This is a genomic window from Lysinibacillus sp. NPDC093692, from assembly GCF_050280125.1.
In the GTDB taxonomy this organism is placed as follows: Bacteria; Bacillota; Bacilli; order Bacillales_A; family Planococcaceae; genus Lysinibacillus.
Map to the genome: position 1 here is coordinate 1 of NZ_JBNNUW010000024.1, position 57671 is coordinate 57671.

At 37.8% G+C, this 57671-nt stretch carries 57 protein-coding genes, 1 other RNA gene and 1 pseudogene (1 of these 59 running past the window's edge); 17 read left to right on the plus strand and 42 right to left on the minus strand.

Annotated features, from left to right (window positions below):
• Positions 1 to 93 precede the first annotated feature (93 nt).
• The gene (locus ACQKN4_RS20525; RefSeq protein WP_079560058.1) at positions 94 to 582 is read right to left on the minus strand and encodes a metal-dependent hydrolase; all 489 of its coding nucleotides are present in this window, start codon (positions 580 to 582) and stop codon (positions 94 to 96) included.
• A 204-nt stretch (positions 583 to 786) separates the two neighbouring features.
• Here ACQKN4_RS20525 and ACQKN4_RS20530 point away from each other — a divergent pair, with 204 nt between their 5' ends.
• Together ACQKN4_RS20530 and ACQKN4_RS20535 are read left to right on the plus strand one after the other, a co-directional pair.
• The gene (locus tag ACQKN4_RS20530) at positions 787 to 2031 is read left to right on the plus strand and encodes a ferredoxin reductase family protein (protein WP_079560057.1); all 1245 of its coding nucleotides are present in this window, start codon (positions 787 to 789) and stop codon (positions 2029 to 2031) included.
• Positions 2032 to 2422: 391 nt separating this feature from the next.
• Complete coding sequence (locus ACQKN4_RS20535; RefSeq protein ID WP_427484679.1) at positions 2423 to 3049, plus strand: nitroreductase family protein; 627 nt, start codon at positions 2423 to 2425, stop codon at positions 3047 to 3049.
• Between the two features lie 165 nt (positions 3050 to 3214).
• On the opposite strand, the gene ACQKN4_RS20540 is transcribed toward ACQKN4_RS20535, so the two are convergent.
• From ACQKN4_RS20540 to ACQKN4_RS20555, 4 genes are all read right to left on the minus strand, one after another.
• On the minus strand, positions 3215 to 3322 hold the full coding sequence (locus tag ACQKN4_RS20540; protein WP_427484680.1) for a putative holin-like toxin: 108 nt from the start codon (positions 3320 to 3322) through the stop codon (positions 3215 to 3217).
• Between the two features lie 220 nt (positions 3323 to 3542).
• A complete protein-coding gene (locus tag ACQKN4_RS20545) occupies positions 3543 to 3764 on the minus strand; it encodes a YdbC family protein (RefSeq protein ID WP_079560055.1) in 222 nt (73 codons plus the stop codon).
• A 365-nt stretch (positions 3765 to 4129) separates the two neighbouring features.
• The gene (locus ACQKN4_RS20550; RefSeq protein WP_427484681.1) at positions 4130 to 4873 is read right to left on the minus strand and encodes a hypothetical protein; all 744 of its coding nucleotides are present in this window, start codon (positions 4871 to 4873) and stop codon (positions 4130 to 4132) included.
• Positions 4874 to 4997: 124 nt separating this feature from the next.
• A complete protein-coding gene (locus ACQKN4_RS20555; RefSeq protein ID WP_427484682.1) occupies positions 4998 to 5267 on the minus strand; it encodes a hypothetical protein in 270 nt (89 codons plus the stop codon).
• 84 nt (positions 5268 to 5351) lie between these two features.
• Between ACQKN4_RS20555 and ACQKN4_RS20560 the strand changes: the two genes are divergently transcribed.
• Positions 5352 to 5837 carry a hypothetical protein gene (locus tag ACQKN4_RS20560; protein ID WP_427484683.1) on the plus strand — a complete coding sequence of 162 codons (486 nt, stop codon included), beginning with the start codon at positions 5352 to 5354 and terminating at the stop codon, positions 5835 to 5837.
• 26 nt (positions 5838 to 5863) lie between these two features.
• Here ACQKN4_RS20560 and ACQKN4_RS20565 read toward each other — a convergent pair whose 3' ends face one another.
• The 3 genes from ACQKN4_RS20565 to ACQKN4_RS20575 form a co-directional block, all read right to left on the minus strand.
• On the minus strand, positions 5864 to 6136 hold the full coding sequence (locus ACQKN4_RS20565; RefSeq protein WP_427484684.1) for a lipoprotein: 273 nt from the start codon (positions 6134 to 6136) through the stop codon (positions 5864 to 5866).
• Between the two features lie 85 nt (positions 6137 to 6221).
• Positions 6222 to 6557, minus strand: coding sequence for a nucleoside triphosphate pyrophosphohydrolase (locus ACQKN4_RS20570; RefSeq protein ID WP_427484685.1), 336 nt, complete (start codon positions 6555 to 6557; stop codon positions 6222 to 6224).
• 24 nt (positions 6558 to 6581) lie between these two features.
• Positions 6582 to 7274, minus strand: a complete 693-nt coding sequence (locus tag ACQKN4_RS20575; RefSeq protein WP_427484686.1) for an NERD domain-containing protein — start codon at positions 7272 to 7274, stop codon at positions 6582 to 6584.
• A 214-nt stretch (positions 7275 to 7488) separates the two neighbouring features.
• Between ACQKN4_RS20575 and ACQKN4_RS20580 the strand changes: the two genes are divergently transcribed.
• Positions 7489 to 8670 (plus strand): pyridoxal-phosphate-dependent aminotransferase family protein, encoded by a 1182-nt coding sequence (locus ACQKN4_RS20580; protein ID WP_079560050.1) that lies wholly within the window; start codon positions 7489 to 7491, stop codon positions 8668 to 8670.
• Positions 8671 to 9118: 448 nt separating this feature from the next.
• On the opposite strand, the gene ACQKN4_RS20585 is transcribed toward ACQKN4_RS20580, so the two are convergent.
• Positions 9119 to 9700, minus strand: a complete 582-nt coding sequence (locus ACQKN4_RS20585; RefSeq protein ID WP_079560049.1) for a TetR/AcrR family transcriptional regulator — start codon at positions 9698 to 9700, stop codon at positions 9119 to 9121.
• A gap of 252 nt (positions 9701 to 9952) precedes the next feature.
• On the opposite strand from ACQKN4_RS20585, the gene ACQKN4_RS20590 reads away from it, so the two are divergent.
• The 4 genes and pseudogenes from ACQKN4_RS20590 to ACQKN4_RS20605 all read left to right on the plus strand — a co-directional run bounded on the left by ACQKN4_RS20590 (position 9953) and on the right by ACQKN4_RS20605 (position 13655).
• Positions 9953 to 11170 (plus strand): MFS transporter, encoded by a 1218-nt coding sequence (locus ACQKN4_RS20590; protein ID WP_427484687.1) that lies wholly within the window; start codon positions 9953 to 9955, stop codon positions 11168 to 11170.
• A 22-nt stretch (positions 11171 to 11192) separates the two neighbouring features.
• Positions 11193 to 12266, plus strand: coding sequence for an LLM class flavin-dependent oxidoreductase (locus ACQKN4_RS20595; RefSeq protein WP_427484688.1), 1074 nt, complete (start codon positions 11193 to 11195; stop codon positions 12264 to 12266).
• Between the two features lie 29 nt (positions 12267 to 12295).
• Positions 12296 to 13236: pseudogene (locus ACQKN4_RS20600) on the plus strand (alpha/beta hydrolase).
• 227 nt (positions 13237 to 13463) lie between these two features.
• On the plus strand, positions 13464 to 13655 hold the full coding sequence (locus ACQKN4_RS20605) for a hypothetical protein (RefSeq protein WP_053482024.1): 192 nt from the start codon (positions 13464 to 13466) through the stop codon (positions 13653 to 13655).
• A gap of 129 nt (positions 13656 to 13784) precedes the next feature.
• Here ACQKN4_RS20605 and ACQKN4_RS20610 read toward each other — a convergent pair whose 3' ends face one another.
• Positions 13785 to 15104, minus strand: coding sequence for a D-serine ammonia-lyase (locus ACQKN4_RS20610; protein WP_079560045.1), 1320 nt, complete (start codon positions 15102 to 15104; stop codon positions 13785 to 13787).
• Positions 15094 to 15567: a YaiI/YqxD family protein gene (locus ACQKN4_RS20615; RefSeq protein WP_079560044.1), complete on the minus strand. Its 474-nt coding sequence runs from the start codon at positions 15565 to 15567 to the stop codon at positions 15094 to 15096. The genes ACQKN4_RS20610 and ACQKN4_RS20615 overlap by 11 nt, the downstream gene beginning before the upstream one ends.
• A gap of 187 nt (positions 15568 to 15754) precedes the next feature.
• On the opposite strand from ACQKN4_RS20615, the gene gdhA reads away from it, so the two are divergent.
• The 3 genes from gdhA (at position 15755) to ACQKN4_RS20630 (ending at position 18813) form a co-directional block, all read left to right on the plus strand.
• Positions 15755 to 17128, plus strand: coding sequence for an NADP-specific glutamate dehydrogenase (gene gdhA, locus ACQKN4_RS20620; protein ID WP_427484689.1), 1374 nt, complete (start codon positions 15755 to 15757; stop codon positions 17126 to 17128).
• Between the two features lie 173 nt (positions 17129 to 17301).
• Positions 17302 to 17988, plus strand: coding sequence for a phosphoribosylaminoimidazolesuccinocarboxamide synthase (locus tag ACQKN4_RS20625; RefSeq protein ID WP_427484690.1), 687 nt, complete (start codon positions 17302 to 17304; stop codon positions 17986 to 17988).
• Between the two features lie 171 nt (positions 17989 to 18159).
• Positions 18160 to 18813 carry a Yip1 family protein gene (locus tag ACQKN4_RS20630; RefSeq protein WP_427484691.1) on the plus strand — a complete coding sequence of 218 codons (654 nt, stop codon included), beginning with the start codon at positions 18160 to 18162 and terminating at the stop codon, positions 18811 to 18813.
• A gap of 60 nt (positions 18814 to 18873) precedes the next feature.
• On the opposite strand, the gene ACQKN4_RS20635 is transcribed toward ACQKN4_RS20630, so the two are convergent.
• Complete coding sequence (locus tag ACQKN4_RS20635) at positions 18874 to 20076, minus strand: NAD(P)-dependent malic enzyme (protein WP_427484692.1); 1203 nt, start codon at positions 20074 to 20076, stop codon at positions 18874 to 18876.
• A gap of 403 nt (positions 20077 to 20479) precedes the next feature.
• Entirely contained in the window at positions 20480 to 21310 is an 831-nt protein-coding gene (locus ACQKN4_RS20640) for an MBL fold metallo-hydrolase (protein WP_427484693.1), read from the minus strand.
• 115 nt (positions 21311 to 21425) lie between these two features.
• Between ACQKN4_RS20640 and ACQKN4_RS20645 the strand changes: the two genes are divergently transcribed.
• Positions 21426 to 22241 carry a hypothetical protein gene (locus tag ACQKN4_RS20645; RefSeq protein ID WP_427484694.1) on the plus strand — a complete coding sequence of 272 codons (816 nt, stop codon included), beginning with the start codon at positions 21426 to 21428 and terminating at the stop codon, positions 22239 to 22241.
• Here ACQKN4_RS20645 and ACQKN4_RS20650 read toward each other — a convergent pair.
• Both ACQKN4_RS20650 and ACQKN4_RS20655 read right to left on the minus strand, forming a co-directional pair.
• Complete coding sequence (locus ACQKN4_RS20650; protein WP_427484695.1) at positions 22146 to 22955, minus strand: sulfurtransferase; 810 nt, start codon at positions 22953 to 22955, stop codon at positions 22146 to 22148. The genes ACQKN4_RS20645 and ACQKN4_RS20650 overlap by 96 nt on opposite strands.
• 10 nt (positions 22956 to 22965) lie before the next feature.
• Complete coding sequence (locus ACQKN4_RS20655; RefSeq protein ID WP_427484696.1) at positions 22966 to 26577, minus strand: dynamin family protein; 3612 nt, start codon at positions 26575 to 26577, stop codon at positions 22966 to 22968.
• A 563-nt stretch (positions 26578 to 27140) separates the two neighbouring features.
• Here ACQKN4_RS20655 and ACQKN4_RS20660 point away from each other — a divergent pair.
• Positions 27141 to 27560: a DUF4183 domain-containing protein gene (locus ACQKN4_RS20660; RefSeq protein WP_079560035.1), complete on the plus strand. Its 420-nt coding sequence runs from the start codon at positions 27141 to 27143 to the stop codon at positions 27558 to 27560.
• A gap of 205 nt (positions 27561 to 27765) precedes the next feature.
• Here the strand turns inward: ACQKN4_RS20660 and ACQKN4_RS20665 are convergent, their stop codons facing one another.
• Complete coding sequence (locus ACQKN4_RS20665) at positions 27766 to 28380, minus strand: pyroglutamyl-peptidase I (RefSeq protein WP_079560034.1); 615 nt, start codon at positions 28378 to 28380, stop codon at positions 27766 to 27768.
• A gap of 582 nt (positions 28381 to 28962) precedes the next feature.
• Here ACQKN4_RS20665 and ACQKN4_RS20670 point away from each other — a divergent pair.
• The 4 genes from ACQKN4_RS20670 (at position 28963) to ACQKN4_RS20685 (ending at position 32068) form a co-directional block, all read left to right on the plus strand.
• Positions 28963 to 29418 carry a chemotaxis protein CheX gene (locus ACQKN4_RS20670; protein WP_079560033.1) on the plus strand — a complete coding sequence of 152 codons (456 nt, stop codon included), beginning with the start codon at positions 28963 to 28965 and terminating at the stop codon, positions 29416 to 29418.
• Positions 29419 to 29775: 357 nt separating this feature from the next.
• Positions 29776 to 29898 (plus strand): hypothetical protein, encoded by a 123-nt coding sequence (locus tag ACQKN4_RS20675; protein ID WP_255505077.1) that lies wholly within the window; start codon positions 29776 to 29778, stop codon positions 29896 to 29898.
• A gap of 30 nt (positions 29899 to 29928) precedes the next feature.
• Positions 29929 to 30423 carry a cytochrome B5 gene (locus ACQKN4_RS20680; RefSeq protein WP_079560032.1) on the plus strand — a complete coding sequence of 165 codons (495 nt, stop codon included), beginning with the start codon at positions 29929 to 29931 and terminating at the stop codon, positions 30421 to 30423.
• Positions 30407 to 32068, plus strand: coding sequence for a b(o/a)3-type cytochrome-c oxidase subunit 1 (locus tag ACQKN4_RS20685; protein WP_427484697.1), 1662 nt, complete (start codon positions 30407 to 30409; stop codon positions 32066 to 32068). The genes ACQKN4_RS20680 and ACQKN4_RS20685 overlap by 17 nt, the downstream gene beginning before the upstream one ends.
• Before the next feature lie 239 nt (positions 32069 to 32307).
• Here the strand turns inward: ACQKN4_RS20685 and ACQKN4_RS20690 are convergent, their stop codons facing one another.
• From ACQKN4_RS20690 to ACQKN4_RS20815, 26 genes are all read right to left on the minus strand, one after another.
• A complete protein-coding gene (locus tag ACQKN4_RS20690; RefSeq protein ID WP_427484698.1) occupies positions 32308 to 33804 on the minus strand; it encodes a carboxypeptidase M32 in 1497 nt (498 codons plus the stop codon).
• Between the two features lie 491 nt (positions 33805 to 34295).
• Positions 34296 to 34736, minus strand: a complete 441-nt coding sequence (locus tag ACQKN4_RS20695; protein WP_079560029.1) for a DUF1453 family protein — start codon at positions 34734 to 34736, stop codon at positions 34296 to 34298.
• 301 nt (positions 34737 to 35037) lie between these two features.
• Positions 35038 to 36051 carry a serine hydrolase domain-containing protein gene (locus tag ACQKN4_RS20700; RefSeq protein ID WP_427484699.1) on the minus strand — a complete coding sequence of 338 codons (1014 nt, stop codon included), beginning with the start codon at positions 36049 to 36051 and terminating at the stop codon, positions 35038 to 35040.
• 16 nt (positions 36052 to 36067) lie between these two features.
• Positions 36068 to 36892: a MerR family transcriptional regulator gene (locus ACQKN4_RS20705; protein WP_427484700.1), complete on the minus strand. Its 825-nt coding sequence runs from the start codon at positions 36890 to 36892 to the stop codon at positions 36068 to 36070.
• A 292-nt stretch (positions 36893 to 37184) separates the two neighbouring features.
• Positions 37185 to 38132, minus strand: coding sequence for a malate dehydrogenase (mdh, locus tag ACQKN4_RS20710; RefSeq protein ID WP_079560026.1), 948 nt, complete (start codon positions 38130 to 38132; stop codon positions 37185 to 37187).
• Positions 38132 to 38491: a BMC domain-containing protein gene (locus ACQKN4_RS20715; RefSeq protein WP_079560025.1), complete on the minus strand. Its 360-nt coding sequence runs from the start codon at positions 38489 to 38491 to the stop codon at positions 38132 to 38134. The genes mdh and ACQKN4_RS20715 overlap by 1 nt, the downstream gene beginning before the upstream one ends.
• The gene (locus tag ACQKN4_RS20720; protein WP_079560024.1) at positions 38484 to 38768 is read right to left on the minus strand and encodes a EutN/CcmL family microcompartment protein; all 285 of its coding nucleotides are present in this window, start codon (positions 38766 to 38768) and stop codon (positions 38484 to 38486) included. Before ACQKN4_RS20720 ends, ACQKN4_RS20715 begins: the two co-directional genes overlap by 8 nt.
• 37 nt (positions 38769 to 38805) lie before the next feature.
• Positions 38806 to 39672 (minus strand): phosphate propanoyltransferase, encoded by an 867-nt coding sequence (locus tag ACQKN4_RS20725; protein WP_079560023.1) that lies wholly within the window; start codon positions 39670 to 39672, stop codon positions 38806 to 38808.
• Between the two features lie 12 nt (positions 39673 to 39684).
• Entirely contained in the window at positions 39685 to 40275 is a 591-nt protein-coding gene (pduL, locus tag ACQKN4_RS20730; protein WP_079560022.1) for a phosphate propanoyltransferase, read from the minus strand.
• Positions 40276 to 40555: 280 nt separating this feature from the next.
• Positions 40556 to 40834: a BMC domain-containing protein gene (locus tag ACQKN4_RS20735; RefSeq protein WP_053482447.1), complete on the minus strand. Its 279-nt coding sequence runs from the start codon at positions 40832 to 40834 to the stop codon at positions 40556 to 40558.
• Between the two features lie 16 nt (positions 40835 to 40850).
• The gene (locus ACQKN4_RS20740; protein WP_427484701.1) at positions 40851 to 42341 is read right to left on the minus strand and encodes an aldehyde dehydrogenase family protein; all 1491 of its coding nucleotides are present in this window, start codon (positions 42339 to 42341) and stop codon (positions 40851 to 40853) included.
• A 14-nt stretch (positions 42342 to 42355) separates the two neighbouring features.
• A complete protein-coding gene (gene eutL, locus ACQKN4_RS20745; protein ID WP_427484702.1) occupies positions 42356 to 43006 on the minus strand; it encodes an ethanolamine utilization microcompartment protein EutL in 651 nt (216 codons plus the stop codon).
• An 11-nt stretch (positions 43007 to 43017) separates the two neighbouring features.
• Positions 43018 to 44052 (minus strand): ethanolamine ammonia-lyase subunit EutC, encoded by a 1035-nt coding sequence (gene eutC / locus ACQKN4_RS20750; RefSeq protein WP_427484703.1) that lies wholly within the window; start codon positions 44050 to 44052, stop codon positions 43018 to 43020.
• A complete protein-coding gene (locus ACQKN4_RS20755) occupies positions 44053 to 45423 on the minus strand; it encodes an ethanolamine ammonia-lyase subunit EutB (RefSeq protein WP_427484704.1) in 1371 nt (456 codons plus the stop codon).
• Between the two features lie 5 nt (positions 45424 to 45428).
• Positions 45429 to 46853, minus strand: coding sequence for an ethanolamine ammonia-lyase reactivating factor EutA (locus tag ACQKN4_RS20760; protein WP_427484705.1), 1425 nt, complete (start codon positions 46851 to 46853; stop codon positions 45429 to 45431).
• A gap of 21 nt (positions 46854 to 46874) precedes the next feature.
• Complete coding sequence (locus ACQKN4_RS20765; protein ID WP_079560016.1) at positions 46875 to 47372, minus strand: EutP/PduV family microcompartment system protein; 498 nt, start codon at positions 47370 to 47372, stop codon at positions 46875 to 46877.
• A gap of 10 nt (positions 47373 to 47382) precedes the next feature.
• Positions 47383 to 47724 carry an ethanolamine utilization microcompartment protein EutS gene (gene eutS / locus ACQKN4_RS20770; RefSeq protein WP_079560015.1) on the minus strand — a complete coding sequence of 114 codons (342 nt, stop codon included), beginning with the start codon at positions 47722 to 47724 and terminating at the stop codon, positions 47383 to 47385.
• Positions 47725 to 47739: 15 nt separating this feature from the next.
• The gene (gene eutH / locus ACQKN4_RS20775; RefSeq protein ID WP_427484706.1) at positions 47740 to 48993 is read right to left on the minus strand and encodes an ethanolamine utilization protein EutH; all 1254 of its coding nucleotides are present in this window, start codon (positions 48991 to 48993) and stop codon (positions 47740 to 47742) included.
• Between the two features lie 81 nt (positions 48994 to 49074).
• Positions 49075 to 49653 (minus strand): ANTAR domain-containing response regulator, encoded by a 579-nt coding sequence (locus ACQKN4_RS20780; RefSeq protein ID WP_079560013.1) that lies wholly within the window; start codon positions 49651 to 49653, stop codon positions 49075 to 49077.
• The gene (locus ACQKN4_RS20785) at positions 49646 to 51076 is read right to left on the minus strand and encodes a sensor histidine kinase (RefSeq protein WP_079560012.1); all 1431 of its coding nucleotides are present in this window, start codon (positions 51074 to 51076) and stop codon (positions 49646 to 49648) included. Before ACQKN4_RS20785 ends, ACQKN4_RS20780 begins: the two co-directional genes overlap by 8 nt.
• Before the next feature lie 256 nt (positions 51077 to 51332).
• The gene (locus ACQKN4_RS20790) at positions 51333 to 53240 is read right to left on the minus strand and encodes an ATP-dependent DNA helicase (RefSeq protein WP_079560011.1); all 1908 of its coding nucleotides are present in this window, start codon (positions 53238 to 53240) and stop codon (positions 51333 to 51335) included.
• Positions 53241 to 53325: 85 nt separating this feature from the next.
• Positions 53326 to 54462: a THUMP domain-containing class I SAM-dependent RNA methyltransferase gene (locus ACQKN4_RS20795; protein ID WP_079560010.1), complete on the minus strand. Its 1137-nt coding sequence runs from the start codon at positions 54460 to 54462 to the stop codon at positions 53326 to 53328.
• Between the two features lie 3 nt (positions 54463 to 54465).
• Positions 54466 to 56205, minus strand: coding sequence for a putative bifunctional diguanylate cyclase/phosphodiesterase (locus ACQKN4_RS20800; RefSeq protein WP_427484707.1), 1740 nt, complete (start codon positions 56203 to 56205; stop codon positions 54466 to 54468).
• A 293-nt stretch (positions 56206 to 56498) separates the two neighbouring features.
• An RNA gene (rnpB, locus tag ACQKN4_RS20805) (RNase P RNA component class B) lies at positions 56499 to 56879 on the minus strand.
• Positions 56880 to 56939: 60 nt separating this feature from the next.
• Positions 56940 to 57233 carry a cell division regulator GpsB gene (gpsB, locus tag ACQKN4_RS20810; protein ID WP_079560008.1) on the minus strand — a complete coding sequence of 98 codons (294 nt, stop codon included), beginning with the start codon at positions 57231 to 57233 and terminating at the stop codon, positions 56940 to 56942.
• Positions 57234 to 57350: 117 nt separating this feature from the next.
• Positions 57351 to 57671: the 3' end of a ribonuclease H-like domain-containing protein gene (locus ACQKN4_RS20815; RefSeq protein ID WP_427484708.1), read on the minus strand. The gene runs 936 nt beyond the window's last position; 321 of the gene's 1257 nt are visible here — the last part of the coding sequence; the start codon falls outside the window, past its right edge; its stop codon occupies positions 57351 to 57353.

Genomic DNA, 57671 nt, shown 5'->3' on the forward strand with positions numbered 1-57671 from the left:
ATCTTATTAAATTTAAAGTATAAAGAAATTGGAGTTCATCTGGGTTAAGGTGCTGAAAGAGTACAGCACCCCAACATTTGACTTAGAACCTTTTTATACTGTCTGTATTAGCTTAATCATAATTTCATAGCTAAAAAAGACTGAAAGTATTGTTAACAACATAAACACTACCTTTTCAGCTTTACTACCCGTTTTTGTAGTAATGGGTAGACGCACTGAAATGGAAACTGGGAAGAACAGTTTAACACCCTTCTTCGTCCCCATATCAAGAAGTATATGACTGGCCATCCCTAATAAAATACCTAGTGAAATGGATTTGTAAGGTATAAATGTATGTAGTAGCATTCCAACTAGAAATAAAAAAAGCAAACTATGTGTAAAGGAACGATGTCCAAACATAGTATTGACAATCTTTGAAATAATGGGAAGCTTCCTCCCAATTTTACTGCCGCCATGGCAAATATCTGGAAGTAATGCACCGATAACTCCTGCTCCTACTAAAACAAGAGGATTATCATTAGAAATTTGTGCAAAAGCAAGGCTTGCCGTGATGCCTCCGATAATATGTGTATTCCCTTGCATATTTACTTCCACTCCTTATGTCTCTATATTTTTACCTTTCTTAATTTATCACACCCCAGCCCAAAAGGGAACATATATTCCGAACAAATAATCCCCCTTTTTTATATTTACTCGTAAAAAACTCTCATAAAAATCAGAAACATTTCACGTTCTTATTGTATATATAAGATGATTAGAGATAAAAATGAGTATTGGAGGTTATATATGAAATCTATCAAAGGAATTTTGTTTATTATACTAATAATGAGTAGTAGTGCTTACCTGTGGTATTTTGCTACACCTATAGAACCTATCCATGCTATTAACAGGCTTAGTCATATCATTGGAGGCATGGCCATTACAGGCTTCTTTCTTGTCTTCTTTTTAGCAACAAGAATAAAAATTTTTGAGCGTTGGTTCTATGGGCTAGAGAATGTTTATTTTTATCATAAATATTTAGCAATATTTTCACTAGTATTGGTGATTATCCATGGGCAATTACAAGATCTAGTCCCCCGCTTCGATAAAGTAGAAAGAACTTCATTCAGTGAATTTGCGAAAGAACTAGGGTCACTTGGCCAATATGGCTTCATTGCGCTTATTTTAATTGCACTTTTAGCTAAATTTCTAAAATATGAACATTGGCGGATCTTTCATCGGTTATTGCTTATCCCTTATACATTTGGAATTTATCATGCTTATTTTTCAAGCAGATACGATTTATTACAGCCTACACCTTTAGGAATTTTCACCGTAATAACGGCTACTATTGGATTTATGTCAGCATTATATATGTTGACGATGTATCAGGATATGTTTTTTAAATATAATGGCAACATTACGGGGATCAAAAAATTGGGGCCAAATGTTATTGAGCTGGAACTCACACTTGATAAAACATTACCGTATCGACATGGACAATTTATTTTTATCAAGATTTTGCAAGATGGCATAGAAAAGGCGCCTCATCCATTTTCTATTTCAGGTGGCGATGAAAAAAAAGTATTTATCTCTATGAAGGTACTTGGTGATTTCACAAAAAAAGTATATGATTCCGTGCAACTGAACACACCAGTCACACTTGATGGTCCATATGGTCATTTTAATTTTGAAAATGCCTCACAACAACAAGTTTGGATAGCAGGTGGCATAGGCATTACTCCATTTTTATCTTATTTGCAATCACAGCCCGTCGATCGTAATATCGAGTTATTTTACACTTATCATGGCGAAGACAACGCAATCTATAAGGAATTTTTACAGGAGTATGCACAAACAAATCAACAATTTAGCGTGAATTTTATTGATACTGCCCAAATGGACAGGCTTTCTTTTGAAAATATTTCAGTGCCCGCGCATACGAGTATTTTTATGTGTGGCCCCCAAAAGATGCTTAAACGTTTTGCAAAGCAATTGAAAACCTGCAATAAAGATCTAAGCATTCACTTCGAAGCATTTAAATTTAAGTAATTAATCAATGTCCGGAATCGGCTTTGTGCTTAGGCCTACACGAGGGCCGACACGATGTCGGTCATTTCGGTAATGCCACAGGACGTGGCATTTTTACCGATGCAGGTCAGTTAGCCGTTATCGCATGGATGCGATGATTTTAGGCTAACATCCTAAGTGAACTCCTTTCCGATTCCGTGACATCCGCCGGAGGCTTTAGGCCAACACGATGTTGGTCACTCAGCCGTTGCCACAGGGCGTGGCGTTCTTAGACTGAGTTCCACTATTTCAGCAGATGTTTGGATACCCGCTAAAAGAAGTCAAAACTCTCTAATTCGAGCAATTTACTTGGAATATTAAAAAGGATATCGTATAGTAAAAATCTCATCAAATTTAAAGGAGATTTTTTAACATGACTACAACTAAAAGTTATTTAAATAAAGTAATGCACGATCGTAAATCTGTTCGTAAATATGAGGCAAATTTTAAAATTCCACAATCTGAATTAGAGGACTTGCTTGTTGAGGCAACAACCGCTCCATCATCAAGCAATTTACAACCTTGGCGCTTTTTAGTCATCCAAGATGAAGCAGTAAAAAAAGAACTACGTTTGATTGCTAATAACCAGGAGCAAGTTGAAACTGCTTCTGCCATCATTGCGGTATTAGGCGATACTGAAATGTACAATAATGTAGAAGAAGTCTATACAAAAAATTTCGAACTTGGCTATATGGATGAAGCAACATCGAATATGATGATTGAAAATTCATTAAAGCTTTATTCAAACCTTCCTAAAGAGGTTCTAAAAAATATTGCTACATTTGATGCAGGCTTAATTTCTATGCAAATCATGCTTTTAGCAAAAGATATGGGCTATGATACAGTACCAATGGGTGGCTTCAATAAAGAGGCTTTTGCGAAACACTTCGAATTAACAGATAATCTAGTGCCAATCGTCTTAATCGCCATCGGAAAAGCAGCAGCACCAGCTTACGGCTCATCTCGTTTAGCGTTAAATGACATTGCCAAATTCATTTAAGACTATACAAAATGTTCTTTTTAGAATAAATATGATACACTGACTATAGAATAAAAAAGACTGGATGCGTTAACATCCAGCCAAAAGCAACAATCACGCCGCAACCATAGCGGCTGACCAAGTGAAAGTTATAGCAATCGCCACCTTACTTAGCCGGCAGGGTGGCTATTTCTTTTTATTTTGAGAGACAATAATGCTAAGCATCAGTGTAAGTACTGCAATTAGCAAAATGCTACTTTGTACAATCAAACTGAATGCTTCAAATACTGTCATCCGCCTCACCCCCTTTCAAAAGGGAGTTCAGCCGCCACCTGCTTTATGAATTGTTGCTATTGATAGTCTACCAATTTTTTGAAATATATTCTACGGAAAATCCTCAGAAGATTTATGTTTTCCTCGCAGATAGTCAGGAAAGGCTATATTCTCATTTGCCGCTTCAGGAGCACGAATCCCGACTTACGTTGTGCCTAATAAACACGAAAAGATTCCTTTGTTATTCTGACAATTTAGCTAACGACTCTTTCAAAAGCTGCAGTTCGGGCATTGATAACGTAACACCCTTTCCCATCTTTGTATGATCCTCCGACCAATCTCTAATATCGTATTTCGGTTCACGATCATTCCAACTAATTAAATTCAATTCTTTTTTCCAGCCTTTATTGCCCTCCGATAACACCGCAATCGTTTCAATAATTTCGTATTTAATTTCTGCCATATGTATTCCTCCTTAATGCATCTGTAATAAGAACTATATCTTGAAATAATAGGATTATCAAACGTGACAAAGCATGAAATAATGGAATTGTATAGAAATTAGATCGCGAAATCTGGACTTTTCTATGGTCTTCCTTAAAGTAATCAAATTATTACTTCAATTTGTGTACTTTCTTTGGTTTCTATACTTCAAGTACTAATGGCAACAACCTTCCCAATTTAGTCTTTGCCCCATTGAAATTCCTTCAATGCTCATAAAAAAAAGATAACGCCTGCACGATACAGTCATCATCTTTTTTAAGTTACCTAAAGCGTATTGTCTTTTACAAAGGACACACATTATATTATTGTTAGTTTTTCTTTTTATTATTTTGTAGGAATCATTTCAATTTGATCAACAATGAATTCATTCTTGGCACTATCGAATTTATATGTGATGTTGAAATCACCTACATATACTGGAGATACTCCTACAGACCCAGGCATATTTAATTTTATTTTTTGATTTTCCAATGTATAAACAACTACACCGCCGAAAGCAAGTTCATCTTGATCTAGATTTGGCGCTGGATCAAAATCATAATCAAATTTAGATTCTTTTCCTTGCGCTGTAGCTGTAATCGTTAATGTACCATCATTATTTTTAACAACTTTTGATCTAATTTCATTAGCCACAATGTCTTCATAACTTTGTACTTTAAACTCTGATAAATCCTCAACATTAATAACATGAATATCATAGTTATCTAATCCTGTTCCTCGTCCAGTTTGGATTATAACTACGGCTTCTTCCTTATCATCATTTGTAAGATCTGTATAGAAAAGCTGGGGTTTAGTTCCTGTATTAGGGATTTCCCAATCAAAGTTTTTTCGTTTACCATCAATATCCAAAACTACGCTTTTTATTTCATTGTTTTCTTCATTAAGTGCGTAAAGTTTAACTTTTTTATCATCTGAAGTCTCAATCAACTTTTCATCATTCTGTTGCTCCGACTGCGTTGTTTCCTGTTCACCAGAAGCCTTTACTGTACTTGCTGTTGACTTATCTAAACTGCATCCAGATAGTGTAAAAATACTCAACAACATCAATATTCCAATTTCTTTTTTCAATTTCTATGCGCCCCTTCCGCCTATTATTTTACACGTGCTACATGCAATATAACATGTACTCTCTTCTACTGTAAAATAAAGGATAAAAACAACATTCATTTTTAAAATAACATCACCGAAGGCTTTAGGACAACAGATATTCTTTTGTGCTAAAGCCTAGTTCCAACGTAGCGACAGCAACAAATGTCTTTTGTATGAAGGCGCAGTGCCAACGTAGCGACAGCAACATTACTACCGAACTAGGAAGTAACGACAAGGCTAAGCCATCCTTTGTCATTACTTCCTTTTTTGGTTCAATCACTAATTCATGGTTTGTCTTATAATCCGGCAGCAAAAACACATCATTATTATCAAATATAATTCCAAGAAAATAATATAAATATGTTTTTACCATTAAGTTCCGGATATTTTTAACTGTAGATTTATTACTTTAGCACTGTTATCATAAAAAAGTATTTTTTAGAAAGGAGGTTATCTTGTGTACGATTCTTATTATTACGATGATTTTGATGCGGCTCTCGGAGGTATATTTATCATTATTATATTAATTGGGCTTGTGCTGAGTATTGTAAGCTATGTTATTAGTTCACTCATTTATTATAAGGCTTCAAAAATAAATGGTTTTAGCGATTTAGCTTATATTGCATGGATTCCAATTATTAACGTTTATAGCCTTTTCCTATTAACTGCAAAGGGTGAAGATAACGCAACTGTCCGTGGTGCAGCGAAAAAGAATGCTCTTATTTACGTTGGATTAATAATTGTTTCATTTATTCCGCTTATAGGTATTATTGCTTCATTAGGTCTTTTGGGCTTTACTTTATATTTCACTTATCGTCTCTTCTATCGTTGGACTGGTGAAACTGGCAAAGCTATACTTTATATCATTTTATCATTCATTACATTCGGACTATTCTATTATATTTACGGCTTAATGAAAATGAATAAACCTTTCGTTGCATAAATACATATGCAAGTACAAAAACCTCTTTACACCTTTAAAAGGGTATAAGAGGTTTTGAACTTATTTTTACTATAGAATCTCCTGATTTTTAGGGAAGACCTTATCTCACGTTTTAACTTTTGAATTTTTGATTCCTCTATCCTACCATTGTAGTTATTCGAAATTACTTGAGAAATCATTGTATATTGTTCTCCATTCACAATAACTTTGCCTCCAGGCTGACTAACAGTACCGTTTGGAAAACCGTTACATCCACTCAAAAGAGGTACAATCAAAATGGATAAAATTATTTTTTTCATTCCAATCACCCCTATAAATAAAATTATAGAATCGATCATAGTAAATGTTCTTCAGTATCCTATGTAAATGTATATCATTATAATTTTAGCTTCCCTCCTCATCCTTTACTTCAATTAAATATATACCTTTTGAAAACCCTCCTCGTTGCCTCTTCTTCTGAGTCCGTATTTCTTTTAATTGTTTGTAGGAAACATCGTACATTTGTATAGCTGTATGTACTAGTTCTAAAATATCTGCAAGTTCCTCAATGGCTTCTTTTGGAGAGGTTGCCTTTTGAAATTCTAATGCTTCTTCTTGCATTTTCACTTTTATTTCTTCTAAATGTTCACTCTGCTCTAGTATTCTTATGTTACATGTTTTACCTCTCGCCTCAATTACTTGTGGAATTAAATCACGTACTAATTTATTGTATATTGGCATGTCCCCAGTCTCCCTTTTAACATCTTATTTTTCACCATACTTCTGCTGAATCATTTGAATATGTTGTTTTTTGACTTCATCTGATACTTGCATTTGAGGCACAAGCTTATTGTAAATTGCTTGAATATCGTCTTGAGAGAAAAGCTGTCTTGCAGTTTGCTTTTGTGTTTGGATAAAACGCCTTAAATTCTCTCGTTTTACAATATGTACATTTTGGGAAGTTACAGCCACTTTTTTCAATGTACAGCGCTCACTAAACACAATGACTGAATGAATTGATTCTATCGGAAGCTCCAGGAAATCTTGAATTGCACGTATGTGCGTAGCATTTTGACGGATCGGATTGAAAAATTTATATTTTTTCTTATTCGGCATCGTTTGTGTCCATTGCTGTTGTGCTTCATTACCAAAAATCCAACCACTATAGTTTTTTGACTCAATCACATATAGTCCCGTTCGATCAATAAATAGAAGGTCAACTTCCGTTAATTCATCTGAATTTCTCTTTGGAACATATACATTTAATAATTGCCTATGACTCTGTAAAGCATGCTTCTCAATAATTTTCGATGTTAAGTACTCACCATGTCTCCCTTTATTGAATTTAACTGCAAAGAAATTATTTTTTGTCAGTTTATAATAGACACTTTTCCGATAATTTTTGTCCATGAGGTAAAAGCTTAAAACTATCAATACAAAGAAAATAATTAGCAACATAAATCCCCCTATCTTATAATTTTTTTACTCCATAAAGGCAATAATTCCCAAAATCATTATACCAATTTTACCAATTATGTTTTTACATTCTTCAACTATTTTCCTTATCAATTACCACTGTATTTTTGAAAAAGAAGTTAGCTATCAAAAAGTATGTTATAATATAATTAGAATATTTAGAATCTACAAATTTTAGTGCAAAGGGGTTATGATAGTGTACGAAAATATTTTAAGACATCCTGGGCCTACTCCTATCCCAAAAAAGGTTCAGCTTGCGATGAATCGTGATATTATTAGTCATCGAAGCAATGAGTTTGTGGAGCTTTACCGTGAAACAATTGAATTAGTAAAACCTGTCTTCGGGACAAAACAGGATATTTTACTCCTTCCATCAGGTGGTACGGCCGCTTTAGAAGCTGCTGCGATTAACACTGTTTCTGCTGGTGAAAATGTTGTTGTAATCACTGTTGGAGCGTTCGGAGACTATTTCGTTTCGATTTGTGAGAAATACGGTTTTCATGTACATAAGCTTGAAAAAGAATGGGGACAAGCTTGCACAGCGAAAGAGCTACGAGAATTTTTGCAGCCGTTACAAGAGATTAAAGCTGTTTTTATCACTTACAATGAAACTTCGACTGGGATCATAAACCCAATTGCTGAATTAGCACAAGTTGTTCGTGAAGAAACGGATGCATTATGTATTGTCGATGGTGTAAGTTGCCTTGGTGGAGCTCCTGCTGAAATGGATGCTTGGGGCATCGATATTCTTGTTACTGGCTCTCAAAAAGCCATGATGCTACCTCCTGGACTTTCTTTAGTCAGTGTAAGCGAAAGAGCTTGGAAAGTTATTGAAGAAAATAAAGCACCATCCTATTATTTAAACTTATTGAGCTATCGTAGCTGGGCAGAAAAAGGAATGACTCCGAATACGCCTACTGTCACACTAATATATGGACTTCATGAGGTATGTAAGCTTATAAAGGAAGAAGGAGGCATTGAACAAACAATTGACCGCCATGAACTTATGAAAAACATGGTTCGTCATGCAATGAACGCCCTTAATATTGAACTTCTCACTACTGATGAGCAGGCTTCTCCGACCATTACAGCGATTATGGCACCAAAAGGAATAACTCTCGGTGACTTCTTGTCACATTTAAAGCAGCAATATCATTTAGATTTCGCTGGAGGACTTGGTCATTTGCAGGGTAAAATTTTCAGATTCGGTCATATGGGCTATTGTTTCCCAAGTGATATTTTACAGGCCGTTTCTTTAATGGAAGCAGCACTTCGAGACTTTGAATATGACTTTGAGCCAGGCGCAGGTGTACGGGCAGCACAAGAAGTATTTTTAACCGCCCAGCGAAAACAATGCCACGAAAAAGCGAGACTTTAATCAGTGAGGTCTTCTGTATTCCCAGAGATTAGTCTTCACCAATTGGGCTTATACGAGCAGTTAATCTCCCATCTAGCTTGTTGTTTTCATTCTTATTGCTTGTAACGTGGGATAAAGCTTTAAACCTCCAAATCTATATATGGATTTGGAGGTTTGTTTATTTATTTGAGTTAATTTCATAAATTTAATCCCTCTAGTTTCAATGGGCCCGAAACAAATTTTTCGTTACTGCTTTTTATATTGAGGCTGGGACATAATTAGTCTCGAGAAGGAATAAAAAAAGTGAAATCACGTCGTCGATTTCACTTTTTTTATTATTTTTGAAAGAGGCAGACAAGGCTTTGCCACCTTGTCTTATATTTTCGAATATTCACGGCTATTTCAGAAATTTATTTTGTCTCAGCCTCTACATGTACCATTTAATTTTATTCGTAATAGTTTACAAAATTTATTTAAGTAATGTGAGAGTTGTTGCGATTGCATTGTCAACAAATGATTTTTGTGGTTGAGATTTCATCATGACCGTTAATCCAATTAACGCTACAATTAGAGCCTGTGCTATAGACTTTGCATCCGTGCCTTCCTCTAATTCACCTGATTGGATTCCTCGTTCAATTGTCTCCTGAAAAATGACTGCTAGATAAAGTTGATGTTCTCTCGTTAAGATTTCAAATCTCTCATCATGAGGAGCTAGTTCAACCATTGTATTGATGCAAAAACAGCCGTTACTAAGATCTTTCGTATATTCAGCAGCAATCACTTCTTCAAAAAAAATAGCAAATGTCTGTTTTACAGAGGTATGACCTTGAAGTCTAGCTCGTATATCAGCTGCACGAGATGTCGTATATCTACGAAGTGCTGCTTCGAATAGTTCTTTTTTATCACCAAACGTTGAATATATACTCGGACGTTGAATCCCCATTCTAGCAGTGAGATCACTTAAAGAAGTAGCTTCATAGCCCTTCTCCCAAAATAACTGCATGGCAGCCTCTAAAACTTTTTCCTCATCAAATTCACGGGTTCTTGCCATAAAAAATCCACCTCCATTGTTTAAGAGTTAGTGAGTTTGTCACTTTAAATTTTTAAATACCAAACAGTATGTAAATATTGTATAATCAGCTGCTTTTATTGTCAATTTTCATTGTGTTAGGTAAATACGGAGTAAAATAATTTTAAATAAACACTTGACATTATAAACAGCACTAAGATATATTTACCAATAATTATATTGTACCGAACGGTATGTTATAATTAAAATCCAATATTGAATGGAGGATAGGGTATGGACAATGATCTGAGGCCAGAAGTGGATGCTTCTGTGATGATTCTACAACCCTCTATGTCTAGAACTGTAACTTTATTATTCGCTACAGCCTGTGGAATGTCTGTCGCCAATATTTATTTCGCACAGCCGTTACTTGATCAATTGTCTAATGAATTTAATATTGATCACTCGACAATAGGTGTTGTAATTACCATCACGCAGATCTTTTATGGGTTGGGCTTATTATTTCTAGTACCTCTTGGAGATTTACTAAACCAGCGACGCTTGATTATCGGACAGATGCTATTATCCACAACGGCTTTGGTTATAGTTAGTACCGCTTCTTTTAGCGTGGTACTTTTTACAGGTATGGCCTTAGTTGGTCTACTTGCAGTTGTGACGCAGACACTTGTGGCGTTTGCAGCAACTATGGCCTCCCCTACAAAACGCGGACGTGTTGTTGGTATTGTTACAAGCGGGATCGTCATTGGCATTCTTCTCGCTCGAACCTTTGCTGGTCTATTAACAGACCTTACAGGATGGCGTTCCGTCTATCTAGTCTCTGCCGCCCTCATGTTTGTAATGGTTTGTATGTTTCTGAAGGTGTTACCAAAGGTGGAGCGTGAAGTAAAATCACTCCCCTATCATCAGCTAATTAAATCCGTTTTCACTCTGTTTATGCAAGAAAGAACATTACGCATCCGCTCAGTTTTAGCCATGCTAATTTTTGCTGATTTCAGTATTTTGTGGACTTCACTTGTTCTGCCACTTAGTGCGCCACCATTCGCTCTTTCACATAGTGTAATTGGCGCATTTGGTCTCGTTGGAGTGGCTGGTGCACTAGCTGCAGCACAGGCTGGGAAACTGGCCGATCGAGGTTACGGACAAAGAACGACAGGTATTGCTTTAATTCTATTACTCATTTCATGGTTGTTTATCGACTATCTAGAACAGTCGTTATTGGCATTAATTGTAGGTATTGTGTTGCTTGATTTGGCCGTACAGGCAGTACATGTCACTAATCAGACGATGATTCTTCCATTACGTACAGAGGCACGGAGTCGACTTACCGCGGGATATATGATGTTTTATTCCATCGGCAGTGCTGGCGGCTCATTTGCTTCTACACAGATGTATGCACACTTTGGTTGGGAAGGGGTTTGTTTCCTCGGAGCTTTAATCAGTGCAATTGCTCTAATTTTTTGGGTTACGACTAAACGGTTTACAAAATATTAGATTTGACTAGGAGAGATAACAAATGGAAATAGGAATTACCTCTTTTGTAGAAACAAAACCAGATGTTCATAGTGGTGAAGTGATTAGTCATGCACAACGTTTGCGTGAAGTGGTTGAAGAAATCATTCTTGCAGATCAAGTGGGGCTGGATGTGTTTGGTGTTGGCGAGCACCATCGAGAAGATTATGCTGCATCCTCTCCAGCAATGGTGCTATCTGCTGCAGCTCCACAAACAAAAAAGATTCGGCTTACAAGTGCGGTAACAGTTCTATCTTCAGCTGATCCTGTACGTGTCTTTCAGGATTTTTCCACATTAGATGGACTATCGAATGGGCGTGCTGAGATTATGGCAGGTCGTGGTTCCTTTATCGAATCCTTCCCCTTGTTTGGCTACAATTTAAATGATTATGATGAACTATTTGAGGAACATTTGGACTTACTCCTCAAAATTCGCGAGTCAGAAAAAGTAGTATGGGAAGGTAGACATCGACCAGCAATCAATAATTTAGGTGTGTATCCAAGACCCGTTCAAAACTCCTTACCAATATGGGTTGGTAGCGGAGGAAATCAACAATCTGCCATCCGTGCTGGACTTTTAGGATTACCACTTATGCTAGCAATCATCGGTGGCAATCCAATGCAGTTTGCACCTATCGTACAGCTCTATAAAAAGGCAGCTGCTCAAGCAGGGCATGATCTATCAAAACTTCAGGTGGGATCTCATTCGATAGGTTTTGTTGGCCCGAATACTGAATGGGCAGCGGATACGTTTTTCCCATCAACAAAGGCAGGTATGAATAAATTGGGCAAAGAACGGGGTTGGCGATATTATGATCGCACTAGCTATGATGCTGCACGAAGTTTCGAAGGTGCGTTATATGTAGGTGATGAAGATACAGTTGCTGAAAAAATCATCCATCTTCGTAAACACGTAGGGATTACACGTTTTATGCTGTACGTACCATTAAGTACAATGCCACATGATCAAGTTATGCAAGCTATAGAATTGCTCGGAACAAAAGTTGCTCCTCGTGTACGTGAGGAAGTTGCCAAATGGGAGGCGAAAATAGCACTAGAAGGACATCCATTTCTTTAAGATATCATTATTTAACAGGAGGAAATTATATGTCGATCAATAATCGAGTCTTGCCAGAATTAAGACAGGCTTACTCCCAATTTCCAGGCTTTCGGTTGGAGAAAGATTTAGAGTGGAGTCGAAGTCTCTTGTCCACCCCACCTTCGGAGAAGTCAGAACTTGTCCACACATCAAACCGTATGATTCCCAGGGGGATGGAGACGAGATGTTGGTTAAAATTTATGAACCAGTTGAACGAAATATTAATCAACTTCCAGCGATGCTTTGGATTCATGGCGGTGGTTTCGTTATGGGACACCTTGATATGGATGATATTTTATGTGAACGCTTTGTTCAAACTGCTAATTGCGTTGTCGTTTCGGTTGATTATCGACTTGCTCCTGAGCATCCCTACCCGGCGGCTATAGAAGATTGTTATGCAGGGTTAGTATGGATGACAACCGAGGCACCATCCCTCGGCATCGATGTCAAACGGGTGGCGATTGCAGGCGCAAGTGGTGGCGGAGGACTAACAGCAGCTCTAGCATTATTGGCTCGCGATAAAGGAGGACCTTCAATTATATTCCAGATGCCACTGTATCCAATGCTTGATAACCGAAATGAAACACCTTCCAGCTATGAGATTACTGAGGACCATGCAACATGGAATAGAACTAATAATTTGACCGCTTGGGGTATGTACTTAGGTGAGGAAAAGGACACCCATGAGCTATCTCCGTATGCGGTCCCTTCAAGAGCAGATAACTTAGCAGGATTACCTTCAACTTATACATGTATAGGTCAACTCGATTTATTTCGAGATGAAACCATTGATTACGTGACACGTCTTGCCCAAGCAGGAGTAGATGTTGAATTCCAACTCTACCCTGGTAGCTTCCATTGCTTTGAAGTCTTTGTGCCAGATGCAGAAGTAAGTCGACGAGCTAGTCAGAATTATTTAGATGTCATGGCACGCGCTCTTCATTCTTAATATCGGATAACCTTAACTTCAAATGAAGCCCTCTCCCCTACTGGCTGATTTGAAAAAGTTGGACTGCGTAAGAGAACGATACACCTAAGTAAAATTGCAATTTAGGCCAATATTTCATGGCAGCGACTGAATAATCTTTTAAAGCTAGAATTATGAATATGAGTGCATTTTCAAAAGCTAAAAGTGTTATACTTATAAGCACGTTATAAAATGAGGAGTTAGACAGAATGAAATATTTTAAACCACAAATGCAGCAACTTGTGAAAGAAAACCGTGAATTACATGATCGCCTAAAAGAATTAATGGCCGAAATGGATTTACAAAAAAATTATGCTTTAAAAGCTCTATATCACGCTGAAGTAGCGGACGGTGGACGCTATCAGCAAGATTATCAAGCGTTGGACTATTTATATAAATAACTCTCAATGAGCAAATACACTTTTAATAATTTCAAATCAATTGTTTAAAAGTAATAAACGCAAGAATGTTGATTCCGATCGCATTCTTGCGTTTTCTTATTAAATATTTTAATCATCAATCCTTGCTACTTACACTACCTTTGTCATGTATTCCTCACGCATTTCCACCGGCACCATACTTCCACCTGTTGCCCAAATAAGATGGGTAGCTTGCTCCATCTTATTAACTAAATCATGCTTTTCTAAATAACTTTGTCCTTTTTTCATTAACTGAATTGGTCCGAACATCCCTGCATGTGCAGATGGCTCTAAAAATAAACCTTCTACTTCCATCGCTAATGCAAGCGATTTAAATAATTGCTCATCTTTTACCGTGTAGCAGCCACTAATATAAGTTTCCATTACTTTCCCAACAAACTTAGAAGCGCGACCAACAGCAAGGCCATCTGCTTCTGTTTTATTATCAAGACCAATATCTTCTACACTGATGGCGTCATGTAAACCCGTCATCAAGCCCATTGTCATACAAGGAGAAGCTACGGGCTCAGCGAAGAAAACATGGGCATGTTCTCCAAAAATTTCACGTATACCGTATGCAACACCGCCTGGTCCACCACCTACACCACACGGCAAATACACGAACAATGGATGGGCTTGATCCACTGTAATATTCGTCTTTTCAAACTGTACTTTTAAACGCTTCGCCGCCACTGCATAGCCAGCAAATAAGTCCTTCGAATTCTCATCATCAATGAAATGGCACATAGGGTCAAGTTCAGCTTCTCGACGCCCTTGTTCCACAGCAACGCTATAATCTGCTTCATATTCAATAACTGTCGCACCTTTTTCACGCAACAATGCTTTTTTCCACTCTTTTGCATCACTCGACATATGTACAACGACATTAAAGCCGAGTTTTTTGCCCATAATGCCGATACTTAATCCTAAATTACCTGTAGAACCTACGGCAATTGTGTATTGCTGGAAGAATGACTGAAAATCATCTGTTGCCAATACAGCATAATTGTCCTCTTTTGTTAGTTTGCCACTAGCGATGGCAAGGCGCTCTGCATGCCTTAATACTTCAAAAATACCCCCACGAGCTTTAATAGAGCCTGAAATTGGCAAAGTATGATCACATTTTAAGATCAATTGACCTGGTATGAAAACGTCAAATTCCTTTTCAAGAGCTTTCTTTATCAAAGCTATGTCTTTTATAGATGATTCAATAAGTCCTTTACTTTCCAAAAGCTCAGGAAATGCAATAATCAAATAGGAAGAAAAACGTTTAAGTGTTTCTTCTGCTTCCTCAACCTCTTCCATTGAAAAAAGATTGGTTTCCCCCCCTTTTTTTCGATTTGTATTTTCCCATAGCACAGTTTCATGATTCGCTAGCTCTTCTAATCTCGGAAATCGATTAAATAGTTCGTGTTTAAGTTCATTTTTCACCTTTAGATTCCTCCACTTTTTTAGCTAAAATTGCTCGTTCACAAATTTGTCGAAATTTCAATTCGAACGAAATATTGTTTTCTTGTGTTCGTTTTTTAGGCCCTCTCGTACGTCCACCTGCACGTCTAATTTTTTGTCCAACATGGCGCATATCGAGCAAACGTTCGATATTTTCATCGGACATCTCTCTTCCATTTTGATCGATTGGATAACCACCTCTTGCCAAAACCATTGCTGCTAATCCGTAATCCTGTGTAATGACAATATCATGCTTTGAAAGCGCATTCACTAGCGTAAAATCAACCGAATCTGGTCCCTTAGGAACAGTAATTGTTATTACATTATCACGTTCAACACGGTGGGATGTATCGCAAAACAAGATTGTTTCAATCTCAAACTCAGATGATATAGATAGTGCTAAATCCACGACTGGACAAGCATCAGCGTCAATTAAAACCTTCACAATAAAGCATCATTCCTTTCTCATAATTAGATAGATCAATCACATTATTATTATTTTAATATAACAAATCTTCGCCCCCGTTTGTTAAATTTTTCACAAACTTAAGACTGTTAAAAAAAGTATTTTATTGAATAGTGTGAAAAATAGATATACGATACACCTATCAACTTACTGGAGGTTTTTTACTATGACAACTTTAACTGTAAGCAACGAACAATTAGCAAAAGAATACGTTGATGGCGTATTTGAGCAACTAAAAAACCAAAATAGCTATCAAGCAGAGTTCTTACAAGCAGCTGAAGAAATTTTTATTTCATTAGTGCCTGTATTTGCACAACACCCTGAATATATAAAAGCCAATATCTTATCTCGTATCGTTGAGCCAGATCGAATCATTTCCTTCCGTGTTGCTTGGCAAGATGATAACAATCAAGTTCAAGTAAACCGTGGTTACCGTGTACAATACAATAACGTAATGGGGCCATACAAAGGCGGCCTTCGCTTCCACCCTTCCGTAAATGAATCCATTATCAAATTCTTAGGCTTTGAACAAATTTTTAAAAATGCTTTAACTGGCCAACCAATCGGTGGTGGTAAAGGCGGCTCAAACTTCGACCCTAAAGGTAAGTCAGATTCAGAAATCATGCGTTTCTGTCAAGCGTTCATGACTGAATTATACCGCCATATTGGTCCTGATGTCGATGTTCCAGCAGGTGATATTGGTGTAGGCGCTCGTGAAGTTGGCTATTTATGGGGCCAATATAAGCGCATAACAAAAGCAAGTGAATCTGGTGTATTAACTGGAAAAATTCCTGGCTATGGTGGTTCTTTAGCCCGTAAAGAGGCAACTGGTTATGGTACTGTTTATTTTGTAAATGAAATGCTAAAAGATGCCAACGATTCTTTCGAGGGTAAAACAGTTGTAGTTTCTGGTTCTGGTAACGTTTCAACATATGCAATTGAAAAAGCACAATCCTATGGTGCAAAAGTTGTTGCTTGCTCTGACTCTTCAGGCTATATTTACGATCCAGAAGGTTTAGACCTTGATGCAATTAAAGAAATTAAAGAAGTAAAAGGCGATCGTATCTCCACTTATTTAAACTATCGTCCAAATGCTACATTTAAAGAAGGCTGCACAGGTATCTGGACGATTCCTTGTGACATCGCGCTTCCATGTGCTACTCAAAATGAAATCAATGGCGATTCGGCTCGTACTTTAATTGAAAACGGCGTAAAAGCTATTGGTGAAGGTGCAAACATGCCATCAGACTTAGAAGCAATTAATGAATTTTTAAATGCGGGCGTATTATTTGGTCCTGCAAAAGCGGCTAATGCCGGAGGTGTTGCTGTATCTGCTCTTGAAATGGCGCAAGATTCAAGTCGCGTATTCTGGTCATTTGAAAAAGTAGATGCTAAATTACACGAAATTATGAAAAATATTTACGCAGATAGTAAAGCGGCTGCTGAAAAATATGGTTACCCTGGGAACCTTGTAGTTGGCGCGAACATCGCTGGCTTCGTAAAAGTTGCTGATGGTATGCTTGCTGAAGGCGTATATTAATAACTTTACCTCACCCTAAGATGATAACGAATATTCGTTATCATCTTATTTTTTAATAAAAAAAGCGTTGAAATACGCTTAAAATTTACATTAAAACGAACGATTTTACTATTAAATAATCAAAACATTCGTGTTATAATATTGGAGTACTACAACATATTGGAGGGTTTTTTGTGGAATTATTGTATACAGGTAAAACGAAAAATGTGTTCAAGTTAGAAGATGGTCATTACTTATTAAAATTTAAAGATGATGTAACTGGTGAAAACGGCGTATTCGACCCAGGTGCTAATACTGTTGGATTAACAATCGACGGTGCTGGTTTGGCTGGTCTTCGCTTAACTTCTTATTTCTACTCAAAACTAAACGAACAAGGTGTTCCTACTCACTATGTTGATGCAAACTTCAACGATGCAACAATGACGGTAAAACCTGCAACTGTTTTCGGTAAAGGGTTAGAGGTCATTTGCCGCTTCAAGGCAGTAGGTTCTTTCCTACGTCGCTATGGTGCTTACGTGAAAGAAGGTCAAGACTTAGATTCTTTCGTAGAAGTTACCATCAAAGATGATGATCGACTAGATCCTCCTATTTCTGAAGATACTTTAGCAATGTTAGACCTGTTAACACACGAAGAATATGCAATTTTAAAACAACGTACAATTGAAATTGCTAAATTTGTTGCTGCAGAACTTGCCAAAAAAGGGTTAACTCTTTACGATATTAAATTAGAATTTGGCCGTGATGCTCAAACAAATGAAATTTTATTAATAGATGAAATTTCAGGTGGTAATATGCGCGCTTACAAAGGTGAACAATACATAGAACCATTAGAGCTTGAAAAAATTATGTTAGCTGAATAAAAAAACCATTCTATTAATATGCTATGTAAGACTAGTTACGAGTAATCAAAAGAGTCGCTTTTTTTGCGGCTCTTTTTGTTAATAAAATGATTTCTTTTGAAACTTTTCACTAGGTCATTCCGTATACTCATTATACGCATAAATTTATCCTATTATTTTGGAGGTAATTTGATGGATAACTATAATGAATCATCACAAGAAAGGCCAAAGGTTAATCCATTTTTGTCTATTTGGTTGCATCCAAAGAAAACAACCCGTTACATGATTGAAGAAAAATCAATAGGTTTTGCGATTCTTCTCATGTCAATTGGTTATATTGGCGTTACACTTACAGACCTTATTGATAGCACATTTTTGTCAGACGTGTCTCCTTGGTTTATCGTCATTTTTTGTGTTATTGCAGCACCGATTTTAGGGCTAATTGGTACGGCTTTTTCTGCACTAATCACTTGGCTGTTCGGTAAACTTTTTAAAGGAACAGGTACGTACTCACACTTATTCAAAGGGCTAAGTTTAACTTCTATCCCATTTATAGTACTTATTCCTTTTTATTTAATTTGGTTATTTACATCACCTGAGTCTTTAATGAATTCTGACTTCGCTGGAACTTATCCTTGGGTTATTTGGCCAGCACTTTTATTAACCCTTGTGGTTGTAATTTGGTCCCTCGTTATTACAGTAGGAATTGTTGCCGAAGCACATCAAATTCCAAATTGGATGGCCTTCTTAACGCTCTTAATTCCAACCATTATTTTCGGTATACTATTCATTATTCTTATTATTGTTCTATTTTTCATTTTCGGCATTTTTATCGGAATGATGTAAAAAAATCTCCCCTCTCTATGAGAGTGGGAGCTTTTTTAGGTTCACCTGTATACGTAAATGTTAAACTGAAAGCACTGTATTTTGTTGGAAGAGCTCCGACACACCTGACTCAACAGCTGCACCACTTACAGCTTGCGAAACAATTTCAACAACCCGCTCATCTAATGATTTAGGTACAATATATTCTTCGGTTAATTCCTCATCACTAACAAGAGCCGCTATCGCTTCTACTGCCGCTATCTTCATCGCTTCATTAATATCTGTCGCTCGAACATCCAATGCCCCTCGGAAAATACCAGGGAAAGCGAGTACATTGTTAATTTGGTTCGGATAATCCGAGCGTCCTGTCCCCATAACACGCACTCCCCATGCCTTGGCGTTTTCATACGTAATTTCAGGATTTGGATTCGCAAGTGCAAACACGACCGGATCTTCATTCATTGAAGCAATATGTGCTTCTGTTAATAAATTGGCAACCGATACGCCGATAAAGACGTCAGAACCTTTAATGGCATCCTCCAATGTACCATGTATTTTTTCTGGATTTGTTAAATGGGCAACCGTTTCTTTAATCGGATTCATACCTTCAGCGCGGCCTTCATAGATGAGTCCCTTTGTATCACACATAAAAATATTTTTATAGCCCATTTGCACAAGAATACGCAAAATAGCAATACCCGCTGCTCCTGCACCATTAATCACAACCTTCATCGTTGCCACATCTTTCTTCACAATACGATTGGCATTAATCATCCCTGCACCTACTACAATCGCTGTCCCATGCTGATCATCATGAAATACAGGAATATCACATTCTTGGCGCAGACGATCTTCAATTTCAAAGCATCTTGGTGCTGAAATATCCTCTAAGTTTACAGCACCAAAAGTTGGAGCAAGTGCCTTCACAATGCTGACGATTTCATCCGTACTCTTCGTATCTAAGCAAATAGGAAAAGCATCAACATTGGCAAAGCGCTTTAATAAAATCGCCTTCCCCTCCATTACCGGTAATGCCGCCTTCGGACCGATATCTCCTAATCCCAATACCGCTGTACCATCTGAAACAACAGCCACCATATTTCCCTTCATTGTATAGTCGTAAACAAGCGATGGATTTCTTTCAATCTCTACGCAAGGCGCAGCTACCCCCGGAGAATACGCAAGACTTAGATCATATGAATCTTGCACAGGTACTTTAGAAATCACCTCTAATTTCCCAGTATAATACTCGTGCATTTCTAAAGCCTTTTTCATAATGTCCATTCAATCCCATCCTTTTCTTTTCAATTTATTATATATTCCAGAATCATAATACTTTGTGAAAGTAAAGTCAACGAATTTTCTGTCAATTGTATTTCATCTTCGAAATAGTGCCATTTTTAATCATTCATTCCTATTTATCGTCTTGTTATCACCTTCACAATCAATTATTTCAATATAAAATTTACAACTATTAGCCTTTCAATAAATGTATAAATACCGGCATTAAACCTGCTCAACTTTTCACATAGTATTTTTCTTATGTAAATGAGAATTTTTTCACAAACTTATGTAAGCGCATCCATTACTCTATCTAGTTTCGTCACATTTTCTCCACATTTTTTCACAAAGTTTTTTATTATATTCATTCCTTAGCAGTGTCACGTTAATCAACAAAAAAGAGCCCTTATTTCAAGGACTCTTGCGTAAACTGATTTATAAATGCGGTGATAATATGCTTGGAAGACCATTGTTCCCCTGATACTTTTGTAATCGGGTATTCTCGAGAAAAGATTGATTTTGTCATTTCCTCTACCGAATAACCTTTATGAAACAGTTGCCTTATATTCCCCTCCATCTCTTCTAAATAAGCAATTTTTTCTTGTATTTTCGCTCGACCATCCGCTATAAAGCCTGCATGACAACAATATACTACCTCAAAATCATAGTTTGCTATTTTTTTCAAAGACGCTAAGGTATGTACGATATTTTCTTCATCAAGGACAACCTTAGTTTTCGTTTGTATATACAAATCGCCTGTAAACATAGCACCCGTTTCCCGATTATAAAATGATACATGATCTGTCGTATGCCCTGGCGTTTCAATAACATCCCAAGTAGCTAAATTCGTTTGTAACGTATCGCCAAGCGGTTGAGCTATAAACGCCGGTCGCTCACCCCATAATGCCTGTCGATAAAATGGATACTCCCCATCCTTTGCGCAAAGGCTCACTGAATCACAGTGAACATAGATAGGTACACCCGTATGTTGCTGAATCCATGCCGCATTTCCCGAATGATCCTCATGAGAATGAGTGAGCGCCAATTGTTCAATCGGTAATTCTTTAAAAAAAGATTGGAACTCCTGAGAAAGTGAGTATGAGCCTGTATCAATTAATAACCCATCTACAAAAAAGCTAAAAACACTCATGCCAATACCCTGAACCGCCACTTTCCCATGAGCACATTGCACATCACGATTCTGTTGAATTTCTATACTTTTCTCTCGTTCAAACATCCTTTCTCCCCCTTTGTAAAAAGAGTTTAGCATAAAATGAATATTCAGTCATTTCATTAATACATGAAAACTCGGTTCGTTAGTATAATTTCGCTTTGGTGGGGCTATCCACGGTTTGGATGGAGCTATCCTTCATTTTGACGGTTCTATCCACGATTTGGGCGGAGCTATCCTTCTTTTTGACGGTTCTATCCACGATTTGGGCGGGGCTATCCTTCTTTTTGATGGTTCTATCCACGATTTAGGCGGAGCTATCCTTCTTTTTGACGGTTCTATCCACGATTTGGGCGGGGCTATCCACTACTTTGATGGTTCTATCCACGGTTTGGGCGGGGCTATCCTTCTTTTTGATGGTTCTATCCACGGTTTGGGTGGAGCTATCCTTCTTTTTGACGGTTCTATCCACGATTTGGGCGGGGCTATCCTTCTTTTTGATGGTTCTATCCACGGCTTTGGCTTTTCATTCCGTCGCTTTGATTTCTATCCGTCACCTCCGCTCTTCTTTCCGTCTCTCTTGCCTTTCTTACCGTCGCTTCGACCTTTCTTTCATCACTTCAGCCTTTCTTCCCGTCGCTCTGATTTCTATCCGTCACCTCCGCTCTTCTTTCCGTCGCTCTTGCCTTTCTTACCGTCGATTCGACCTTTCTTTCATCACTTCAGCCTTTCTTCCCGTCGCTCTGATTTCTATCCGTCACCTCCGCTCTTCTTTCCGCCGCTCTTACCTTTCTTTCCTTCACTTCGGCTTTTCTTTCCGTCGTTTCGACCGCTTTCCACCTTTTCCACTCCAATAAAAGCAAAAAACGCCCACCAAAGTGAGCGTTTCTTCTATAATCTTTTATTCATTTGTCCCTTTTTCAACGTCATATTGTGTAATCCAGTCACTATAGCTACCTACATACAGTTGAATATTTTCGTAGCCTTCATCTGCTAGCACTGCATACAATGGTGATGCTGTAACACCGCTTCCGCAGTATACCACAACGTGCTCATCACGAGTAACCTTGCTACGTAACGCATCATTCGCTTGTAAATGACCGTCTGACTTTAACTGCTCCCAGTCAAAGTTTTTCGCAGTTGGAATATGCCCTGCTACCTTATCAAGAGGCTCCATCTCACCACGATAGCGAGCTGCGGCACGTGCATCTAATAACGTAGCATCGACTTCTCCATCTACAATAGCTTTCACAGCTTCACGTGGAGCATATAGTTCATCTCGCCAAACAAATTCGATTGTAGTTGGTGGATATTTGATAATGTCTTTTGTGAAAGTTATTTTCTCCTCAAGAGCCGGTGCGCCACCATTCACAATTACGACATTCGGAAAGCCTGCATAATTCAGCATCCACCAAGCACGTGGGGCAAATGGAGCAGCTCCTTGGTCGTAAACGACAATTTGATCCTCATAGTTTAATCCCAATCCTTGAAATACTGCTGATAGCTTTTCCTTATTCGGCATGGGATGGCGACCATCGCTGGATCCCATATCAGATAAATCTTGCTCTAGATCGATATAAATTGCTCCTGGTGCATGTCCTTCTTCAAATGTTTTGCTACCTGCCTCTTTCTTTTGTAAATCAAAGCGAGCATCTACGAAACGGACTTCATCAAACTGAATTTCCTCAACTGATTTGAATACTTTTCCCAAATGAATCACCTCATGCGTATTGTAATTGAGCATAAATAGCTTTCCAAGAAGCTAAACGACTTTCTTCCTGAAGTGCAAGTCTTTCTGTTGCAATTTGTTCAAGCGCCTGATGATAAATATGCAGACGTAATTTCTCTGCTTCCTCTGCAATATAGGTAATCGCCCATGCCATGAGAGATACTTTTTGTGAATCTAAATAATCTTGCGCATCTGGTTTTGTTAAGACCTCTAGCGCCTCACTTAACTTCACTTTTTCATTCTTCTCAAAGAATGCCTTTTGATTACGGAAGTGTGATTTCACACCTGAATATTTAGTGATACCTGTAAATGGCCCTTCAAAATCAAGTAAATCTGGCTCAGAAGATTCAAACGCTAAAAACGAGAAACTTCGATTTAATTCTTTAAGCTCACGCACTTCATCTTTAAAGCGCAGTTGCATTTTTTTACTAATAAACTGTGATAAACGGAAGTTTGTTACACGCATTTCTTGTGTAAAATCAAATCGTAAACTTTGCATTACTTCCTTTAAAGCATGCTCTAATGCTTGCTGAACCGGCATTGCTGCAAATGTTGACGGATTGTAGCCTTCCTTAAAGAACTCTGGGTAACGATAGTACACACGCTGAAGAACATAATACAGTAATTCATCGAGCTCTTGCTTCGTTTCACTTTCTACCATACTTGTATTAAGCGAATTGAATTTCGATTTCACATGTTGTTCAAGAGTTGTTAATTCCTCTAAACGCTCATCCTTACGTTTTAAGTTCTCTTCTGTTTGCGCAATTAAGTCACCTAAACGTTGCTCCGTTTTATCGACTTCCTCTGCAAGTGCCTGAACCGCCAATGCACTTAATTCATCATTTAAGAATGTGTGGAAAGAATCTTCGAAAGGTGGCATACCAGATGTTAAATCCGCACCCTCTACTTTTTCCTTTAATGCTAATAAGCTAGACACACCGTAAAGTCGTGGGAAGCGAATGCCAAAGCGTTGTAATTCTGAACGCACATAGCCTTTTACATCTTCCTGTTCTTCTTCTGTTGTCGCTAAATCAATCGCATTGACGATAAAGAACATCTTATCAAGCTCGAAGGCATCCTTCACACGACCAAGCTGGATTAAAAACTCACGGTCCGCTTTAGCAAAAGCATGATTATAATAAGTAATAAACAAGATTGCATCAGCATTACGGATATATTCAAATGCCACACCTGTATGACGCGCATTTATAGAATCTGCTCCTGGTGTGTCAACAAGTGTTACACCCATGCGTGTTAACGGACTGTCATAATAGAAATCAATATTATCGACAAAGCATGATTTATTTTCCTGCGCAACAAATTTTTCGAACTCTTCACGGTTTACACGTAATACTTTTCCAAGCTCAGACTTAAATGATGGGAACCCTTCTTTATATGCGCGAATAAATGATTTATGCACATTTAAGCGTTCGTCAGATAATTGCACCGCAAGTCCCTCATCTGCACGATTGAATGCTTCTTCTAACGAAGAAACCGATAAACCAATCGCTGCATATGAAGCTTGAATATCTTCTAGCATTTGGTCAGCTGTCTTTAACTGTACATCTGCTGTTTCATGCGGATGATCTGGTGACACAGGACGAATTTTATTAATAGCCGCTGTTGTCGGGTTTGGTGATACAGGTAAAACCTTGGCACCCATTAACGCATTAGAGAACGAAGATTTCCCTGCACTAAATGCACCGAAAAGCGCAATTGTGAAATCCTTTTTCTGTAAGCGTTCTACTTTATTTTCTAAGTAAGTTGCTACCTCCGCAAAGCCCTGTACATCTTTTACAGCAGTTGCCGTGTGAAGTGCACGCTTCACTACACCTTCAATAGGAAGACTTGTTGCACTAACTGCCTGCTGTGCCTCTTCCTCAATTAACGCTTCCTCTTTTGGCTTTAACATCGATTCGTCAAATAATCGAATATCTGCTAAATCTTGCTTAAAGGCATGTTCCCAATTTGTCAGCTGTTGATTTGCTATTTTACGTATTTCATTGCTTGCCTGATGCATAATACTTGCACTATATTGCTGATAGCTCTCGATTTCAAGCACTTCTTGAATGGCATCAACTTTCTCTTGCATCCCTGCCATTTTTAATTTAGATGGAGCAGCCGTTTCTGTAGCTACTGCTTCCAAAGTTGTTGCTTGCGCATCTTTCCACTTATCAGTTTCCTGGATGTAGTAGCGCTTAGTCGCTTCTGCCACACGGTTGGCAAAATTCAACACAGCATCTCCTGTTAAAATTGCGCCAACTTGTACCTGCTGCTCTATAAGGGAGAAAGGTAAATCAAAGGCGTAGGCATCAATAGTTGTAGCACGTTCTTCATTTAACGCACCAACATCCTTTATCACCTTTTTCATTAGCCCTTTTAAATGTCCAGTAATTTGTGCATGAACAACATTTTGATAGGCACTATAGGCATCCTCTTTACGGCGGTTACGCTCTTCCACTGTTTTTTTCTTAGCAGTAAATAAGCCCCCTACCTTGAAACCTTCCTGCTGACTTTCTAAATAAAGACGTAATTTATCGCGTAAATCTGCTGGCATAATTGCTGCATTCGCAAGAAGTTCTTTACGTTGCTCTTCGAACATTTCATTCCATGCCTCAACTGAGAACAATTCAACTTGACGATTTAGCTTATTGTACTGCTCTAAAATATCCTTATGGTTTGCCCAGTCATCGGCACTTAATACATCTTCATCAATGTCTAAACGATCCTGTCTTTCTTCCGTTAAATAATTGTCATGCTCACTTTGTAATAAACGCAATGTATTTGATGCAGTTTGTACAAGCTGCTCCTGCCAATCATTCATACTATCCATAACGATTTTCTTTACAACCGCAAAATCGTTATTAGGGTGCTCCGGCTCTCTTAATGAAGTGAAAAATACGCCTTTTGGTACTACTCCCCAAGCTGCAAAGGAATTGTGAACAGTTGCTTTAAATTCCTCAAAGCTTAATTCATTTTCCTTATGCTTATCAATCATGTTAACGATTAAATAAACGTTTGGATTGTACTTCATTAATTGCTTTGTAAATTGAAAATTCAATTCCGATTGCACGTGATTGTAGTCCATTGTATAAAATACGATATCAGCAATATGAAGAGCAGACTCTGTTGACATACGGTGTGCATCATCTGTCGAGTCAACACCTGGCGTATCCATAACAGTGACACCTGGTGGTAATGTCGATGTACTATGACCAATTTCAATTTGTGACACTAGGTCCCCATTTTTACTAAGCTCTTTAACTGTTTTAAAATCATATCCTGCTTCGAATTTTACAGGCTTTTCATTATGCATATAGACAATCGCAAAGTCTTCTTCTGATTTATGGACTTTGACGATATTTGCACTCGTTGGAATAGGGCTTGCCGCAAGTAAATCTTCACCAGATAATGCGTTAATCATACTCGATTTACCAGCAGAGAAATGGCCTGCAAAGCCAATAACATATTCTTTTTGCTGTATTTTACGAGCAAAAAGTGATGTCTTATCCATACGCTCTGTATCACCATTATGCTGATAAATTATGTATTGTAACGAAGCCTGCTTTAAAAGCGCCTCCAATTGTTGTTCAAAATCTTTCATAAAAACCAGTAACCCCTTTATTCATATTAATCAATTTCGCCTTGGCGTAATTGCGTTCGGATTTTGAATTGTGGAGCACAATTCACTCCTCTAAAAATCCGTGACATCCGCCGGAGGCTTTATCTTCAATCAGTGATGTTTGGGAAGGAACTATATCCGTATTCATCTTACAACTTCAAAGGAAGCAGTTTTTACGAATGAAGATAGTCATAAATAATATTCTACCTTATTCGACAAGCAAAGTATAACACTAATTTACTATTAAAAGCATATATATCAGGATTTCAGACGCCATATTCATCCATATCGTCCTGTTTATTTATAAAATTAAAGCATTATAGGCTCATTATTGCTAGGCAATGATGTTTGTTAAAACCTTATACTAGGAAAACGCCCAGCCTGAACAGAAATCACCCACACGTTATTTTCTATTTGCAAAAATGGATGTCCAACTATTCAACTAATAATTTTCTTCATATTTTAAAGTAAGAAAAAAGATTGGTGTGCGATTGTAAATCTAATAGTGAATAGATAAGTACGAAGTTAAATGGAGTGATAAACTTATGGTGAACTTTAGGAACCAACGGAAAATCGAGCAAGAATGTGAGTGTGAAGATCGATTTATTTGGCCACGTATAAAAGCTAGTACCATTCCTTTGGAAGACCCTCCCCCAGTTGTTGAACCTAGTAGAAATATTATTCCAACAGTAAATAGATATTTCAATATTGTTACATCGGATATTGATTTGACTAATGGGGCGACTCTATCAGCTAGCCAATTTTGGAAGGATAATGGGAACCAAGCAACCGAATTTATTATTTTTAATCCGAATGGCTACGTTAATCTTTATATCAATGCCGTCATGCAAGAAGGTGGAATTTATACCTTAACTCCAACCACGTTAACCTTAAGTCCAAGTAATTCAACAATTTATAGTGGTACTCCAATCATCATAGAATCAATAGGGTTTTCAACACAGTAATATAAAACCTTGAAATAGGTACTTTATCTGCCTAGACACTGTATTAGTGATAGAATAAACGGGAGTACGTTGATATCAAATCAATCCTACTATCCAATAATTTGTTTCATTACTTATCTAACTAAAAATGGATGACCTAAAATGATGATTATCATTTTAGGTCATCCATTTTACTTCTTTATTTATCCCTATCGTTTGAGGAAAGTCAATCATTTGTTGCACGAATTGTCTCCTCGATACAGAGCCTAATACATGTGATTAAATCTTGGATATTCCATCCCGGTATTTTCCCATGTTGAATCGCCAAATCAAATGACGCAGGAATATGAATAAATCCAGCACGGACCTCTTTATGTTGCTTCGCGTAAACAAGCCCTTCATACATAATATTATTACATAAATAGGTACCCGCCGTATTTGAAATCTCCGCTGGATATCCTTCTTTGCATAATCGATTTACCATATTTCTAATAGGTAGATTCGTGATATAGGCATCTACACCATCATCATAAATGCTCTCATCTACTGGTGTATAACCATCATTATCTGCTTCCCCATCTTTAATATTAATCGCAATTCGCTCTGGCGTTATTTTAAAACGCCCTCCAGCTAATCCTAATGAAATAATGATTCGTGGCTTAATCTCAGCAATATATTGTTTCAGCTGCTGAGCGGATTGCTGAAAATCTACAGACAATATGCGTCCTTCAATTTCATAGCCATCCATCTTTTCTCCATTTAATTTTTCTACAATTTGCATCGTTGGATTTATTTTATATTCAAGAAATGGCACAAACCCTGTTAATAATATCTTCGTCATTTTTTTCACCTAATTTTCTATAGGACGTCGCTTGATTGCCTATCCATTTTTATTTTTTGATACCACAGTTGCCAGAACGACCATTAGCATCAGATAAACATTGTATGAAGTTAATGTCTTATTAATAGCCTCGTAACCATACTACAAAAAAATAATTCTCATTTTCAACATTTTTCAAAAAAAACAAATAATTATCCTCTTTATTCTCTCTAAAGTATGTAAGATAAATATTTTCGTAAAAAAAAGCATGATCTCTAAATTGCTTAGATCATGCTCTACTTTAATAATATTGCCGTTATTGTTCATTCTCTTATTTTAAATGCGCAGTCGCCTGTTTCATAACGTGTTTCCCTACTCCAATATAGATAACCACTACCGTTCCAATCAATACGAATGTCATCGCTAACCGCTCCTTTTTTATAAAAATTTGTATTTTAAAAAACTTAATCGTCCATTTAATGATTTTGAAAATCATTCTCATTAATATAATATAAATTTCCCATTAATTCGTCAAGACATACTTTCATCTTACCCATTTAACATGGTAAGATGTAGAAAAGTCGGAAAAAGGATGCGGTAAAAATGAGTAATTCGAAGTACTTTCAAACTATTTTAAATGGGACAATCCACGCTTTAAAATCGATTCTACCTATGGAGATAGACGTGAAAACGCCGAGTATTATTTCTGAACCATTTCAACAACAGCAAATGGGTGTTTTAATTGGTTTAATAGGAGATTTAAAGGGTCGAGTAATCATTGATTCGTCTCCAGAAACATTTAGTGGCATCGGCAATACGATGTTTGGTATGCCTCTCGAAGGAGAAATGTTGGAATCCTTTACAGGGGAATTTGGCAATATGATTGCAGGGAATCTATGTACTACCGTCGGACAAGAAAGCTTAGAAATTGATATCACACCACCAACAGTGATGGTTGGTAACACAAAATTATACGGCTTTGAAAAGGCCTTTATACTACCTGTCACAATTCCAAGCGTCGGTCCACTGACAGTTCTTTTAACAATTGAAGAAGAATAGAATTCTAGAATATCGAACTGTTCAATTTATACATCCTATGCCTCTACATCAAACAATTATGATCACGCTTTATCATTCTCTTTAATAAACGATGAATGCCCCATAAGGCTCAAGTCCAAATATCATATAGTAAAATTTCTTGAAAAATAATAGATTTCAATAAAAATCACTTCATTTTCAACCGAAATGCGGCCATCTCAATGACTATTGAGATGGCTTTTTTTTATTTCCTCCTCAATTTTTCACATTTTTTTCACATTATTCGTCAAGATGTGTGATTTTTTTCACATCAAAAAGAATTTTATTTATATATCATGGCAATATGAAAGACACACTAAAAGCGAAGGAGGAGCAAAAATGGCAAATAAAAAAAAGTCAGATGAAAATTTAAAAGGTTCACTCTATGCGGTATTTGGAGTAGGAATCATTATTATCTTACTTTGGGTGTACTGCTTCGATTTGTTCATCAATCGTTTTTAATCTACTAAGAATAAGAAAGGACAGAGACATATGCACTTACATAAGTATGAGAAATACTGGCTTGTGTTTGGAGTTACTACTTTAGTAGCATTCCTTATCATTCTCGGCATCGGTGCATTTCATCAAGGCTCACATCCGAACAATGGTAAAAAAACACTAGATTATGAGAAAGTAAATGAATTCCCTCCCTTCGATAATCCTGGTGTTCACAAAGTAGAAGGTAAGGATTGGGACTATGAAGTGGTTGTTTTAGCATCAGCATTTAATTACAATCCGCCAGAAATAGAAGTCCCTCTAGGAGCTAAGGTGAAATTTATCGCAACAAGTGCGGATGTCATGCACGGTTTTGAAGTTGCAGGTACAAATATTAATATGATGCTTGAACCTGGTTACATTTCTGAATATGTGACAGAAGTAAATAAAGTAGGAGAGTTTTTAATTGTATGTAATGAATACTGTGGTACAGGACATACGATGATGCACTCTATGCTAAAGGTGGTGGATCCAAATGAGTCTCAAAAATAATTTGACAAAAGTGGATCGTCGTGATGCGAAGCTAGCAATGGCACATATATACGTGGCATTCATCGCATTATTATTAGGGGGTCTTGCAGGTTTATTGCAGGTTTTCGTTCGTTCTGGTCAATTTACATTACCAGCAGGCATTGGTTACTATCAAGTTTTAACTGTACATGGTGTTTTACTCGGTCTTATTTTAACAACATTCTTTATTTTCGGTTTCCAAATTGCCAGTGTTAGCCGTACATCAGGAACTTTTTCAAATGGACAACGTCGCCTTGGCTGGATCGGCTTCTGGTTAATGACTATCGGTACAGCAGCTGCTGCAGTAATGGTTCTATTGAACGAAGCATCTGTTTTATATACGTTCTATGCTCCACTGAAAGCTCACTGGATTTTCTATTTAGGCCTTACATTAGTCGTTGTTGGTTCTTGGGTTGGCGGCGCAGGTCAAATTTTACGATATGCTCAGTGGCGTAAAGAAAACAAAGGTAGCGGACAACGAAGCCCATTACTTTCATTTATGGTTGTTGTCAATAATTTAATGTGGTTCGTAGCAACTCTAGGTGTAGCTGTTTCTGTTCTATTCCAGTTACTTCCATGGTCTTTAGGCTTTATCGAACGTGTTGATGTAGCACTTTCCCGTACATTATTCTGGTATTTTGGTCATGCTCTTGTGTATTTCTGGCTATTACCAGCTTACATGGTTTGGTATGTCATTATTCCGAAGGTTATTGGCGGAAAAATTTTCTCTGATTCTTTAGCAAGACTGTCATTTATGCTGTTTTTAATATTCTCTGTACCAGTTGGGATCCATCACCAATTAACAGAGCCAGGTATTGATGCTACGTGGAAATTCATACAAGTTGTTTTAACATTTGCCGTAATCGTACCATCTTTAATGACCGCCTTCTCGATGTTTGCAATGTTTGAATTACGCGGTCGAGAATTAGGTGGAAAAGGGCTTTTCGGCTGGTTTAAAAAATTACCATGGAAAGATGCTCGTTTCTTCGTGCCATTTATCGGTATGTTAGCATTTATTCCTGGTGGTGCAGGCGGTATCATCAATGCTTCTTATCAAATGAACCAATTAATCCATAATACTATTTGGGTTACAGGACATTTCCATTTAACAATTGCAACAACAGCCGTATTAACTTATTTTGGGGCGGCATTTTGGTTAATTCCGTATTTAACAGGTCGTACGCTGACTAAATCTTTAAACAATCTTGGTAATTTTGCCGCTATTTTATGGGCGGTAGGTATGACAATTATGTCTTCTGCTATGCATATTGCTGGTCTGATTGGTGCACCGCGTCGATCTGATTACTCTGAGTATGGCGGAGCTCAGCAAGCTTATGATTGGATTCCTTATCAAATCGCTCAAGCTGTTGGTGGCACAATTCTATTCATCGCCATCATAATCATTATTTATATTGTGGTGAAATTAGCATGGTTTGCACCAAAAGGCGAAGAGGAATTCCCTGTTGGTGAGGTACATGAAAACGGTGGTACGACACCAGCTATTTTAGAGAACTTTAAAGTATGGCTAGTTATTTTAGTTGCATTAATTTTATTTGCTTATACTATTCCAATTATCGATATTATTTCTAATTCTCCACCTGGCTCTAAAGGCTATAAGCTCTGGTAACAATATTTTGCATCTTCATAAAAAGCGATTTCTCATCTAGAGAAATCGCTTTTTTTATAGTTGTAGCGACAGCAACAACAAATGTTTTCTGTAGCGAAAGCAGCAAAGCGCCCAGTCGGAACGGATATCACCCCCTCGTTTTACAGAAAAGCTATACTTCATTTTAATCTTATTGACAGAATAGTCTTTAACAAAGCGTGAAAAGCGATTTCTCTATAGTAGAGAAATCGCTTTGTCCTTTAAAGTTGATATAGCTTCGTATACTTTTCTTGTAAATAATTTGCTAAATATTTGGCGTTTAAGCCTTCCCCTGTTGCCTCTTGTAACAATTCGAACGGTTTCTTCAGCGCTCCGTATTGATGGACTTTGTCTGTTAACCACTCACGAATTGGAAGAAGCTCACCTTTTTCTAATAACTCATCAAAGTTTGGAATATCTTTATCCATTGCATGTTTCCATTGTGCAGCGTAAATCATTCCTAAAGCATAGGATGGGAAATAACCAAACATGCCCCCTGACCAGTGCATATCTTGTAAAACCCCTTTTGCATCTGTCTCAGGGCGAATACCTAAATATTCCTCGTATTTATCATTCCATACTTGTGGAAGATCTTTCGCTTGAAGATCGCCATTAAATAGGTCACGTTCAATTTCATAGCGAATCATAATATGTAGTGGATATGTTAACTCATCTGCTTCAATGCGAATAAATGAAGGTTCCACCATATTAATTGCTCGCAGGAAATCAGTTAATGGTACATCACCAAATTGTGCTGGCGAATGGTTTTGCAGTCGCTCGTAATTATGCTCCCAGAACTTTTCATTCCTACCAACAAAATTTTCATAAAATAAAGATTGAGATTCATGTATTCCCATCGACGTACCCGTTGCTAACGGTAAACCATCAAGCTTCACATCGATATTTTGTTCATACATAGCATGCCCACACTCATGGATTGTTCCAAAAATTGCTGAGCGGAAATCATTTTCATCATATTTCGTTGTAATTCGATTATCTCCATGATTTAAGCCAATCATAAATGGATGCACACTTTCGTCTAGACGACCTGCATCAAAATCATAGCCAAGTTGTGCTAACATTTCCAATGATAACGCACGTTGAGATTCACGAGGGAAATGTTTAAATAATATGCTTGTATCTGGTTTATTTGGTGAATCTGCAATTTTTTGCACAAGAGAAACGATTGTTTCACGTAACTCACCATAAACTTGATCTAAAACATCAGTCGTCATATCCGGTTCATATAAATCTAGTAATGTATTGTATGGAGAACCGTTTTTAATACCCCAATATTGAATGAATTTCTTCTGCCAGCTTATAATTTCCTCTAAATAAGGTAGGAATAAAGCAAAATTATTCGTCGCTTTTGCTTCTTCCCATGCTGTTTCTGCTTTAGATTGTAGAATGACAAATTCCTTATATTCATCAGCTGGAATTTTTTTATTTTGATCGTAATCTTTACGTACTTTCTCTACTAAACGCAGCGTAACATAATCGAGATCTGCCTTTTGCCCCTCTAGTTCCGTTAGTAATTTCCCTAACTCTTCACTAGTTTGCATCTCAAATAAGGAAGCAGATAATGTTCCAACTACCTCTGAACGTTGAGCTAACCCCTTCTTAGGTGCACCGGTACGCATATCCCAATAAACCACACTCAGTGCTTCTCCGTAGTGCTGCATTTTTTTTACATAGTCAGTAAATTGTTGTACAGTCATGCTAACATCCTCCTTTTCACGCTATTAGTTTATCATATTTTCGAAAATTTTGTATATTATGGACTTTTAGTATTTTTCTAGTTCTACTTAAATTAAATATTGATTCTACAAAATTTAAGGCTATGTAAAAAAGGATGCATGGGGATTAAGATTCTACTATTGAATTTTCTATAATGCGTTCAGGAGATTATTATGCCACTGCATACTAGATGAGTGGCGATGTCACATAATTATGTGGTTATGTATCTGGCGAAAAATACTTATTGAGGAAGTAGACAAAGAGAATACAACTTTGTCTACTTTGACCAAACATGGACAATAGAAGGCTGCATCTATCAAACATAGGGCCAAATTATTCTGTTAAAATTATTTCTGCAAGAATATGCTATTTTTTACTAAATATACTAGATGACTATATAAAAGCTGAATACAGAATAATAAATCACTATGATTAGTCTTCGATTTAAAACAATTCTATACTTTATATTGCTTTACTCGCCCATAAGTTGTTTGTATCTCAAATAGATAATATAGCGACGAGAACAAATACTACCCAGTGGTATGAACATAAGAGCATTTGTTAATGATAGCAATGCATGCTCTCTACTCCAATGACCTACCAGTATCCTTAAAAGAAGAAACCCGAAAAACAAAATAATTCCAGCAATAGAGCTTTTTGTAGTAACGATTCCTCTAGTGTGATTCTTACGAATTTTTTCTAGTTTTCCTTTCCATACTCCTATACCCAATCCAACCATTAAACAACTGATATACATCATAATACTTAAAGGCGTTAATTTAATACTTGAAATAGTAGAAAACACCACACCAATTAACAAAACTGGTATGACCCACAATCGAGCTGGTCTAACTTGTTTCTCTTTTAACATTATAAGGACAATGACAATAAAGACGACCAAGTAGCTAACCATTTCTTTCCCTCACTTTATTTTAAAAGTAAAATTCAACCTCAAACTGAAGATGTAGTGAGCACGACCTTCAGAAAAGGGATCTTTCAATACGCTTCTTCATAATGATAACTTCATCAAATTAGACAATAGACTATTTATTATAGCCTATTGTCTAATTTGATGGGATCAAAATTTTTCCTATGTCATAAGTTGATTGGGGTCGAGACTACGAAATACGTTGGGGGATAGTACCGATGAACTTGAAGCAAGCGTGCATCCACCTAATAGGAAAGGAATTATTCCCCTCACTTGAAATATAAAATTATTGATTATTAATTACAGCCGGGATTATATACTCCTTCATTAACGGCCATCTATCTCGAGGATTCATGATGAATTCTGAACTAATTGCCACAACCATATTCAATTTCGGTATACAACAAATCATATTGCCTCCATCCCCTATTGCTGAATATGTAAATAATCCATCTTCTTGGCGTAGCCACCATAAATAACCGTAATTGTGATAGTTTATCTCCGTGGATTCTTGAATCCATGTTTCTGAGAGGACCCTATTATTATTCCACATGCCATTGTTTATATAGAGGTAGCCAAATCGTGCCATATCACGAGTAGTTAATGTTAGTCCCCACCCACCTGCTGAAAGACCGTTTGGATCATGGACCCACCCCTTGACGTTTTTCCCGAATAAATCATCAAACCCATAGGCATTCATTTCGTAGTTCGGAATTTCTTTCATGCCAAGCGGTGTAAACAAATGTTCATTGGCGAACGCTCGTGCACTCTTGCCAGTACTTTTAGTAAGAATTGCTGACAAGACATGTGCTCCAGCTGTAGAGTATTTAAAAGCACCTAAACCCCCATTTGCACCCATTAAATCAAGTGTGTATTTTATCCAATCCTGCTGTTGACATAGCTTATCTAGTGGCTCATGCCAATCCTCAAATGGATAAGGTACTGTCATCGTGAGAAGATGTCGTATAGTAATCTGTTGTTTCTGCTGATCAGAAGCAAACATATACTCTGGGAAAAAATCCAACACCTTTTCTTCAACGCTAATAATATAGCCTTTATCAATTGCGATGCCTATAAGTGCAGAAAGTACACTTTTTGTTACTGATGCTATATGGTGACAATGATCAGAACCTTTGCCATTAAAATATTTTTCATATGCTAAATGACCATCTTTAATAATAATAATGCCATTAATATTGTGATAATCACTTTTTATCGTCTGTTCTAGCTTGGAAAGTTTTTCATTGTTCATATATATGCTTTCAGGTTTTACGGCTTGCCAATTTATTGTTGTTTGCATAGGAACCTCCTAATTATCATTTTTTCTTTACAGGAAAATATACTTCAGTAACATACTCCTCAGGGGCGATTGCTTGATTTGGGTCTGTTACATATATTTCATATGGTGGCAATAATAGCTCATATCCCTCGTTTTCAATCCACTTCATCAAATTAGCGTAGACGGATGTCAATTCTGGATATGCCCCCTTTAAAACAGATTTAGCACAGAGGCTACCAGGCAAATTTCTCGTACCCTTAACAGACTCAGCTATTGAAACGGCGAACTCGGTATCATTGCCAGCAGGATTAAATTCAGGGCTATGGTAAATCGTCATCGCCTGACTAAGTAAAGTGAGCTTCTCCTTCGCAATCCTTTCATATAACTCGCTAAAATAACGACCATATCCCGATGCATAATCATCACTGCTCAATATTAATCGCTTATAAAGGATATTCATTGGCTTTGTTTCTACTAGTTGTACTTCGAAGTCGTCAAGATACGACATGATTGGTACCCCTTTTTCTAGATTTGAAATATCTTGACTTAGTTGTTTTACAACATATTCAAAAGCCTTTAATTTCTCTAGAATTTCATTTCTTTTCTGGTTCAACGCTGAACAAAGTATTTCTTCGGATTGACCCTCTTCTAATGCCAGCATCGTTTTAACTTCTTCAAGAGAAAAATGATAGGATTTTAAACGATTGATATAGAGCATCCTTTTTAGTTGTTCGATGGAATAATACCTATAACCGCTTTCCGCATTAATCTCATCTGGGTTAATTAATCCAATTTCATCGTAGTATCGAAGTGTTTTTGTAGAGACACCACATATTTTTGAGAACTCCCCTATTGATAGCACAAAACCACCTCACTCATTTATTTGTTACTTGCTACCATTCATTTATACACCTTCCCCTAAGGATAAAGTCAACGGTAAAGTTAACTTTATCCTGTGGCGTCTTCTTCAACAAAATGAAGCTCTCTTCGAACTTTCACGTTCAAAGAGAGCTTCTTATTCTATATAAATAAGGGGAATTTTAACTAGCTTTTAAGTGCAATGTTTAGTTTCCAAACATTTTTAAGAGCTAAAGGCTTTTACAACAGATATATAGTTGGGGATCCTACATATCTTATTGCAGCATAGCGTCTGATTACTCTATGTTTTGACAAATTGTTATTACTTGTTTGACGGCTTCTGCCGATTGGTGGAGTGCCGTTTTTTCTTCATTTGTCAGGTGCAATTCAATAACTGATTCTATACCATTGCCGCCTAATATTGTCGGTACACCTAAAAATAATTCGTGGTAACCGTACTCTCCTTCTAAAAGGGCAATAGAAGGAATTATTTTGCGTTGATCTTTCATGATGATTTCGACCATCTGTGCACAGGCAGCAGCTGGCGCATAATAAGCACTGCCATTCCCTAACAAACCAACAATTTCTCCGCCACCTTTACGTGTACGCTCTACGATTTGCTGCAGTCTGTCTTGAGGAATCAGTTTTTCTAAAGGGATCCCTCCAGCGTAGGAATATCGAATTAAAGGGACCATTTCGTCGCCATGCCCACCTAAAACGAATCCTGACACATCCTCTGGTGCAATTTGCAGCTCTTGCGCTACAAATGTATTAAAACGTGCTGTATCTAACACACCTGATTGGCCAATGATCCGATTTTTCGGAAAGCCTGTTTCTTTATAGCAAACATAAGTCATTGCATCAACCGGATTGCTTAATATAAGAACGATGCTGTTTGGAGCATAATGTTTTATTTGTCTAGATACCTGTTGAATAATTTTTGCATTCGTCGCCACTAAATCATCCCGGCTCATGCCTGGCTTACGGGGAATACCAGCTGTAATAATGACAATATTTGCTCCTGCTATATCCTCATAATTACTCGTTCCTTTAATAGAAACATTAAACTTTTCGATTGGTCCTGTTTGTAATAAATCTAGCGCCTTTCCTTTTGTCGGATTCTCCGCTTCTGGAATATCTAACAGGACAACATCTCCTAGTTCTTTTTGTGCCAAAAATAAACTTAAAGTTGCGCCAGTATGACCAGCACCAATTACAGCAATTTTACTTTTCCGAAAAGACATTATGCCTCACCTCGTTGATCAGTTGCAGCTGTTTCCGTCGTTTTTTTAGCACGTGTTGATGTTGTTGCTGGCTTTTTCTTTGGTGCTTCTGGTCCTTTAATCATTTGAAAAACATCTTCATCAGGTCTCGGAATTACGTGAGCGCCTAATAGTTCTCCAACACGCATTGCAGCGGCTTTTCCAGCTTCTACTGCTGCCTGGACAGAACCAACATCACCTTTCACGACAACTGTTACAATCCCGCCATCAACGAACTCTTGCTTGACGATTGTTACATCTGATGACTTAATCATTGCATCAGCAGCTTCGTAAGAGCCTACTAATCCTTTTGTCTCTATCATTCCAATAGCGCTACTCATTCTCCTCACCTCTCATAACTTCCGTAGAATCAATAATACCTATAACAACTGCATCGATAGGCAACGGATTTTCTTTCATAATATATCGTGATGACCCACCACTTGTAATAAGCACATCATCGCCAATTCCTGCCCCGATACGATCTGCTGCTACAATCTCTGAACGAATTGGCTGCTGATTGGAGTCAATTGGTTGAATAATTAATAGTTTTAAGCCATTCAACCCTTCCTCCTTACGTGTTGCCCATACACTGCCTATCACTCTTCCCATTTGCATGAACTTCACCTACTTTATCCTGAATGGACTTTTCTAATTACTCCGAGCGAATTGTTAACGTCTTATTTAACTCTCGTATTTTGTCATAAGCCAATGCCGTGACAATTGTGTTTTTAGGAACAACAATTTCCCGCGCTTCTATTTCAAGTACTTCTACTTGCGAAAGTAGCTTCTTATCAAATTGATAGCTGGATGGTCTTTCAGCTTGTTTTAAGACTGGAGGAATTTCTTTGACATCCATTTGTTCGTTAGCTTGTACATAGATAATTTCAGCAAGTGCACCTTGTTGAATTAATCCTGCATTTGCTTCATCTGTGTCGATATGCATCTCCAATCGATAACGATCCGAAACACGAATAATTACATTGGATAAAATAATCGGTCTCATACCTTCTACTTTAATTTGTACCGATTGTCCATCTGCTACTTGGAACCGAGCGCTATCAGCTGATGACATATGAATATGCGCTTGCGCAATAATGAGCCCTTCATTTAGCACGACACTGCCATTTGGACCGATAAGTGTGACAGGACTGGAACCTTTAATATCTCCTGAAATTCTTAATGGTGGCTTCATCCCTAATTTCATCGCATCTGTCCAGCTTACTTCTACTTGAGATAATGAACGAGCTGGGCCTAATATTCGCACCCGCTCAATGGAACCCTTAGGACCAGCAATAACAACGGTTTCCTCTGCAGCAAACTGTCCTGGCTGTGAAAGTTCAAACTTAGGTGTTAATTGATAGTTCTCACCAAAAAGCTTCTCCACTTCCGCTTGAGCAAGATGGACGTGTCGTGCTGAAACACCAATAGGGATTTTTCCATCATATAGAGAAGAAGGCTGTTTTTTTAAAACTTGTTGCAATACTTCTTCGACAATTTTTTGGACTAAATTTTCCTGCATCTAACCTCCTCCTTACGTTAATGATCTGATAATTCTCCCCTGTGCTTGCTGTTCAATAAAGCCTGCATTCGCTTCATCTGTATCAATATGCATCTCCAAACTAAAATCGTTTGACACACGAACTACAACTCCACGAAACGTCACAGGTCGCTCACTTTCCACTTCAACAGATACAAATTCATTATTTTGTACGTCCAATGCTATTGCATCCTCTTCCGTCATATGAATATGTGCCTGTGCAATAATGACTCCCTGCTTAATTATGATTTCTTGTTCTTGATTGATTAATTTGATGCCTGCTGAACTTTCGATATCTCCCGATTGCCTTAAAGGAGGGGTTAATCCTAGTTTCATTGCATCTGTTCGACTAATTTCCACCTGTGTTGCCGCTCTTACAGGACCTAGTACACGCACATTGTGAAGAACACCTTTTGGTCCCTCAATAGAGACACGCTCTTTGGCTGCAAACTGTCCTGGCTGTGAAAGATCAAAATCCTTCGTTAGCGTTGCATTCGGACCAAAAAGTGCTTGTAAATCCTCTTCACTGACATGTATATGGCGAGCTGAAATGGCCACAGGAAATATCTTTGTTGCTGTTTTCACGTTAGCCACCTCTATATCTATTAGCTATATTGTTATAGGAAATGAAAGCAGGATGAAGCGCAATGTGTAGCATCCTGCCCTTTACTTTATGATGTTCTAACCGTCACTTCCACGGGTCTTTCCGTCGTTTCGATGGTTCTATCCGTCGTTTCGGCTTTTCTTTCCGTCGCTTCGTACTCTATCCATCGTTCCGGCGGGTCTTTCCATCGCTTCGATGGTTCTATCCGTCGCTTCGGCTTTTCTTTCCATCACCTTTAATACGGCTCAGCTCAACCTGAAATTAAGCCTCTGCTTTTGGTAAAATTAATTCTAATTCATGGTGTGGACGTGGGATTACATGAACAGATAGAAGTTCTCCAACACGTTGTGCCGCTGCTGCACCTGCATCAGTAGCTGCTTTTACCGCTCCTACATCACCACGAACTAATACAGTGACAATCCCGCCACCAACATGTACTTTTCCTACTAAATTAACGCTAGCAGCCTTCACCATTGCATCTGCTGCTTCAATTGCTCCTACTAATCCTTTTGTTTCTACCATTCCTAATGCTGTACTCATTTGTCATTCCTCCAAATTATTTATTTTGTAATGTTATTTGTTTTAATACTTGATCAACAATTTGTTGAACCACTGCTGTATCCAGCGATGGATCTTGTGCCTTAATGTTCTCTACTACTGGTTTTGTTAAGAACTTTGGTTTTGGTACCTCTACATCTTTAATGCCATAAGCCATACGTTTAATATTCAATAAATGTCTCGCTGTAATGTTATCGGACGTAATATTGCCACCAAACGTGCCACATCCTAATGTGAAAGATGGTGCTAAGCCTGTAGTTCCACCTACAGCGCCAATAGATGATAATGTATTGATCACAATTCTGGACACTGGTAATTCAATAGAAAATTGCTCAGCTAAAGCTGTATTTTCTGTATGGATCGAGCATGTATGTCCGCGTCCTCCTATGTTTAGCAAATCAATCATTACCTGTTTTGCCTCAGTACTGTCCTCAACTGTGTATAACGCAAATATCGGGGACAGTTTTTCCAATGAAAATGGAATGTTCTTGCCAATCATCGTTTCCATACCAACAAGTACTTTTGTATCTTCCGGCACGGTAACACCGATAGAATCTGCTAAGCAAGCTGCTGACTTACCTACAATTTGAGGATTTACTTTCCCAGGGATTGGAGAAATCAACTTCTCCATTTTTACCTTCTCTTCATCACTCAAAATATAAGCACCGTTTTTCTTTAACTCTGATAAAACTTGCTCGGCAATAACTTTATCTACAATCATTGACTGCTCTGTAGCACAAATCGTACCGTTATCAAAAGACTTACTTTGGACAAGCTGGCGAACAGCTTTGGATATATTCGCCGATTTTTCAATATAAGCTGGAACATTTCCTGGTCCTACACCGTAAGCCGGTTTGCCCGAACTATAGGCTGCTTTTACTAGCGCACCCCCTCCAGTCGCTAATATTAAGTGAATATCGGGGTGCTTCATTAATTGCTGCGTAGCCTCCATGGAAGACAGTGTTAAACAGTGTAGCAAGCCTTCTGGTGCTCCCGCTTTTTCTGCTGCTACTCTACAAATCTCTAAAGCTTCCTTTGTACATTCAACTGCATATGGATGCGGGCTTAGAACAAGACCATTTCTAGTTTTCAATGAAATAAGTGTTTTAAAAATTGCTGTTGATGTCGGATTTGTCGTTGGGACAATGCCCGCAATTACGCCAAACGGACTTGCAATCTCTGTCACTTTCTTCATTCGATCGAAACCTACGACACCGACAGTCTTTAAATCTTTAATATCTTCATAGACATCTCTAGAGGCAACCTCATTTTTCATCTTTTTATGATTAGGAACACCCATCCCTGTTTCCTGAACGGCCATATTTGCCAACCGTTCTGCCTCTTTAAATGCGGCATCCGCAACAGCTTTGACGATATGATCTACCTGCTGCTGTGAATACTGCATATACGTAGCCTGTGCAATATTGGCATGTCTCACAGCGTCTCTCATTTCTTGAATGGCTAATAAATCTTTATCAAATGTGGCCATAAAGACCCACCTTTCTAAACAACTGGATTTCTTGTTAAATTTTCAATAGCTTCTCTAAAAGCATTTGCAGCAGCTTGGCAGGAAGATTGACTACCACTTACTAAACCGCCACCAAAATTGGTTTCAGATGGTGGACCAAAGAAAACCTTTAGCTCTACATCTGCCGCCTTTAATGCAGCATCTAAACCAACGACAGCTTCAAGTGGCGGTGCGATTAAATAAGCGAGGGCTGTTCCAACCTTAACGTTCGCTAGCTCTGCCAAATACGTGCCACAGCTAGCTACAGTATGTGCAAAAAGAGCGTGGTTTTCATTTTGAAGGATCGCTTCAAAATACGTATCAAACTGAATTTTCTGCTGAATCGCATCAAAGCCACTTCGTATTTCATCAGGCGATCTACCAGCAATGATGCCAATGACTTCACCAGATAATGGGCCAGATGCATGAGCCGCTCCAGCATAAAAGCTTTTCGCATACACAACATCAACATCTGCTTTTTTCGTAGCCTCGTCCAAAGCTACATAGCCAACATCATCTATTGTTAGTGTTACGAGTCCAATGCTATTGTGATATGGCTTTAAATCTAATTGCTCCGCTAGTTCACTATTCACTCTTGGAATGACTTGCATTGCTAAAATTTCTGCCATAATTTTTTGAGGATTCATCGTTTGGCCCCCTAACCTTCTTTTGCCACAAGACCAACTCCACTTGCCTTGTAATGCAATATTTTTTGCACGACTGTTCCTAAATAGGCTCCAGCCTCTAACGGCGGGATACCACCTTTATGAATGTTCGAAACGACCATTCGATCAGCCTCTACTGTGCCAATTCTAGGTTGATAGCATATATAAGCACTCATTGACTCGGCTGATACAAGTCCCGGACGCTCACCGATTAGATAAACAATCACTTCTGCTTGTAAAAGCTCGCCTATTTCATCCATAAGAGCTACACGCCCTTTATCAATATAGAAAGTCGTTCCTATTTCTATATTTAAATTATTAAGACTTTGCTGTAACGCTAAATAAACATCTTGCACATTTTCTTCAATCGCACTTGCACTTAATCCGTTAGATATGATGATTTGTACCTTTGGATTTTTTGCACACTTCGATTGGATAAGCGTTTTTGATTCAGCTGATAAACGACGACCTAAATCTGGTCTAGTAATGTATTCCTCCTTATCTGTCACTCTTGTTGTTACTTGAAAGACATCAAGCTTTTGTAGGAGCCCTTCTGTCACTTCCCCATAAACTGCATCTACTGCCGCTGCATGATCGAGACGGAACTTTAGCCAAGTTTTGGTTTTTGGCCTTGTCCCCGCTCTCCCAACACCTATTCTTGCAGGTGTATGCTTTTTAGCAGCTTGAACACTTTCAGACACTTCATCCTCTTCAAATTTAAAGGCTGTAATAGGTGCCATAGTGTCAGTTGGTTCATCATTACTTACGCTGTAGTACGATTGTTCATGGTTATGTGATTCAGATTGATAAAGTTTTATTAATGGTTCATTTGACCATTCTGTTGCGCTCGGAATTGCTACTATATCAGCTACACTAGTTTCCTTAGCTTGAAGTTTAATAAGTATTTCCTTTTGGTCTTCTGGTGGTACAGCCGTATCATGAGATTGTTCGTCGGGCGTTTGATTGCCCATCTTATCTATTACGAGCTGTGTAATCATTGATACTAATTGTTCATTCAATGGACTCACCTACCTTTCAAATATAGATAAATCGCCAGCTATTGCAGATAGACGACCATTCTCATAAATGCCCATTTTTTCTAACCACGCTAGAAATGCAGGTGCTGGTTTTTTACCAAACGTTTGAAGTAATGTAGCGACATCATGGAAGCTCATTGACTGATAGTTCAGCATGACATCGTCGCCCATTGGTGCAGCTATAATAAAGTTGACACCAGCAGCTGTTAATAAAACACTTAGATCTTCAACATCATTTTGGTCTGCTTTAATATGGTTTGTGTAACAAATATCAACGCCCATTGGAATGCCGTGCATTTTGCCCATAAAGTGATCTTCTAGTCCTGCACGTATAACCTGTTTGTTATTGTATAAATACTCAGGTCCAATAAAGCCAACTACCGTGTTCACAATATACGGATTAAAATGTCTAGCAAATCCGTAATTGCGCGATTCAAGTGTTACTTGGTCAATACCCATATGTGCCTCAGCAGATAGCTCCGAGCCTTGTCCAGTTTCAAAATAGAATAAATTCGGTCCAGTTCCTGTTCCTTGCTTTTTCACAAGCTCCTCTGCTTCTCTTATTAGGTCAGCAGAAATACCAAACGAGCGGTTAGCAATTTCTGTTCCAGCAATACTTTGGAAAATCATATCGGCAGGTGCACCTTGTTTAATAGCCTTCATCTGTGTTGTAATATGTGCTAACACACAGTTTTGTGTAGGAATCGACCAATCATTGATAAACTCCTTTGTTGCTTGCAATACTTTTTTCACACTTTCAACTGAATCATCTACTGGGTTAATCCCAATGACCGCATCACCTATACCATAGGACAAGCCTTCTTTTAATGAAGCAATAATACCGTCAATATTGTCTGTTGGATGATTCGGCTGTAATCTTGAGGAAAGTGTGCCCTTTTGTCCGATCGTACTATTACAAGTTGACAGTATTTCCACTTTATTGGCCGCATGGACAAGATCTAAGTTGGACATTAGCTTTGTAACGGATGCAATAATTTCTGAATTCATGCCCTTGCTTAAGCGTTTTAATTCCCTGTCGCCTGTGTCATTGGATAAAATGTATTCTCTAAGTTGCTCGATACTCCAGTTTTTAATTTCTCCATAAATTTGCTCATTAACATCACCTTCAATAATGCGTGTCACTTCATCCTCTTCGGGAGGAACTAATGGATTTTCTCTTATATCTTTCACTAACAGCTCACTTAGAACCGCCTTTGCCGCAATTCTTTGTTGTACAGATTCAGCAGCAATTCCAGCTAACTGATCTCCTGATTTTTCTTCATTGGCCTTGGCCATTACATCCTTCAATGATTTAAAATTATATTTTTCTCCACCAAATATCACCGATAGATTCACATTCATCCTCCTTACTTTGAGTGAAAAGCAAGTGTTTTTACAACGACTGGGACAACTCCAGATGGCAGTACTTCCCCAATGTCAATGTAATCGCCTGTTTCCACTTTGATTTGATCGATGCAAATGATGGGAACTGTTTGATTAATCGCTTGTAACGTTTGCCCAATAACTTTTGCATAATCTGATTGAATGACTATGATAATTGGTAGTTCCTTGGAGCTTATCGTCGCTAAGTGTTTCAAAATAGCCTCACATAAAGCACGGACATCCTGGAAGCTTAAATAGGGTAACTGGCTGAAATAGAGTGCAAACGGAGAGCGATTCTCCTGTATAGAAAATAGAGCATCGGCTCGTTCAACCGCTGTTTTTACCGCATAGTCGAATTCTTGGCTGTTCGTATCCAAATGACAATCGAAAACAGGCACATTTTTTAAAGGCAAAATTTCCGCGTCTACTTGAATCGTTGCACCACTAATCTCAGTTGTTTGGGTACCTGCACCAGTCACCGTTGCCCGTGCTGTTTCCTCTGGTTTTAGCCATAAAAAGGATTGTAACTGTTCGTGCTGCAAAAGATATGTCGCCAATTTTTCGCCAATATCATCATATTGACGGTTTGTACATTCCTGTTCATAAATACAAGCAGCTACACCACCGGAAAAAACGACTGCTTCAACTGGTTTATTCCAAGTTGGCAAATGTCCTAGCAATAACGGATGTTGTTCATCTGTCAATTGTCCGCTTAGAGTCATCGCTACTATATCCGCCATTTCTTGGATTAGTTGTGTGACACGTACATCCTCTGCTGCATCACCCACCTTTAATGGCTTTGACCATTTTTTCATCAGTTTCATAATGGGTGGTGAAATCGATTGGACAATGCCATTTTGAAATTCTATGAGTCTCCCTCCGACATGCAATGTACACGTACCGATTACTTCTCCGTACTGCATTACTGCAATATTTGCTGTACCACCACCGATATCGATATTAGCGATAACTTTGGCCGTATTTTTAGATTGTTGTAAAGTACCCGCGCCCTTTGCTGCAATGATTCCCTCCAAATCGGGTCCGGCAGTAGCAACTAAAAAGTGTCCAGCTGTATCTGCGATCGCATGAACCACCTCGCTAGCATTTTCTTTTGTTGCAGATTCGCCTGTAATAATAATGGCACCTGTTGCAATATCTGCTGGTGCAATTTGGGCCAATTGATATTGCTGAAAAATAAATTGCTCGATTTTTTCCATATCGATAATTTCTTTATTGATAAATGGTGTTTTAATAATCGGGCTTTGATGTAAAACCGTTTTTTCAATAATTTCTATTCGAGGCACATGCGTTACACCTGCAACGTTTTTCAACAGAAAACTACTGACGACCATTTTTGTTGTACTTGTTCCAATATCAATGCCTGCACTATAAATTTTTTGGGTCTTCAACTTACTCCCCCCCTCTCGCCACTACGGGCTATACATGAGATAAGGACTATCACGATCCTTCACAAATTGGCGAATTTCTTCGTCACAATTGAGCTGAATAAGTGGCGCTATAAACTCAACACCAAGCTTTTGCCACGAAGAGGTTTTCACAATAGGACCATGTGTCATGACATTTTGTAATAACGCTGTTGCTCTTTCTACATCTGCAAGTGGTGCATCAATTTTTGTAATAACACCAATTTGTATTTTAGGAATTCCTAAGCTAAATTGCGGAGGAAAAACACTCCTTGATGACGTGGCATCCTGCAAATAAATTACATGTGTCACTTCAAGCGATGTTGCCATGATGTTTTTGTAATACATTGGATTTTCTATATATTCTCCGGGTGTATCAACAATCCAGTCATCATAAACGAGCGCCTGTGTTTTATTGGCTTGTCTATCTTTTCCTAATAACGCATTCATTAATGTCGACTTCCCTGCTTGCACACCACCTATGATCATTACTCGATTTTTCATACGGCACATCCTATGACTTCGTTATTTTTGATGGCGTATAGCCAAGCTTCTCTGATAGAAAACGATTAATCTCTAACATCGCCATTTCAACCTCGGAAACACTGCCAACAATTACGAGACTGCCGGTAAAGCGATCTAAAAACCCAAGTTTTACGTTCGCTGCCTTTGTTGCTAAATCCCCTGCGATAATAACTGTCTCACTTGGTGTACATGTCATGATGCCAAGTGCACCTGCTTCTTGAATACCTAGCTTTTGAAACATATCAGGGTCAGGGTTTGCAATTAGATGACTTAATGTTAGCTGCTTTCCTGGCACAAACTCCTGAATAAACCGTTTCTTTTCTTCACTCACACGTCATCACCTCTTTCAAGTTTTTTCAAGGCTAGTATCTGTTAAATATTCTCCTTCTTTAATAATGCCTGCCTCACGATCCTCTTGTTCTAGCCTTAGAGCTGTAGGAACAGATAGCTTATAGGCCAATATAATTGCGATAACACCCGCTAAAAACTTACCTGCAATAACCGGTAAAATAATGGTCGGTTGGAAGTTAGCTGTAAACGATAAATGATCTCCTAGAAGGAATGCTGAACAAACTCCAAAGGCAATGTTAATGACCTTATCTTTCGGTGGCATATGTCGAACAAGTGTAAACATGGCTAAAATATTAGCAATTGTCGCTAAAATACCTGCGCTCCCTACTGACGATAGGCCTAATTTTTTACCTCCTGCCTCTAGAGGCTTCGATGCATATTTTCTTATTAAGTACACCATTGGGAATGCACCCGCTAGCATAATACCGATGTATCCAGCTGTTTCAAGTGCCCGGAATTGATCGACTTTATCTGCCATGATCGGATCAAAGCCCCATGCACCAAAAACCTTCGTAAAAATACCTGTGAAAATTTCTACAATCGAGAACACTAGCACAAGCTTGATAGCAGCATCCATCACACGTCCAAAAATCATGAAGCCTTTGATCATGCCATTTGGAATTAGTTTTAGACCTAACGCAATTAACACGACAAAAATAAATAATGGCAATAAATTAATTAATATTTGTAAAACAGAAATGGCAAAAACATATGTTGGTGCCGCTGTTGTACTAATTACTTCACGAACCTCCGTATTGAACATCACAATCAAAATAGAAGAAATAAATGCTCCAATCGGAATTGTTAAAACACCCGCCATAATACCTAAAGCCATATATTTATGATCTCGCTTATCTAACATGGCAAGCCCCATTGGAATAGAGAACACAATTGTTGCACCTGACATAAATCCGACAACTAGAGCCATGACCCATCCCTCATAGGACTCTTTTAAAGCATTTGCTAATTGATATCCCCCCATGTCCGACGCTAAAATTGTCGTTGCCGCAATCGCTGGATCAGCACCAATCCATTCAAAAATTGGGCTAATAAAATGACTTATAAACCACGTTAAGTAAGGTATAGCTGCCATGATCCCTGCAGCAGGTACAAAAATATGTCCAACCGTATGAATTCCATTCATAAACTCTTTACCGATTCCATATTCAGCATCTCGAATTGCTCCAATTGCTCCTAATACTGCACAAATCATAATAATATAAACGATCACCGTTCCTATCATTGCCATCCTTCTCATCACCCCTTTTATTTTTCTATATATAAAAAAAAGACGCATTTAAAGAGGAGATCTCTTTAAAGCGTCTTTGCTTTAACTATTTACTTGTAAAGTATTGATAATGCGCCTTGCAATAAGCGCCATTTCCTGTTGAGTCTGCATACTTTCACTTCGAATTTTTTTATAAGCTTCGTCCTCACTAAGGTTCTCTGACTTCATGAGCAAACCTTTTGCTCGTTCGATTATTTTTCGCTTTTCTATTTCTGTTTGTTTATGCAGTAATTCCCCGTTTAAACGGTTGAACTTATCAATCTGGTGAAATGCTACTTCCAACGCCGGAAGGACATTCTTCTCAGAAAACGGTTTCATAACATAGCCTAAAATATTATCCTGCTTCATGTACAGTAACAATTCTTTTTCACTATAAGCTGATATAAATAGCACTGGTATACCAAGCTGCTGTTCAATAACTTTACTTGCCTTTAAACCATCTAGCTTTGGCATTTTAATGTCCATTAAGATTAACTGTGGCTTATGTGTAAAAGCCAACTCAATTGCTGATTCTCCATTGTTTGCTTGCGCTACCACTTCGTAGCCATTATCCTCTAACATAAACTTCAAATCAATTGCAATAAGGGACTCATCTTCGACAATCATAACTTTCCTAGTCATTTAGGATAAATACCTCCTCACTTACAGGGAACTGGATTTGAGTATGTGTACCTTGTTCACTAGGGATAATTGAAAATATGCCAGCTAAATCATGTTCAACAAGCCTTGTTATAATCTCCATTCCAAACGATGCCTTCACCTCTTGCATTCCAACGCCATTGTCAGAAATATGAAGTGAAATAGAAGAAGCATCTTTTTGAAATTGGATATCGATTGTTCCCTCTTCACGACCAATAAAAGCATATTTCAGTGCATTTTGCAGTAGCTCACAAATGATTAATGCGAGCGAAACAGCTTTTTTAGAATGACAAAATAACTGTATATTATCGTGATGAAAGGTTAATTGAATAGATGATGTGTTGGATGTGCCAACCATTTTATGACCAATCTTTTTAGATAACGCGATAACATCTACTTTCTCTTCAGCGTTATCCTCATTTTCTAAAATAAGTTCATAAACAGATGAAATACTATATATACGATTTAATGCCTCTTGAAAAGCACTCGCACTGGAAGCTGACAAGTCATTTCGCATTTGCAAGCGCAATAGACTCGTGACTGTTTGTAAATTATTTTTCACTCTGTGGTGAATCTCTCTTATAGCGAATGTTTTCATCATTAATTCATTTTCTTTCAGCTTAAGCTCTGTAAGATCATGAATTATGAGAAGTGTCACTTTATCACGTTGATCACGAATAGGAATTTTCTTCACAATAAAAGATTTACGATCAATCGTAACTTCTAAGAAAAAGACATCATCGCCTTTATCATAGATTTCCTGTAAAAAAGGTAAAATTTCATCCAAAGCAACGTTGTTAAAACGCTCAAGTCCGGATAGCTCTGATATAAATTGGTAGCCTGCAGGATTGCTATAGATGACTTTGTTTTCATGATTTGTAAGAATAATCGATTCCACTAGCAAATCAGAAACAACTGGAATCGGTTGAGAGTTCGGCTCAACAATATGCTCAATTAATGCAAAAGGCATTTGTTGAAAATCATCTTTAGGTGTTGTTTTCATTTCCACCTTTTTTTCTTGGATTAACACAGCAATAACTTGTTGTTGGTCATTAAAGAGAGGAACAACGTTTTGTTCAACCGTTATGCCTTCCTGAGTGATTGCTCTAGTCATTGACGATTTTTCTTTATTTTTAAAAGCAGCAAATACTGCTGGCTCAAAGCTTTCAAAGACAAATTTGCCAATTACAGATTTTTCGTATAAGCCTCTTTCTGTTTTTGGGAATGCCTCTGCCACAACAATTGCATGTGGCAAGTTTTCCAGCATACAATCTATGAACATATAACAATCTGTCAACTCAGCGTAATACGATAATGTAATTTCAAGTTCTATTAACTTCTCTACATCCGTTGCAGATAAGCTCGTATATTTTCGACACAATGATTGAATGTTCGACAGGTTCATGCCCCCTATCACAGAATAATTAAATATTAAATTTGATTATTCTAAAATTTCTTGTCATTATTATAAACCTTTTGCAAAATTATTTTCAATATAAAAAATAATTTATTTTATTAAATTTCATTGCATTACAAAGAACTATATAGCTTAAAAGAGAAATATTCAACACTTTTTTCAAACACAACATTATCCCACGATAAAAATGTTATTTTAATATATAAAAAAAGCGAGAATGCAACAGGTGCAAACTCGCTTTTTTCTACTTTATTTCTGGGGTAACAGCTAATATATCTTCAAATGTTTCCCGCTGCTTTGCCTCTTCTTCATTCATTAAAATATGGATATCTCCGCGGTCGTTTGAAGTACGAATTAAACGCCCCATTCCTTGCTGCAAACGAAGTTGCATAAATGGTAATTCCACTTCTTCATATGGATTTTCTGCAAATGTACGTTTCGCATCAAATAATGGATCGTGTGGAGGGAACGGTAAATCAAAAATAATAACTCGTGTTAATGCCTCCTCCGGCAAATCTAGACCTTCCCATAAATGATAGGAGCATAATGTTTTGATCGCGCCTTCTTGGAAATCACGAACAATTCCTGACAGTTCACGATCCCCTTCAAACGCTACATACATTCGTTCCATAAGAGGTAGTTCCGCTTTGAAATCTAACATTGCTTGTTTGGATTTAAATAAAATTAAAGTTTTTTCACCGTCACGTAATAGCTGTTGAACCCGCGACGTTTTCTCCTTTTGAGAAAGTTCATGTAAATAAATTCGCATAACTTCTTCATAATCAAATGGAGAAGGAACAGAAAACGATTGATAATCACGAATTCCTAAACTATAGGCAATATATGAAAAATCTTTTTTCACTGATAAAGTTGCTGAAGAAAATATGATTGGAAGTTTTTTAGAGAATAGTTTTTCTGCTAAAACTTCTGTAATAAGACGCGGCATAATGACAAGCGTTTCTTCCCCATCAGTTTCCTCTAACCAATCTACTGCATCTCCTTGTGCTATAAAAATACGTAAAGAAGCCTCGTATTGTTCTAAATACTCCTCTGCCATATTTAATTCATACTCCGGAATCATATACATTTCAGATTCAAAGACAAATTCCTCAAGTAATGTTTCGACATCTTGAATAAGTTGTTTCCCGTATTTCAATAGATTTGGCGATTTGTTAATACGTTTACGCTCTTCTTTAGAAGCGACTAGATCGTCTCGTAGTTGGTCAAAAAATAGCTCATGGTCATCTTGTAATTTTTCCATCGCGTATAATGTACGTTCTCGCACACCATCTACCATTAAACGCTCTAACAATTGAACAATAGTTGTCGCCTGTACTTTATACGTCATTGCTTTTTGTGCAGCATATTCTAATAAATGACCTTCGTCTAGCACAATCATTGATACATCCGGCAATAAAGCTAATTGCCCTTCACGTTCACGCGACTCCTTTGTAGCTAAATGTTCCATCAAAAAATCTTGTGAACAAATAATGAGATCCGCTGATTTACGATAATGTGCACGATGTAATGTTTGACCACATCGATTACGTAGGTCACATACTGAACACTGCATAATCGAGTTGTAATTTACTTTTTGCCAATCTTCATCACTAACTGTTGGATAATCGCTTCTTTCACCATAGGGTTGTATTGCAATCATCGAGCCCTGTGCATACACTCCATCAGGTATAGAAAACGAAATATCATCAATCCATTCATCAGTTTCGACTTTCTCAGCTTCCTCAAAACGCTTTAAGCATAAATATTGGTCACGTGACTTTGCTAGGCGGACATCGATTTCAAGACCTAACGTTTTTTGTAGCTTATAAATATCGCCGCCCTCTTTTACTAACTGGTCAATTAAGGTTTCATCAGCACATGCGATAAGGGCTGGTTTACCAGTATAGCGTGCATAAGATACAGCCGGTAGTAAATAGGCAATTGTTTTACCAGTCCCTACCCCTGCCTCTGCAAAAAGCACGTTTTTCTCTTTGAGGGCCTGCTCGATTTGATAAGCCATAAAGATTTGTTCATCACGGCATTCAAAGCCCTTTTCAGGTAATTCATCGTAAAGGACGTCCCCCATCCAGTCACCTAATGACTCAAAAAATGAGCGGTCCTTCGTTAATACAAATGGTAAAGATTTACGCAATTGACGCTCCCCCTCTAACTATCTGGTCCTATTATACGCGACGAAACGGAAGATAAGAAAAAATCTTATCTTCCGTTATCATTCGTTAATCTCTTTTAGACTTTTGTCCCCAGAACTGGTAATAATTCGTTTCAATAAAGCCATTGAATAATTTACGTTTCTTTGTCGATTGACGACCGTACAGCTCCTCAAAGTTTTTCATTGAAGATAGCATGTACACAGACCAAGTCGGGTTGTTTTTCATGACTTTTCCTAAATCACGAATTACCTGCTCCACGATCTCAATGTCCCCAATACGCTCCCCGTATGGTGGATTACCAATCATAACACCATCTGTTAGCTGTGTTGTAAAATCACGTGCTTGCATTTGCTTGAACGTAATCATATCACCAAAGCCCGCTTCTAGTGCATTTTCTTGTGCAATATTCACCATGCGATGATCGATATCTGACCCGAAAATTTCTAATGGTTGATCATAGTTCGCTAAGCTATCAGCTTCATCTCGCACTGCATCCCAAATTTTTGCCTTCATCCATGGCCATTCCTCTGAAATAAATTCACGATTATAGCCCGGTGCAATATTTTGTCCAAACATTGCTGCTTCTAAAGCAATTGTGCCCGAACCACAAAATGGATCAACGAACGGTCGATTTGGATTCCACTTTGAAATTTGTACGAGTGCCGCTGCTAATGTTTCTTTTAATGGTGCTTCACCCTGTGCTTGACGATACCCACGCTTATGCAAGCCCACACCCGATGTATCAATAGTAAGTGTAGCCACATCTTTTAAGATTGAAACTTCAATTTTATAAGTTGCACCAGATTCATCTAAAAATCCTAAACGCTTATAATGCTGTTTCATGCGCTCTACTATTGCTTTTTTAGTAATAGCTTGACAATCGGGTACACTAAATAATTTTGATTTTACAGACTTCCCCGATACTGGGAAAGCTGCATCAACGGGTAAGTATTTTTCCCAAGGTAACGCTTTTACACTTTCAAACAATTGTTCAAAAGATTTAGCCGGAAACTGACCTACAACGATTTTTACTCGGTCTGCTACACGTAGCCATAAGTTTGTTCTTGCAATGGCCGTCTCGTCACCTTCAAAATACACTTTACCGTTATCGACTGTTGTTTCATAGCCTAGAGCCTTTACCTCTTGTGCCACAATCGACTCTAATCCCATTGCAGCAGTTGCTACTAATTTATAGTTTGCCATACACTAATTCCTTCCTTGATGTTCAATTTCCCAATACTCCAGAAACTCCATAAGTTCGTGAAGTGGTAAAGGTTTACTGTAATAATAGCCTTGGATTATATCACAGTTCATTTTACGTAGTATATCCACTTGTTGTGCTTGTTCTACACCTTCAGCAACAACTTTCATTTTTAAGCGATGCGACATTTGAATAATCGCATCCACTACTGCCTGTTTTTCATCGAGCGAGCCAATATGCTGAATAAAGCTCCGATCGATTTTTAAATAATCAAGGGGAAAACGAACTAAATAACTAAGAGACGAATAGCCTGTCCCAAAATCGTCAATAGAAATTTTAAAGCCCATGTTCTTGAGTCGCACAAGCTTGCTAACCGTTTCATTTGCGCTGTTCATCACTGTTCGTTCTGTAACTTCGATTTCAAAATTGTTAGCAGGCGTGTTATAACGCTCTAATATCGCTTGAACAGAGTCTAAAAAGTTTTGTTGCTTAAAGTGAATGCTGGAAATATTGATAGCAACTGGAGTCTTATAGCCATATTGACGCATCTCTATAACTGCTTCACAAGCTTTTGCTATAATTACTTCGCTCAAAGGTATGATTAATCCTGTTTCCTCCGCATAAGGAATAAATTCTGCTGGAGAGACAAATCCTAGACTTTCACATTTCCAGCGAATAAGTGCCTCTACCCCTTGTATCTCTTCATTTTCCATAGATATTTTAGGTTGGAAGTGCAGCTCAAAATCCCGGCTTTCAATGGCTCTCCGTAGTTCCGAATCTAATAATAAAACACGCTGTGAGTCCGTCTTCAATTCATCAAAATAAAATGCATAGTCGTTAAGGCCATTCTTTTTTGAATAAGTCATCGCCTTGTCAGCACAATGAATCAATTGCTCTGTTGTTTCACCATCAATTGGATACATACTGATACCAATACTTGTAGAAATAAAAATATCTTGGCCATTAATATCTAAAGGCTGTTCAATAATACCTATAATTTGTTCAGCAAAATTTGCAGCTTCTTTAGCACTTTTTACATTTGTCAACGTAATAATAAACTCATCACCGCCATATCTAGCGATGATATCTTTATTTTTCAACAATGTTTTTAAGCGTTTTGCTACTTCTACTAAAATGGTATCTCCAACAGCATTTCCTAACGTATCATTAATTTGCTTAAATCGATCTAAGTCTAAAAAATAGACTGCATGCTGTACCGAATGAGAGATAGTAGAAGTTGATTCTAATAAATTATCCATTCTTTCAATATAAGCAAATCGATTTGATACTTCCGTTAATGAGTCCGTTAACAATCGCTTTTCTAGTTCATTTTCTACGATTTTTCTTTCAGACAAATCTGAGAAAATGCCACAGTAATTTGTAATCTCTCCATCATCGTTAGCTACACCGACAATTGTTAACCATTCTGGATATACGTCTCCGGTTTTACGACGATTCCATATTTCCCCCTGCCAAATGCCTTCTTGTCGTATCATTTGCCACATATCTAAATAAAATTGTATTTCATGTACACCTGACTGTAGAACGGCTGGTGTTTTTCCAATCACTTCATCACGTTTATAGCCAGTTACAAATTCAAATGCAGGATTGACCAATTCAATTCTTTTATTTTTATCCGTGATCATGATACCTTCAGATACACTTTCGAAGATTTTTGTCAATAAGGCAGTAGGATATTTGGAAATCGAATTTAGCTTCTCCAGACTATCGTTCACTCCGCTCATGATTCCGCTCCATCCTATCTCTCTTTACTACCCTCATTTTTTAGAAAAGCGCTTTTGCGCCAGTCTACTCGTATGTAGACAATATGTACATCGTTGCGATAATAGTTTGATCTAGATGTTTGTTTCGAATCGTAGCGACAGAGGCATGACCAACAGTGTACAGCCTTATTCTCAAACGTATATCGCGCATGTTTAGACATGCTTCACAAGTAATTTTTTCTTACTATAGTCAAAAGAAAAGCTCTCCACCAAATTGGAGAGCGCTTGTCATTTCATAATAAGCATCAAAAAAATTCCATAAGCCATGTTTTGTTCCCGAGTACTCAAACAGCTATCGCCTCGTACGACCGGGTAGTAATCATCTATCTACAGAGCGAACTCTGTCCCTCTATCCGTTCAATTCCTTTTAGAGAGTGCCCCTACCATAATTTGGGTTTCTCACTCGTGGGGTTTACCTCGTTCCACCTTGCATGTTTCCAAACAAGCTACGTCACTGTGGCACTTTCAGGAAGTTTCAACCATATCATAAAGACTTAGGTTTTCCTTCCGCCGTCAGCTTTTACAGCTGCCTTACCTTATTTTTTCAGTAAGCACGAACACTACGGTCATCTCAGAACCGTGCGAGCATGGACTTTCCTCTACGACGTCTAGCGCCGCAGCGATTACCAGAATTTCATGATGATAAAAAGATTATACTAGAGTTTTATGATAAATACAACATTATTGACAAAAATTTATTCGTACAATTTACTACCAAAGACATGTTTCTCTAAATTAGAAAGACGTTTTAAAATATCAAAGTTAGTCGTACCAGATGTCGATGCGACAGGTTGTCTCTTAGGTGTATTATCAATTTCTTCTTTTAACTGTTTATTTTCTTCACGAAGTTGGGCCACCGCTTTTTCGAACGTTTCATAGTCTTGTATTATCTCATCAAGAAATGAATCGACTTCTTCTACATTGTAGCCTTTAAAGTTTTTCTTAAATTCCTTTTCAAGGATCATTTTTGACGTTAATTTAATATCCATTTACATCGCCCTTCCTCACACTACGTCGTTTCATTATAGCATACTTCATCACATTATATCTTCTGAAAACATCAAATGTAAGGCAAAACTTGTCGTTTCTTGCGCTTACCCGGGAAATTATTTCTTATTTCCTAACCTGAGCAACCTCTTCTCCCAAGAAATTCCCCATTTTTGCTTTTGTTCTACTCTCCATTGCTCATTCTTCTTAATTAAATTTATACCCTCTTGCGTATAATAAAGGGCTTGGTCATAATCTTTCATTTGATGCTCATATATCATAGCTAGCTGTTCTAATACGTGCAACTTTTTTCGTTGATCAACAAAATGTAGAGAAGCAACAAATGCATCGATCGCTTCACTAAACTTTTTATTTCTTTTATGCTGTATGGCCAAATAATATTGTGCATTTCCCGCTTCAAGTGCATCAAATTGGGTCGT

What these genes read in the sequence shown, in the direction of transcription:
- ACQKN4_RS20655 (WP_427484696.1), bottom strand. Translation starts at nt 26,577, where the DNA reads ATGAAAGATTTTGAACAACAATTGGAGGCGCTTTTAAAGCAGGCTTCG.
- ACQKN4_RS20715 (WP_079560025.1), bottom strand. Translation starts at nt 38,491, where the DNA reads ATGAGTAGCGCTATTGGAATGATAGAGACAAAAGGATTAGTAGGCTCT.
- ACQKN4_RS20530 (WP_079560057.1), top strand. Translation starts at nt 787, where the DNA reads ATGAAATCTATCAAAGGAATTTTGTTTATTATACTAATAATGAGTAGT.
- ACQKN4_RS20735 (WP_053482447.1), bottom strand. Translation starts at nt 40,834, where the DNA reads ATGAGTACAGCATTAGGAATGGTAGAAACAAAAGGATTAGTAGGAGCA.
- ACQKN4_RS20670 (WP_079560033.1), top strand. Translation starts at nt 28,963, where the DNA reads ATGAGTAATTCGAAGTACTTTCAAACTATTTTAAATGGGACAATCCAC.
- ACQKN4_RS20575 (WP_427484686.1), bottom strand. Translation starts at nt 7,274, where the DNA reads ATGTTGCTAATTATTTTCTTTGTATTGATAGTTTTAAGCTTTTACCTC.
- ACQKN4_RS20695 (WP_079560029.1), bottom strand. Translation starts at nt 34,736, where the DNA reads ATGGTTAGCTACTTGGTCGTCTTTATTGTCATTGTCCTTATAATGTTA.
- ACQKN4_RS20675 (WP_255505077.1), top strand. Translation starts at nt 29,776, where the DNA reads ATGGCAAATAAAAAAAAGTCAGATGAAAATTTAAAAGGTTCACTCTAT.
- ACQKN4_RS20555 (WP_427484682.1), bottom strand. Translation starts at nt 5,267, where the DNA reads ATGGTAAAAACATATTTATATTATTTTCTTGGAATTATATTTGATAAT.
- ACQKN4_RS20535 (WP_427484679.1), top strand. Translation starts at nt 2,423, where the DNA reads ATGACTACAACTAAAAGTTATTTAAATAAAGTAATGCACGATCGTAAA.
- ACQKN4_RS20680 (WP_079560032.1), top strand. Translation starts at nt 29,929, where the DNA reads ATGCACTTACATAAGTATGAGAAATACTGGCTTGTGTTTGGAGTTACT.
- ACQKN4_RS20640 (WP_427484693.1), bottom strand. Translation starts at nt 21,310, where the DNA reads ATGTTTGAACGAGAGAAAAGTATAGAAATTCAACAGAATCGTGATGTG.
- ACQKN4_RS20545 (WP_079560055.1), bottom strand. Translation starts at nt 3,764, where the DNA reads ATGGCAGAAATTAAATACGAAATTATTGAAACGATTGCGGTGTTATCG.
- ACQKN4_RS20605 (WP_053482024.1), top strand. Translation starts at nt 13,464, where the DNA reads ATGAAATATTTTAAACCACAAATGCAGCAACTTGTGAAAGAAAACCGT.
- ACQKN4_RS20755 (WP_427484704.1), bottom strand. Translation starts at nt 45,423, where the DNA reads ATGAATGTGAATCTATCGGTGATATTTGGTGGAGAAAAATATAATTTT.
- ACQKN4_RS20740 (WP_427484701.1), bottom strand. Translation starts at nt 42,341, where the DNA reads ATGGCCACATTTGATAAAGATTTATTAGCCATTCAAGAAATGAGAGAC.
- eutH (WP_427484706.1), bottom strand. Translation starts at nt 48,993, where the DNA reads ATGGCAATGATAGGAACGGTGATCGTTTATATTATTATGATTTGTGCA.
- ACQKN4_RS20700 (WP_427484699.1), bottom strand. Translation starts at nt 36,051, where the DNA reads ATGCAAACAACAATAAATTGGCAAGCCGTAAAACCTGAAAGCATATAT.
- ACQKN4_RS20685 (WP_427484697.1), top strand. Translation starts at nt 30,407, where the DNA reads ATGAGTCTCAAAAATAATTTGACAAAAGTGGATCGTCGTGATGCGAAG.
- gpsB (WP_079560008.1), bottom strand. Translation starts at nt 57,233, where the DNA reads ATGGATATTAAATTAACGTCAAAAATGATCCTTGAAAAGGAATTTAAG.
- ACQKN4_RS20665 (WP_079560034.1), bottom strand. Translation starts at nt 28,380, where the DNA reads ATGACGAAGATATTATTAACAGGGTTTGTGCCATTTCTTGAATATAAA.
- ACQKN4_RS20785 (WP_079560012.1), bottom strand. Translation starts at nt 51,076, where the DNA reads ATGAACCTGTCGAACATTCAATCATTGTGTCGAAAATATACGAGCTTA.
- ACQKN4_RS20635 (WP_427484692.1), bottom strand. Translation starts at nt 20,076, where the DNA reads ATGGACATTATGAAAAAGGCTTTAGAAATGCACGAGTATTATACTGGG.
- ACQKN4_RS20565 (WP_427484684.1), bottom strand. Translation starts at nt 6,136, where the DNA reads ATGAAAAAAATAATTTTATCCATTTTGATTGTACCTCTTTTGAGTGGA.
- ACQKN4_RS20795 (WP_079560010.1), bottom strand. Translation starts at nt 54,462, where the DNA reads ATGGCAAACTATAAATTAGTAGCAACTGCTGCAATGGGATTAGAGTCG.
- ACQKN4_RS20630 (WP_427484691.1), top strand. Translation starts at nt 18,160, where the DNA reads ATGGATAACTATAATGAATCATCACAAGAAAGGCCAAAGGTTAATCCA.
- ACQKN4_RS20540 (WP_427484680.1), bottom strand. Translation starts at nt 3,322, where the DNA reads ATGACAGTATTTGAAGCATTCAGTTTGATTGTACAAAGTAGCATTTTG.
- ACQKN4_RS20720 (WP_079560024.1), bottom strand. Translation starts at nt 38,768, where the DNA reads ATGCAAATGGGAAGAGTGATAGGCAGTGTATGGGCAACACGTAAGGAG.
- ACQKN4_RS20585 (WP_079560049.1), bottom strand. Translation starts at nt 9,700, where the DNA reads ATGGCAAGAACCCGTGAATTTGATGAGGAAAAAGTTTTAGAGGCTGCC.
- ACQKN4_RS20590 (WP_427484687.1), top strand. Translation starts at nt 9,953, where the DNA reads ATGGACAATGATCTGAGGCCAGAAGTGGATGCTTCTGTGATGATTCTA.
- mdh (WP_079560026.1), bottom strand. Translation starts at nt 38,132, where the DNA reads ATGTCTTTTCGGAAAAGTAAAATTGCTGTAATTGGTGCTGGTCATACT.
- ACQKN4_RS20570 (WP_427484685.1), bottom strand. Translation starts at nt 6,557, where the DNA reads ATGCCAATATACAATAAATTAGTACGTGATTTAATTCCACAAGTAATT.
- ACQKN4_RS20780 (WP_079560013.1), bottom strand. Translation starts at nt 49,653, where the DNA reads ATGACTAGGAAAGTTATGATTGTCGAAGATGAGTCCCTTATTGCAATT.
- ACQKN4_RS20690 (WP_427484698.1), bottom strand. Translation starts at nt 33,804, where the DNA reads ATGACTGTACAACAATTTACTGACTATGTAAAAAAAATGCAGCACTAC.
- ACQKN4_RS20525 (WP_079560058.1), bottom strand. Translation starts at nt 582, where the DNA reads ATGCAAGGGAATACACATATTATCGGAGGCATCACGGCAAGCCTTGCT.
- ACQKN4_RS20725 (WP_079560023.1), bottom strand. Translation starts at nt 39,672, where the DNA reads ATGCAGGAAAATTTAGTCCAAAAAATTGTCGAAGAAGTATTGCAACAA.
- eutL (WP_427484702.1), bottom strand. Translation starts at nt 43,006, where the DNA reads ATGAATCCTCAAAAAATTATGGCAGAAATTTTAGCAATGCAAGTCATT.
- ACQKN4_RS20595 (WP_427484688.1), top strand. Translation starts at nt 11,193, where the DNA reads ATGGAAATAGGAATTACCTCTTTTGTAGAAACAAAACCAGATGTTCAT.
- ACQKN4_RS20800 (WP_427484707.1), bottom strand. Translation starts at nt 56,205, where the DNA reads ATGAGCGGAGTGAACGATAGTCTGGAGAAGCTAAATTCGATTTCCAAA.
- ACQKN4_RS20765 (WP_079560016.1), bottom strand. Translation starts at nt 47,372, where the DNA reads ATGAAAAATCGAGTAATGATCATAGGTGGTGTGCAAGCAGGGAAGTCG.
- ACQKN4_RS20660 (WP_079560035.1), top strand. Translation starts at nt 27,141, where the DNA reads ATGGTGAACTTTAGGAACCAACGGAAAATCGAGCAAGAATGTGAGTGT.
- gdhA (WP_427484689.1), top strand. Translation starts at nt 15,755, where the DNA reads ATGACAACTTTAACTGTAAGCAACGAACAATTAGCAAAAGAATACGTT.